The sequence below is a fragment of the Micromonospora antibiotica genome, from assembly GCF_017599305.1.
GTDB classification, from domain to species: Bacteria; Actinomycetota; Actinomycetes; order Mycobacteriales; family Micromonosporaceae; genus Micromonospora; species Micromonospora antibiotica.
In genome coordinates, this window is sequence record NZ_JAGFWR010000011.1 from 114,178 (window position 1) to 171,848 (window position 57,671).

General features: G+C 72.9%; 48 protein-coding genes (1 of these 48 running past the window's edge). 28 read left to right on the top strand and 20 right to left on the bottom strand.

The window, feature by feature from the left end; all coding sequences use genetic code 11:
- The first annotated feature begins 1,217 nt into the window (after window positions 1-1,217).
- Genes JQN83_RS19655 through JQN83_RS19665 form a run of 3 tightly spaced genes read left to right on the top strand, consistent with a single transcriptional unit; the run spans window position 1,218 to window position 3,701 of the window.
- Window positions 1,218-2,372 (top strand): S8 family serine peptidase, encoded by a 1,155-nt coding sequence (locus JQN83_RS19655; RefSeq protein WP_208568597.1) that lies wholly within the window; start codon window positions 1,218-1,220, stop codon window positions 2,370-2,372.
- A 9-nt stretch (window positions 2,373-2,381) separates the two neighbouring features.
- The gene (locus JQN83_RS19660; protein WP_208568598.1) at window positions 2,382-3,038 is read left to right on the top strand and encodes a Maf family protein; all 657 of its coding nucleotides are present in this window, start codon (window positions 2,382-2,384) and stop codon (window positions 3,036-3,038) included.
- Between the two features lie 9 nt (window positions 3,039-3,047).
- Complete coding sequence (locus JQN83_RS19665) at window positions 3,048-3,701, top strand: O-methyltransferase (protein WP_208568599.1); 654 nt, start codon at window positions 3,048-3,050, stop codon at window positions 3,699-3,701.
- Between the two features lie 235 nt (window positions 3,702-3,936).
- Here the strand turns inward: JQN83_RS19665 and JQN83_RS19670 are convergent, their stop codons facing one another.
- The 3 genes from JQN83_RS19670 to JQN83_RS19680 form a co-directional block, all read right to left on the bottom strand.
- Complete coding sequence (locus JQN83_RS19670; protein WP_208568600.1) at window positions 3,937-4,692, bottom strand: ABC transporter permease; 756 nt, start codon at window positions 4,690-4,692, stop codon at window positions 3,937-3,939.
- A gap of 17 nt (window positions 4,693-4,709) precedes the next feature.
- Entirely contained in the window at window positions 4,710-5,669 is a 960-nt protein-coding gene (locus JQN83_RS19675; protein ID WP_208568601.1) for an ATP-binding cassette domain-containing protein, read from the bottom strand.
- Window positions 5,670-5,784: 115 nt separating this feature from the next.
- Window positions 5,785-6,474: a PadR family transcriptional regulator gene (locus tag JQN83_RS19680; protein WP_307799448.1), complete on the bottom strand. Its 690-nt coding sequence runs from the start codon at window positions 6,472-6,474 to the stop codon at window positions 5,785-5,787.
- Between the two features lie 132 nt (window positions 6,475-6,606).
- On the opposite strand from JQN83_RS19680, the gene JQN83_RS19685 reads away from it, so the two are divergent.
- Together JQN83_RS19685 and JQN83_RS19690 are read left to right on the top strand one after the other, a co-directional pair.
- Complete coding sequence (locus JQN83_RS19685) at window positions 6,607-8,358, top strand: acetyl/propionyl/methylcrotonyl-CoA carboxylase subunit alpha (protein WP_208568602.1); 1,752 nt, start codon at window positions 6,607-6,609, stop codon at window positions 8,356-8,358.
- A 159-nt stretch (window positions 8,359-8,517) separates the two neighbouring features.
- Entirely contained in the window at window positions 8,518-9,957 is a 1,440-nt protein-coding gene (locus tag JQN83_RS19690) for a GuaB1 family IMP dehydrogenase-related protein (protein ID WP_208568603.1), read from the top strand.
- 341 nt (window positions 9,958-10,298) lie between these two features.
- On the opposite strand, the gene JQN83_RS19695 is transcribed toward JQN83_RS19690, so the two are convergent.
- The gene (locus JQN83_RS19695) at window positions 10,299-10,868 is read right to left on the bottom strand and encodes a TetR/AcrR family transcriptional regulator (RefSeq protein WP_208568604.1); all 570 of its coding nucleotides are present in this window, start codon (window positions 10,866-10,868) and stop codon (window positions 10,299-10,301) included.
- A gap of 84 nt (window positions 10,869-10,952) precedes the next feature.
- Here JQN83_RS19695 and JQN83_RS19700 point away from each other — a divergent pair, with 84 nt between their 5' ends.
- The 4 genes from JQN83_RS19700 to JQN83_RS19715 are packed head-to-tail and all read left to right on the top strand — an operon-like array spanning window position 10,953 to window position 15,712.
- The gene (locus JQN83_RS19700) at window positions 10,953-11,399 is read left to right on the top strand and encodes a DoxX family protein (protein WP_208568605.1); all 447 of its coding nucleotides are present in this window, start codon (window positions 10,953-10,955) and stop codon (window positions 11,397-11,399) included.
- Window positions 11,400-11,430: 31 nt separating this feature from the next.
- Window positions 11,431-11,955: a MarR family winged helix-turn-helix transcriptional regulator gene (locus tag JQN83_RS19705; RefSeq protein ID WP_208568667.1), complete on the top strand. Its 525-nt coding sequence runs from the start codon at window positions 11,431-11,433 to the stop codon at window positions 11,953-11,955.
- A complete protein-coding gene (locus tag JQN83_RS19710; RefSeq protein ID WP_208568606.1) occupies window positions 11,949-13,682 on the top strand; it encodes an ABC transporter ATP-binding protein in 1,734 nt (577 codons plus the stop codon). Before JQN83_RS19705 ends, JQN83_RS19710 begins: the two co-directional genes overlap by 7 nt.
- Window positions 13,679-15,712: an ABC transporter ATP-binding protein gene (locus JQN83_RS19715; RefSeq protein ID WP_208568607.1), complete on the top strand. Its 2,034-nt coding sequence runs from the start codon at window positions 13,679-13,681 to the stop codon at window positions 15,710-15,712. The genes JQN83_RS19710 and JQN83_RS19715 overlap by 4 nt, the downstream gene beginning before the upstream one ends.
- A 51-nt stretch (window positions 15,713-15,763) precedes the next feature.
- On the opposite strand, the gene thrS is transcribed toward JQN83_RS19715, so the two are convergent.
- The gene (gene thrS, locus JQN83_RS19720) at window positions 15,764-16,978 is read right to left on the bottom strand and encodes a threonine--tRNA ligase (RefSeq protein WP_208568608.1); all 1,215 of its coding nucleotides are present in this window, start codon (window positions 16,976-16,978) and stop codon (window positions 15,764-15,766) included.
- 355 nt (window positions 16,979-17,333) lie between these two features.
- Window positions 17,334-17,612 carry an excalibur calcium-binding domain-containing protein gene (locus JQN83_RS19725; protein WP_208568609.1) on the bottom strand — a complete coding sequence of 93 codons (279 nt, stop codon included), beginning with the start codon at window positions 17,610-17,612 and terminating at the stop codon, window positions 17,334-17,336.
- Window positions 17,613-18,441: 829 nt separating this feature from the next.
- Between JQN83_RS19725 and JQN83_RS19730 the strand changes: the two genes are divergently transcribed.
- Window positions 18,442-19,095, top strand: coding sequence for a DedA family protein (locus JQN83_RS19730; protein ID WP_208568610.1), 654 nt, complete (start codon window positions 18,442-18,444; stop codon window positions 19,093-19,095).
- 60 nt (window positions 19,096-19,155) lie between these two features.
- Here JQN83_RS19730 and JQN83_RS19735 read toward each other — a convergent pair whose 3' ends face one another.
- The gene (locus tag JQN83_RS19735) at window positions 19,156-20,559 is read right to left on the bottom strand and encodes an NAD(P)H-quinone dehydrogenase (RefSeq protein WP_208568611.1); all 1,404 of its coding nucleotides are present in this window, start codon (window positions 20,557-20,559) and stop codon (window positions 19,156-19,158) included.
- 106 nt (window positions 20,560-20,665) lie between these two features.
- Here JQN83_RS19735 and JQN83_RS19740 point away from each other — a divergent pair, with 106 nt between their 5' ends.
- Entirely contained in the window at window positions 20,666-21,121 is a 456-nt protein-coding gene (locus JQN83_RS19740; RefSeq protein WP_208568612.1) for a gamma-glutamylcyclotransferase, read from the top strand.
- 137 nt (window positions 21,122-21,258) lie between these two features.
- On the opposite strand, the gene JQN83_RS19745 is transcribed toward JQN83_RS19740, so the two are convergent.
- From JQN83_RS19745 to JQN83_RS19760, 4 genes are all read right to left on the bottom strand, one after another.
- Window positions 21,259-22,215: a GNAT family N-acetyltransferase gene (locus tag JQN83_RS19745; RefSeq protein ID WP_208568613.1), complete on the bottom strand. Its 957-nt coding sequence runs from the start codon at window positions 22,213-22,215 to the stop codon at window positions 21,259-21,261.
- A gap of 299 nt (window positions 22,216-22,514) precedes the next feature.
- Window positions 22,515-23,264, bottom strand: a complete 750-nt coding sequence (locus tag JQN83_RS19750; RefSeq protein WP_208568668.1) for an SCO6745 family protein — start codon at window positions 23,262-23,264, stop codon at window positions 22,515-22,517.
- Between the two features lie 31 nt (window positions 23,265-23,295).
- On the bottom strand, window positions 23,296-24,363 hold the full coding sequence (locus tag JQN83_RS19755; RefSeq protein WP_208568614.1) for a coiled-coil domain-containing protein: 1,068 nt from the start codon (window positions 24,361-24,363) through the stop codon (window positions 23,296-23,298).
- A gap of 3 nt (window positions 24,364-24,366) precedes the next feature.
- Window positions 24,367-24,996 carry an MBL fold metallo-hydrolase gene (locus JQN83_RS19760; RefSeq protein ID WP_208568615.1) on the bottom strand — a complete coding sequence of 210 codons (630 nt, stop codon included), beginning with the start codon at window positions 24,994-24,996 and terminating at the stop codon, window positions 24,367-24,369.
- Window positions 24,997-25,118: 122 nt separating this feature from the next.
- Between JQN83_RS19760 and JQN83_RS19765 the strand changes: the two genes are divergently transcribed.
- Window positions 25,119-26,135 (top strand): DUF4349 domain-containing protein, encoded by a 1,017-nt coding sequence (locus JQN83_RS19765; RefSeq protein ID WP_208568616.1) that lies wholly within the window; start codon window positions 25,119-25,121, stop codon window positions 26,133-26,135.
- Here the strand turns inward: JQN83_RS19765 and JQN83_RS19770 are convergent.
- Window positions 26,092-27,354 carry an amidohydrolase gene (locus tag JQN83_RS19770; RefSeq protein ID WP_208568617.1) on the bottom strand — a complete coding sequence of 421 codons (1,263 nt, stop codon included), beginning with the start codon at window positions 27,352-27,354 and terminating at the stop codon, window positions 26,092-26,094. The genes JQN83_RS19765 and JQN83_RS19770 overlap by 44 nt on opposite strands.
- Before the next feature lie 694 nt (window positions 27,355-28,048).
- Complete coding sequence (locus tag JQN83_RS19775; RefSeq protein ID WP_208568618.1) at window positions 28,049-29,632, bottom strand: acyl-CoA mutase large subunit family protein; 1,584 nt, start codon at window positions 29,630-29,632, stop codon at window positions 28,049-28,051.
- A 230-nt stretch (window positions 29,633-29,862) separates the two neighbouring features.
- Here JQN83_RS19775 and JQN83_RS19780 point away from each other — a divergent pair, with 230 nt between their 5' ends.
- The 4 genes from JQN83_RS19780 to JQN83_RS19795 all read left to right on the top strand — a co-directional run bounded on the left by JQN83_RS19780 (window position 29,863) and on the right by JQN83_RS19795 (window position 35,596).
- Entirely contained in the window at window positions 29,863-32,034 is a 2,172-nt protein-coding gene (locus JQN83_RS19780; RefSeq protein ID WP_208568669.1) for a serine/threonine-protein kinase, read from the top strand.
- Between the two features lie 91 nt (window positions 32,035-32,125).
- Entirely contained in the window at window positions 32,126-33,844 is a 1,719-nt protein-coding gene (locus JQN83_RS19785; protein ID WP_208568619.1) for a phospho-sugar mutase, read from the top strand.
- 671 nt (window positions 33,845-34,515) lie between these two features.
- The gene (locus JQN83_RS19790) at window positions 34,516-35,400 is read left to right on the top strand and encodes a helix-turn-helix domain-containing protein (RefSeq protein WP_307799452.1); all 885 of its coding nucleotides are present in this window, start codon (window positions 34,516-34,518) and stop codon (window positions 35,398-35,400) included.
- The gene (locus tag JQN83_RS19795; RefSeq protein WP_208568621.1) at window positions 35,393-35,596 is read left to right on the top strand and encodes a DUF397 domain-containing protein; all 204 of its coding nucleotides are present in this window, start codon (window positions 35,393-35,395) and stop codon (window positions 35,594-35,596) included. The genes JQN83_RS19790 and JQN83_RS19795 overlap by 8 nt, the downstream gene beginning before the upstream one ends.
- Before the next feature lie 187 nt (window positions 35,597-35,783).
- Here the strand turns inward: JQN83_RS19795 and JQN83_RS19800 are convergent, their stop codons facing one another.
- Window positions 35,784-36,467 carry a GOLPH3/VPS74 family protein gene (locus tag JQN83_RS19800; RefSeq protein WP_208568622.1) on the bottom strand — a complete coding sequence of 228 codons (684 nt, stop codon included), beginning with the start codon at window positions 36,465-36,467 and terminating at the stop codon, window positions 35,784-35,786.
- A gap of 412 nt (window positions 36,468-36,879) precedes the next feature.
- Window positions 36,880-37,512 (bottom strand): uracil phosphoribosyltransferase, encoded by a 633-nt coding sequence (gene upp / locus JQN83_RS19805; RefSeq protein ID WP_208568623.1) that lies wholly within the window; start codon window positions 37,510-37,512, stop codon window positions 36,880-36,882.
- A 218-nt stretch (window positions 37,513-37,730) separates the two neighbouring features.
- Here upp and deoC point away from each other — a divergent pair, with 218 nt between their 5' ends.
- The 10 genes from deoC (at window position 37,731) to JQN83_RS19855 (ending at window position 49,417) form a co-directional block, all read left to right on the top strand.
- A complete protein-coding gene (gene deoC, locus JQN83_RS19810) occupies window positions 37,731-38,690 on the top strand; it encodes a deoxyribose-phosphate aldolase (RefSeq protein WP_208568624.1) in 960 nt (319 codons plus the stop codon).
- 5 nt (window positions 38,691-38,695) lie between these two features.
- Window positions 38,696-40,120 (top strand): aldehyde dehydrogenase family protein, encoded by a 1,425-nt coding sequence (locus tag JQN83_RS19815; RefSeq protein ID WP_208568670.1) that lies wholly within the window; start codon window positions 38,696-38,698, stop codon window positions 40,118-40,120.
- Window positions 40,113-40,937, top strand: a complete 825-nt coding sequence (locus JQN83_RS19820; RefSeq protein ID WP_208568625.1) for an aldehyde dehydrogenase family protein — start codon at window positions 40,113-40,115, stop codon at window positions 40,935-40,937. The genes JQN83_RS19815 and JQN83_RS19820 overlap by 8 nt, the downstream gene beginning before the upstream one ends.
- Before the next feature lie 101 nt (window positions 40,938-41,038).
- Entirely contained in the window at window positions 41,039-41,563 is a 525-nt protein-coding gene (locus JQN83_RS19825; protein ID WP_208568626.1) for a BlaI/MecI/CopY family transcriptional regulator, read from the top strand.
- A 10-nt stretch (window positions 41,564-41,573) separates the two neighbouring features.
- Entirely contained in the window at window positions 41,574-42,479 is a 906-nt protein-coding gene (locus JQN83_RS19830) for a M56 family metallopeptidase (protein WP_208568627.1), read from the top strand.
- A gap of 271 nt (window positions 42,480-42,750) precedes the next feature.
- On the top strand, window positions 42,751-44,004 hold the full coding sequence (locus tag JQN83_RS19835; protein WP_208568628.1) for a cytochrome ubiquinol oxidase subunit I: 1,254 nt from the start codon (window positions 42,751-42,753) through the stop codon (window positions 44,002-44,004).
- Window positions 44,005-44,014: 10 nt separating this feature from the next.
- Entirely contained in the window at window positions 44,015-45,022 is a 1,008-nt protein-coding gene (locus JQN83_RS19840) for a cytochrome d ubiquinol oxidase subunit II (RefSeq protein ID WP_208568629.1), read from the top strand.
- Window positions 45,019-46,740 carry a thiol reductant ABC exporter subunit CydD gene (gene cydD / locus JQN83_RS19845; protein WP_208568630.1) on the top strand — a complete coding sequence of 574 codons (1,722 nt, stop codon included), beginning with the start codon at window positions 45,019-45,021 and terminating at the stop codon, window positions 46,738-46,740. The genes JQN83_RS19840 and cydD overlap by 4 nt, the downstream gene beginning before the upstream one ends.
- 64 nt (window positions 46,741-46,804) lie before the next feature.
- The gene (gene cydC / locus JQN83_RS19850) at window positions 46,805-48,646 is read left to right on the top strand and encodes a thiol reductant ABC exporter subunit CydC (protein ID WP_208568631.1); all 1,842 of its coding nucleotides are present in this window, start codon (window positions 46,805-46,807) and stop codon (window positions 48,644-48,646) included.
- A gap of 102 nt (window positions 48,647-48,748) precedes the next feature.
- Window positions 48,749-49,417: a permease prefix domain 1-containing protein gene (locus JQN83_RS19855; protein ID WP_208568632.1), complete on the top strand. Its 669-nt coding sequence runs from the start codon at window positions 48,749-48,751 to the stop codon at window positions 49,415-49,417.
- Between the two features lie 10 nt (window positions 49,418-49,427).
- Here JQN83_RS19855 and JQN83_RS19860 read toward each other — a convergent pair whose 3' ends face one another.
- Entirely contained in the window at window positions 49,428-49,769 is a 342-nt protein-coding gene (locus JQN83_RS19860; protein ID WP_208568633.1) for a PadR family transcriptional regulator, read from the bottom strand.
- 139 nt (window positions 49,770-49,908) lie between these two features.
- Here JQN83_RS19860 and JQN83_RS19865 point away from each other — a divergent pair, with 139 nt between their 5' ends.
- Together JQN83_RS19865 and JQN83_RS19870 are read left to right on the top strand one after the other, a co-directional pair.
- Complete coding sequence (locus tag JQN83_RS19865; protein WP_208568634.1) at window positions 49,909-50,907, top strand: SatS C-terminal domain-containing protein; 999 nt, start codon at window positions 49,909-49,911, stop codon at window positions 50,905-50,907.
- Window positions 50,908-50,948: 41 nt separating this feature from the next.
- Window positions 50,949-53,585, top strand: coding sequence for a transposase (locus JQN83_RS19870; protein WP_208568635.1), 2,637 nt, complete (start codon window positions 50,949-50,951; stop codon window positions 53,583-53,585).
- 220 nt (window positions 53,586-53,805) lie between these two features.
- On the opposite strand, the gene JQN83_RS19875 is transcribed toward JQN83_RS19870, so the two are convergent.
- The 4 genes from JQN83_RS19875 to JQN83_RS19890 form a co-directional block, all read right to left on the bottom strand.
- Complete coding sequence (locus JQN83_RS19875; protein ID WP_088643912.1) at window positions 53,806-54,399, bottom strand: GTP-binding protein; 594 nt, start codon at window positions 54,397-54,399, stop codon at window positions 53,806-53,808.
- A gap of 1 nt (window position 54,400) precedes the next feature.
- Window positions 54,401-54,778: a DUF742 domain-containing protein gene (locus tag JQN83_RS19880; protein WP_088643989.1), complete on the bottom strand. Its 378-nt coding sequence runs from the start codon at window positions 54,776-54,778 to the stop codon at window positions 54,401-54,403.
- A gap of 96 nt (window positions 54,779-54,874) precedes the next feature.
- Complete coding sequence (locus JQN83_RS19885; protein ID WP_067304724.1) at window positions 54,875-55,279, bottom strand: roadblock/LC7 domain-containing protein; 405 nt, start codon at window positions 55,277-55,279, stop codon at window positions 54,875-54,877.
- On the bottom strand, window positions 55,276-57,671 hold the 3' portion of the coding sequence (locus tag JQN83_RS19890; protein ID WP_208568636.1) for a nitrate- and nitrite sensing domain-containing protein. 1,288 nt of this gene lie beyond the right edge of the window; only the last 2,396 of its 3,684 coding nucleotides appear in the window; its start codon lies beyond the right edge, outside the window — the gene reads right to left on this strand; the stop codon is at window positions 55,276-55,278. Before JQN83_RS19890 ends, JQN83_RS19885 begins: the two co-directional genes overlap by 4 nt.

Consider the following 57,671-nt stretch of genomic DNA (forward strand, 5'->3'; position numbering starts at 1 on the left):
CCAGCAGTACCGCAGCGGCCTCGCCGAGGCATGGCCACCCGCCACCAACGACGCCGCCAAGGCGTACCTCGGTGAACTGGACGAGCTGATCAGCAGGGTGCAGCACACCCACGACACCGCCGCCGCCAACCACGACGCCCTCGCCGCCGCCGCCCGCGCCATCGACAGCACCAGACCGCAACTGAAGCGACTACACGACGAGTACGCGACGAAGCTCCAGCAGAAGCGGGGGTACGAAGCGACGCTGGCCGACCCCAAGGCGGCGATGGGCAGCCGGGTGGTGGACCCACCGGTGAGCGATGGCGACCTGGAGCGGCTGAACGTGCAGGCACGCGCGATCATGTTCGGGCTCAGCGGTGAACTCCAACAAGCCCAAGCAATGCTCCAAAAACCCCCAGTCACACGACCAAGTCCTCGGATCGAGCAACTCGGTACCGACCCTTACAGCACCGTCAGTCCAGTTCCAATCATTCCACCAATCACACCTGCACCCATAGCACATCCGTCTAGCCCGAAGAAACCAGTTAAAAGGCTGCAGTTGCCTCCGACGCTGAAGTCGCCATCGGTTGGGTCGGTCATCGGAGATGGTCCAACCCTCGGAGGAATCGCATCGAATCCACCGCCACCCACTACCACCTCACCGACAACACCTACAAACTCTCTGAACACTACGACTGCCGCCGGAACTAAAATGCCACACCTTCCGCCACCAACACCCATAGCGCGAGCATCCAATCCGCCAATTCGGTCAAACCAGGGCCAGAACGCCGAAGTAAACACCCATCCCCCCACAAGTGCAGCCCGCCCAAATTTGCCCGGTGGATTAATAGGGAGCACGCCAACCTACGGTGCCGGGCAACCAGGAGGGCCCCCAACTCGCAGGGTCAATCCCATCGGCGGAGTAATCGGCGGAGGATCTGCCGGCACCGCGCCAACCGGCGCCGCTGGAACTCGACCAGGCGCTGGACGAGGTTCACAATTCTCCTCCGTACACGGCCTTCCACCCATAGGCGGTGGTCCCGGACAGGGATCTTTCTCGGGTTTGAGCGGCACGCCCACACAATTCCCGAAAAGCCGATTCGACACAGAAAGCCGGCGCTGGGATCCGGACAACCCGTGGGAAACCGACCATGGGGTAGCTCCAATCGTCAACCCTCCCGACGAGGGCGGCCCCATCGCCCCGGGGCCAGCAATCGGCTTTACTCGGTGAATCGCCCATGAGAAAAGCCCTCACAATTTCAATTACTTTGCTAATCTATATCATTTCAATCCCACCCTCGACCGCCATTGCAGGAACCCCGCGCCCCGATGGAGCAGAGCGCGTACGGAATGACCAGTGGCATCTAGACTACTTAAACGTGAAGGCTGCACATGCAGTTGCTCGCGGCAAGGGCGTAGTCGTAGCAGTCCCCGACACAGGGGTAGACCCCCACGTCGATTTGCGCAGAAATCTACTTCCAGGATCAGACATGATCCCCGGAGGCCGCGGGGACGGCCAAAAAGATCGCAATAGCCACGGTACGTGCATGGCGGGCCTCATCGCCGCACATGGCAGACCGAACAGGATAGGCGCCTTGGGAGTAGCACCCGAAGCTAAAATACTACCCATTTTTGATACCCCACCAAGCGGCATGGGTGATCCGGACGACTTAGCAGCCAGCATCGATTTCGCTGCGCGAAACGGTGCCGACATAATCAGCATATCGGCCGCCAGTTCGCCCACCAAAGAATTGCAACAGGCAATATCTAGCGCACGAAATGCAGATATACTAGTAGTGGCAGGCGTCGGCAATGCACCCAGAGAAAGCCGCGTCAGCTATCCAGCTTCAGCAGAAGGCGTATTGGCAGTTGGAGGAATAGATCGCAATGGAAGGCACCTCCCGGTATCAGTGACTGGACGGGAAGTAGATTTGGTCGCGCCTGCGATTGACATTTACTGCCCCAGTCTTGGTGGTCGTTACCGCAAGAGCACCGGTACGTCCGATGCGACGGCCATTGTTGCCGGGGCGGCGGCGCTGGTCCGCTCGAAGTACCCCTACCTTCCCGCCGCCGAGGTCGTACACCGGCTGACGGCCACCGCTGTCGACAAAGGTCCTCCCGGCCGCGACGACGAGTACGGCTATGGCGTCATCGACCTGGTGGCCGCGCTCACCGCCGATGTCCCACCCCTCGGCTTCGAGAGCGTCACCGCCGCTCCCCCGCAGGCAGGGACGACGAGCGCAGCCACGTCATCGTCCGGCGGGAACGACGATGGCGGTGCCGCCGTACGGGGGTGGGCGACGTTGGGGGTGATCGTGGCTGCCGGGTGCGGGTTCCTGGTGTGGCGTCGTCGCCGACGTGCCGACGACCCGCCACCACGGATCAGCCGGTAGCGTCGGCCCGTGTCCAATTCTTTGCCGCTGCGCCTCGTACTCGCCTCGCAGAGCCCCGCCCGCCGCAAGTTGCTTCAGGCCGCCGGAATCGAGCCGGACGTACTGGTGAGTGGGGTCGACGAGTCCCAGGTGGTCGCGGATCGGGCCGAGGATCTCTGCCTGGAGTTGGCCCGGCTGAAGGCGCAGGCGGTGTCCGACCGGCTACGTACCACTGCCGACGAGCGGACTCTGGTGTTGGGGTGCGACTCGGTGCTCGCGTTCGACGGTGAGATTCTCGGCAAGCCGGCGGATGCGGCCGACGCCACCCGACGGTGGGAGCGGATGCGTGGGCGCAGCGGGGTGTTGCACACCGGGCACTGTCTGCTCGACGTGGTGCGTGAGTCCCGCGCGGAGGCGGTGGCCTCGACGGTCGTGCACTTCGCGGACGTCACCGATGCGGAGATCGCCGCGTACGTGGCCACGGGTGAGCCGTTGGCGGTGGCGGGGGCGTTCACCATCGACGGGTTGGGCGGGGCGTTCCTGAACGGGATCGAGGGTGATCCGGGAACGGTGGTCGGGTTGTCGTTGCCGCTGCTCCGTGGATTGTTGCGCGATCTGGAGCTGAGCATCACCGACCTGTGGTCGAAGGTCGCGCCGGGCGCCCAGGAGATCGAGCCGCTGGGCTAACGTCCGGTCATGACCACGAAGTCGCTGCCGCTGACGCCGGAACTGCACGCCTACCTCGTCGCCCACGGGTCTCCGCCGGACGAGATCATCCGCGATCTGGCCGAGGAGACCCGCGCGGTGCTGCCGGCGCACGCCGAGATGCAGGTGGCGCCGGAGCAGGCGGCGTTCCTCACCTTCCTGACCCGGCTGCTGGGTGCCCGGCAGGCCGTCGAGGTGGGCACGTTCACCGGGCTGTCGTCGCTGGCGATCGCCCGTGGGCTGCCCGAGGACGGTCGGCTCACCTGCTTCGACATTTCGGAGGAGTTCACCGGTATCGCCCGGTCCTACTGGCAGCGCGCCGGGGTGGCCGACCGGATCGAGTTGCGCATCGGCCCGGCCGCGGAGACGCTCCGGGACTTGCCGCACGAGCGTTACCTGGACTTCGCCTTCATCGACGCCGACAAGACCGGCTACCCGGTGTACTGGGCGGAGTTGGTGCCGAGGATGCGGCCCGGCGCGGTCATCGCGGTCGACAACACCCTGCGCGGCGGCCGGGTGCTCGCCCCCCGTGACGCCGCCGACCGGGCGATCGCCGCCTTCAACGACGAGGTGCTGGCCGACGTACGCGTCGATGCGGTGCTGCTCCCCCTGGCCGACGGCGTCACCCTCGCCCGGGTGCACTGACCGGCCGGCCGGGGGAATGGCGAGTTCGACTCCCCTGGGCCGATGTTGCGGTGTCCACCGCGCACCGATACCGCTCGGCGGCACACAGTCGATCACCTCCCCACGGCATCCGGCCGGGAAGCCGGGATGCCGTGGGGAGGTGGGGTGACGCCGGGAAGCCGGGATGCCGTGGGGAGGCGGGGTGACGGTCTGACGCGACGAGCGCGTGACCGGGCCTCGCCCGGGGTGGGGATCGTCAGCGGACGCTGCGGGCGAACTGTCGGGCCGCCCAGAAGACCCCGGCGGCGGCGAGCACCGCGATGATGCCCAGCCCCTGCCACACCTTGTCGTTGGCGAGGTCACCGGCGAACAACGCCCGGGTGCCGTCGACCGCCCAGGAGAACGGGTTCCACTCGGCGACCCCCTGGAGCCAGCCGGGGGCGAAGGTGAGCGGCAGCAGGATGCCGGAGAGCAGCAGCACCGGCTGGGCCACGGTGTTCATCAACGGGGCGAGCGCGTCCTCGCTCTTGACCTTGAGTGCGACGCCGTACGAGACGGCCGAGGTCATCAGCGCGATCAGGGCCAGCATGAGGTACGCCAGCAGCAGGTCCCCGATGAAGACCCGCAGGTCGAACAGGAGCGCCAGCAGGGTGATGATGATCGCCTGCACGATCAGCGAGACGACGTCGCGCAGGGAGCGGCCGAGCAGCAGGGCGAGCCGGCTGATCGGGGTGACCCGGGACCGCTCGATGACTCCGGCGCGCAGTTCGGCGATCAGGCCGAAGCCCTGGAACAGTCCGCCGAAGATGGCCAGCAGCACCAGCAGGCCGGGTACGAAGATCTTGTACGCGGCGGCCTGGGTGGGCGCGTTCAGCGCCGGCTTGAGCAGCGGGGCGAAGAGCAGCAGGTACATCACCGGCTGGAAGACGCCGACGAAGACCCAGACCGGGTTGCGCAGCAGCAGTTGAAGTTGGCGTTGGAAGATCAGCCAGGTGTCGCGGGCGAATTTCATCCGTGGTCTCCGGTGTCTCAGGACTCGCGCAGCGAGCGGCCGGTCTTGGTGAGGAAGACGTCGTCGAGGCTGGGGCGGTGCAGCTCGATGGAGCTCATGACCAGCCCGGCGTGGTCGAGCCGGCGCAGGACCTGCGGGATGGCGGTGGTGCCCTCGTCGACGTAGAGGCGCAGCCCGCCCTCGTCGACGGTCTCCAGCTTGTTGAGGTATTCCTCGCTGTCGAGGAGTTCGGCGGCCTGCGGGGTGCTCGCCACGTCGAGGCCGACGAGCACGACGTCGCCGGAGATCTCCCGCTTCAGCTCGGCCGGGGTGCCCTCGGCGACCACCTCGCCGTGATCCATGATCGCGATCCGGTCGCAGAGCGCGTCGGCCTCGTCGAGGTAGTGCGTGGTGATGAAGACGGTCATCCCCTCGGTACGCAGCCGGCGGATCTCGTCCCACATGTGCGCGCGGCTCTGCGGGTCGAGGCCGGTGGTCGGCTCGTCGAGAAAGACGATCTTCGGCTCGTGGATGATGCCGAGGGCGATCTCCACCCGTCGCCGCTGGCCGCCCGAGTAGGTCTTGCACTTGCGGTCCGCGTACTCGGTGAGCTGGAAGGCCTCCAGGGCGCGGACCGCGCGGCGGTGCGCGTCGGCCTTGCCGATGCCGTACATCCGGGCGTGCAGGACGAGTTCCTCGCGGGCGGTGCTCTCGTCCCAGGTGCTGCCACCCTGGGCGACGTAGCCGATCCGGCGGCGTACCTCGGCCGGGTCCTTGCGCAGGTCGGCACCGGCGATGGTGGCCTCGCCGCCGTCCGGCTCGATGAGCGTGGCGAGCATCCGCAGGGTGGTGGTCTTGCCGGCGCCGTTGGGGCCGAGGAAACCGAAGATCTCTCCCGCCGGGACCTGAAGATTCACCCCCCGGACGGCGTCGACCGTTTTCGTCTCCCGACCCTGCCGGGAGCGGAACGACTTCCGCAGCCCTCTGGTCTCGATCATCTCTGCTCCTGGTCGTCCGGGCCGGGTGGTGCCGGCCGTCGTCTGCCCCCGTGACGCCATGCGGCGCACTCCCGCAACGGGCCGGAAGCAGGCTAACGCGATATAGCTTCTATGGTCAACGTTGATTATTACTTTTCTCGGCGGGCGGCAGAGCACCGTCGGCCGTGCCGGGCGGCAGAGCGCCGTCGGCCGCGCCGCGCTGCGGAGCGCCGTCGGTCCAGCCGGGCCAGACGCCTGCCCCCGTCAGCCCAGCAGGCAGGTACGACACTCCGGAGTCGATCCGCTCGGCGATCCGCCCGCACCACGCCATCTCCGCCTCGGCCCGGGCCAACCACAGCTCGAACATCCAGGTCACGTGCACCGGCCTGCTGTTGCGCACCCAGTCGGAGTCCAACGAGGCACGCATCGACTCGACACCGGCACGCAGCAGATTCGCCCGGTTGCGCAGCGCCGCCGCCGCCTCCTCGCGGGGCATCGCCGGCAGGAACGAGAAGGCCGACGCGAACGGGTCCGGCACCTCGTGCAGCTGCCACCACTGCGCCCGCAGCAACGTCTCGAACTCCTCGTCCCCCTTGGGCGTCACCTCGTACGTGGTGCGCGCCGGACGGGCACCGACCTGCTCGGTGGCGACCGCCCGCAACAGTCCCTCCTCGGTCAGCTTGCGCAACGCGTGATAGATCGAGCCGGGCTGCACGTTCGCCCACTTGTCGGCACCCCAGCTCAACAGCTCGCGGCGTACGTCGTAGCCATGCACGGGCTGCATCCACCGGACCAGCCCCAGGATCATCAACCGAGTCGCAGACACCGTACAAGCGTAATAACCAAGTTTGACTAGTCGACCGCGCCCACAGTGCGGCATCCCACACTGAATGATCGTTAGGGGGCCTCCGGGCTGCCGATACACTCCCGAGGCAACGACCCCGGGAGGAGCACCAAGGTGCGCAAGGTACTCATCGCCAACCGTGGAGAGATCGCCGTCCGCGTCATCCGGGCCTGCCGCGACGCGGGTCTGGGCAGCGTCGCCGTCTACGCGGACTCCGACCGGGACGCCCTGCACACCACCCTCGCCGACGAGGCGTACGCCCTCGGTGGCGACACCGCCGCCGACAGCTACCTGCGCATCGACAAGCTGATCGAGGTGGCCCGGCGGGCCGGCGCGGACGCCGTACACCCGGGTTACGGCTTCCTCTCCGAGAATGCCGACTTCGCCCAGGCCGTGCTGGACGCGGGCCTGACCTGGATCGGTCCGACCCCGCAGGCGATCCGCGACCTCGGTGACAAGGTCACCGCCCGGCACCTCGCCCAGCGGGCCGGTGCGCCCCTGGTCCCCGGCACCGCCGACCCGGTCGCCGACGCCGACGAGGTGACCGCCTTCGCCGTCGAGCACGGCCTGCCGGTCGCCATCAAGGCCGCCTTCGGCGGGGGCGGGCGGGGCCTCAAGGTGGCCCGCACCCTGGAGGAGATCCCCCACCTGTTCGAGTCGGCCACCCGGGAGGCGGTCGCCGCGTTCGGCCGGGGCGAGTGCTTCGTCGAGCGCTACCTCGACCAGCCCCGGCACGTCGAGGCGCAGGTGCTGGCCGACCGGCACGGCAACGTCGTCGTCGTCGGCACCCGGGACTGCTCCCTGCAACGCCGGCACCAGAAGCTGGTCGAGGAGGCCCCCGCGCCGTTCCTCACCGACGCGCAGCGCAACCAGATCCACGACAGCGCCAAGGCGATCTGCCGGGAGGCCGGCTACCACGGCGCCGGCACGGTCGAATACCTGGTCGGCGGCGACGGCACCGTCTCCTTCCTGGAGGTCAACACCCGGCTCCAGGTGGAGCACCCGGTCACCGAGGAGACCGCCGGCGTCGACCTGGTCCGCGAGCAGTTCCGGATCGCCGACGGCGAGAAACTGCGGTTCACCGCGGACCCGACCCCGCGCGGGCACGCCATCGAGTTCCGGATCAACGGCGAGGACCCGGGCCGCAACTTCCTGCCCGCCCCCGGCACCATCACCGCGCTGCGGCTGCCCACCGGCCCCGGCGTCCGGGTCGACACCGGGGTCAGCGCCGGTGACGTGATCGGCGGCAACTTCGACTCGCTGCTGGCCAAGGTGATCGTCACCGGCGAGACCCGCGCCGAGGCGATCGAACGGGCCCGCCGGGTGCTCGACGAGATGGTCGTCGAGGGGATGGCCACCGCGCTGCCGTTCCACCGCCTCGTCGTCCGGGACCCGGCGTTCACCACCGAGCCGTTCACCGTGCACACCCGGTGGATCGAGACCGAGTTCGACAACCCGATCCCGGCGTTCACCGCCACCGCCGGCCCCGCCGACACGGCGGCGGCACGCGAGACCGTCGTGGTCGAGGTGGGCGGCAAGCGGCTGGAGGTCACCCTCCCCGCCGGCCTCACCGGGGGTACGACCACCGCAGCCCCCGCCGCCCGCCGGCCGGCCCGCCGGGGTGGCGGCACCGGCACGGGTACGGCGGTCAGCGGCGACGCGCTCACCTCCCCCATGCAGGGCACCATCGTCAAGATCGCCGTCTCGGACGGGGACACCGTCGCCGAGGGGGACCTGGTCGTCGTCCTGGAGGCGATGAAGATGGAGCAGCCGTTGCACGCGCACAAGGCGGGCACGGTCGCGGGGCTCGCCGCCGAGGTGGGTGCGGTGCTCACCGCCGGTGCGGCGATCTGCACCATCGCCTGACCCGCTCCACGGCCCCGCCGCCTGTTCCGCCTTCCGGCCGTACCCCCTGGTGGGGCTGGCAGATCCCCGGCCCCCCGCCACCGGACGGCCCCCGCAGCGGTGGGGTGGTCTGGGCCACCGACGGCGGCGGGACGGGCCGGAAGCGGGAATGATGGCGGGGTGAGGTTCCTTCATGGCGCGGTGCCCGCGCACGACCTGACCTACAACGACGTCTTCATGGCCCCGGCCCGGTCCGAGGTCGGTTCGCGGCTCGACGTCGACCTGTCCACCGGTGACGGCACCGGCACCACCATCCCGCTGGTGGTGGCGAACATGACGGCGGTGGCCGGCCGGCGGATGGCCGAGACGGTGGCCCGGCGCGGCGCGATCGCGGTCATCCCGCAGGACATCCCGATCGAGGTGGTCGCCACCGTGGTCGACTGGGTCAAGCAACGGCACCTGGTGCACGACACCCCGATCACGCTCGGCCCGACCGACACCGTCGGCGACGCCATCCACCTGCTGCCCAAGAAGTCCCACGGCGCGGTGGTGGTCGTCGACGAGGCCGGTCGGCCGGTGGGGGTGGTCACCGAGGCGGACACCCACGAGGTGGACCGGTTCGCCCAACTCCAACACGTGATGTCGACCGAGCTGCACACGGTGCCGGCCGACGCGGACCCGCGTACCGGATTCGAACGGCTCAACGCGGGACGGCGGCGACTGGCCCCGGTGGTCGACGACGACGGCCGCCTGGTCGGGGTGCTCACCCGGCAGGGTGCGCTGCGGGCCACCCTCTACCGGCCGGCCGTCGACGACCGGGGGCGGCTGCGCATCGCGGCGGCCGTCGGCATCAACGGTGACGTCACCGGAAAGGCCGAGGCACTGCTCGCGGCAGGCGTCGACACCCTGGTGGTGGACACCGCGCACGGGCACCAGGAACGGATGATCTCCGCGTTGCGGGCGGTCCGCAAACTGGACCCCCCGGTCCCGGTGGCCGCCGGCAACGTGGTCACCGCCGAGGGGGTACGCGACCTGGTCGAGGCGGGCGCGGACATCATCAAGGTCGGGGTGGGACCGGGCGCGATGTGCACCACCCGGATGATGACCGGGGTCGGCCGACCCCAGTTCTCCGCCGTGCTGGACTGCGCGGCGGCGGCCCGCGCCCTCGGCCGGCACGTCTGGGCCGACGGCGGGGTACGCCACCCCCGGGACGTGGCGCTGGCGCTGGCCGCCGGGGCGTCCAACGTGATGGTGGGCTCCTGGTTCGCCGGCACCTACGAGTCGCCGGGTGACCTCTACACCGAGCCGGACGGGCGACGCTACAAGGAGAGCTTCGGGATGGCCTCGTCGCGCGCGGTCAGCGCCCGGACCGCCGAGGACAGCGCCTTCGACCGCGCCCGTAAGGCGATCTTCGAGGAGGGCATCTCCACCGCCCGGATGTACCTGGATCCGGCCCGCCCCGGCGTCGAGGACCTGATCGACGAGATCATCTCCGGGGTACGCAGCGCCTGCACCTACGCCGGCGCCCGCACCCTCGACGAGTTCCACGAACGCGCCCTGGTCGGCATCCAGAGCCACGCCGGCTACACCGAAGGCATGCCCCTCCCCACCAGCTGGTAACCCCCGCCCCTCCCACCCCCACCCCTCGCCCCCACCCGCCCCGCCCCGGACGAGTTGATCAAGAGGTTTACGTCACCCCACCCGCCCCAACTGACGCAAACCTCTTGATCACCCCACCGTCTGAGTGCCTGAGGCGGTGATCAAGAGGTTCGCGTCAGGAATTCCGTTGCCGGTGACGTAAACCTCTTGATCACCCGAGCAGAGGGGTTGGTGAGGTGGTGATCAAGAAGTTTGCGTCGGGAATCTGGCGGTGGGTGACGTAAACCTCTTGATCAACTCACCCTAGGGCGGGCGGGGCGAGGGGGCGGGGATGAGGGGGCGGGGGTGGGTGGGTGGGTGGGTCAGGGTGGGGGGATTAGGTGGCGGATTACGGTACGGGCGGCGGCGCGGGGGTCGGCGTCGATGTCGGGGGGTAGCGCGCCGGAGAGCCAGAGCGTGGCGAAGCCGTGCACGATCGACCAGGCGGCCAACGCGTCCGTCCGTGACTCGCCCGGCTCGGCCCGGTGCGGTGGCAGGGCCGCCACGCCGAGGTGCAGCGCCGCACCCGCGCGCTCCCGGGCGGCCCGCACCTCGGGGGTGTCGGCCCGGTAGAGGTCGGGTCGGAACATCACCTCGAAGTGCGCTCGGTGACTGACGGCGAAGTCCACGTAGGCCACCCCGACGTCGAGCAGGTCGTCACCGGCTGCGGTCAGCGCGGCGGCCAGCAGGTCGAACCCCTCGACGGCGAGGGCGGTGAGCAACCCGGCCTTGTCGCCGAAGTGGTGGGTCGGGGCGGCGTGCGAGACGCCCGCGCGGCGGGCGAGGTCGCGCAGGCTGAGCGCCGCCGGGCCGGATTCTTCGATCGCCGCCACCGCCGCCGCGAGCAGGGCGCGAGGCAGATCTCCGTGGTGGTAGGCGCGGGTGACGGTCATGACACGATCGTATCTTTACGTTGACAAGAAAGCGATCGGGACGGCATCTTGGCAATATAAAGATTTGCGCCTCAGGAGGTTCGCATGGTTCCGTTCATCGCTCTGCTCGTCGGCACCGCCGTCGCACGCCTGGTCGGTCTGGCGGGCGTGGACGCGCTCGACGGCTGGCACCCCGCGCTCCGCGTCGGCCTGGCACTACTTTTCGTGCTGACCGGTTTCGCCCACTTCACCTCGCCCCGCCGGGAGGGTCTGATCGCCATGGTCCCGCCCCGCCTGCCCTTCCCCGGCGCCCTGGTCACCGCGACCGGAGTGCTGGAGCTGGCGGGCGCGGTGGGCCTACTGGTCCCGGTCACCGCCCGCCCGGTCGCCGCCGGCCTGGCCCTGATGATGGTGGCGATGTTCCCCGCGAACGTCTCGGCGGCCCGACGCCACCTGACCCTGGCCGGTCGACCCGTCACCCCGCTCGGTCCGCGTACGGCGCTCCAGATCCTGTACGTGGGAGCAGCCCTGGCCATTTCGTTTGGCCCCTGACGGTCCGGGGGCTAACATACTCAGCGTGCAGATGGAACCACTGGCTGCCTACCCCGACGTGCTCCGTACCGTGCCGCTCGGGCGGCTGCTGTCGGTCGCCGGCCACCTCGTCGACCAGCACTGGGGTCGTTACCTGGCCGAACACCACGGCCTCACCCCGGCCGGGATGCGGGTGCTGTTCACCCTGAACCACCTCGACGACGCCACCCACCGGGACGTCGCCGACCGCTGCTTCGTCCGGCCCGCCACCCTCACCGGGATCGTCGACACCCTCGAACGGGACGGTTTCGTCGAGCGCCGCCGCGACGACGCCGACCGGCGGACCGTCCGACTGGCGCTGACCGACAAGGGCCGGGAACACACCCGCTCCCTGGTCGACCGGATGCGCACCGACACCCCGCTCACCTCCGTCGACGCCGACCCGGCCCGGCGCGCGGTGATCCGGGATTTTCTGATCGAGGTCATCACGACCATGTCCGACGGGGAGGACAAGAGGTTGACAACACAGCACCAGGACACGACCGACGACCCGAGGCCCGGGAGCCATCCGTGCTGATCAGTCTGCTGCGCCGCTACCTGCGGCCCTACCACCGGCCGCTGGGCGCGGTGGTGCTGCTCCAGTTCGTCGGCACGATGGCCTCGCTCTACCTGCCGAGCCTCAACGCCGACATCATCGACCTGGGGGTGGCCCGGGGCGACACCGACTACATCATCCGTACCGGCGGTTGGATGCTGCTGGTCAGCCTGCTCCAGATCGCCTGCGCGGTGACGGCGGTCTACTTCGGCGCGCGGACCGCGATGGCCTTCGGCCGGGACGTCCGCGCGGCGATCTTCAGGCAGGTCAACCGGTTCTCCGCCCGCGAGGTGGCCCGCTTCGGCGCACCCTCGCTGATCACCCGCAACACCAACGACGTGCAACAGGTGCAGATGCTCGTGCTGATGAGCTGCACCATGCTGGTCGCCGCGCCGATCATGAGCGTCGGCGGGGTGGTGATGGCGCTGCGGGAGGACATCGGCCTGTCCTGGCTGATGCTGGTCAGCGTGCCGGTGCTCGCCATCGCACTGGGCCTGGTCATCCGCCAGATGGTGCCCGGGTTCCGGCTCATGCAGACCCGCATCGACACGGTCAACCGGGTGCTCCGCGAGCAGATCACCGGCATCCGGGTGGTCCGGGCGTTCGTCCGCGAGCCGTACGAGACGCAGCGGTTCGGGGTGGCCAACGCCGATCTGACCGCCACCGCCCTGCGGGTCGGTCGACTGATGGCGCTGATCTTCCCGGTGGTGATGCTGGTGCTCAACGTCTCCAGCGTCGCCGTGCTGTGGTTCGGGGCGCAGCGGGTCGACTCCGGGCAGATCCAGATCGGCGCGCTGACCGCCTTCCTGGCGTACCTGATGCAGATCCTGATGGCCGTCATGATGGCCACCTTCATGCTGATGATGGTGCCGCGCGCGGCGGTCTGCGCCGAACGCGTCACCGAGGTGCTGGACACCGAGTCCACTGTGGTGCCACCGGCCGAGCCGGTCACCCGGGTCGACGGCCACGGTGAGCTGGAGCTGCGCGGCGTGGCCTTCCAGTACCCGGGGGCCAGCGCGCCGGTGCTGCACGACATCTCGTTCCGGGCCACCCCGGGGCGGACCACCGCCGTGATCGGCTCGACCGGCGCCGGCAAGACCACCCTGCTGACCCTGATCCCCCGGCTGGTCGACCCGACCGCCGGCACGGTGCTGGTCGACGGGGTCGACGTCCGCGAACTGGCCCCCGAGGAGCTGTGGCGGCGGATCGGCCTGGTGCCGCAGAAGCCCTACCTGTTCACCGGCACGGTGGCCAGCAACCTGCGCTACGGCAACCCGGACGCCACCGACGAGGAGCTGTGGACGGCGTTGGAGATCGCCCAGGCCCGGGACTTCGTGGCCCAGATGACCGGCGGGCTGGACGCCCCGATCACGCAGGGCGGGACGAACGTCTCCGGTGGGCAGCGGCAACGCCTCGCCATCGCGCGGGCGCTCGTCCGCAAGCCGGAGATCTACCTGTTCGACGACTCGTTCTCGGCGCTCGACCTGGGCACCGACGCCCGGTTGCGGGCCGCGCTGCGCCCGGTCACCGCCGACGCCGCAGTGGTGATCGTCGCCCAGCGGGTCTCCACGATCATCGACGCCGACCAGATCATCGTGCTGGAGGACGGAGGCGTGGTCGGGATGGGCCGACACGACGAGCTGCTCGACGACTGTCCGACGTACGCCGAGATCGTGGCGTCCCAGCAGACGACGGGGGTGCCGGCATGACCGCCGTACCCGAGCAGAAGAAGGCCCCGGAGGAGACCACGCCGAAGCGGCTACCGGCGGCCGGCCGGCGCACCGGCGGGCCGCCGTGGATGAGCGCCGGCATGCCGGCGGAGAAGTCGATGAACTTCGGGCCGTCGGCCCGCCGGCTGCTCGGCCGGCTGCGACCGCACCGGGTGCCGCTGACCGGCATCATCGCCCTGGCGGTGACCAGCGTCGGGTTCAGCGTGATCGGGCCGAAGATCCTCGGCCACGCCACCGACATCATCTTCGCCGGGGTGATCGGCCGGCAGTTGCCTGCGGGCACCACCGTCGACCAGGCGGTGTCCGGGATGCGGGCCGCCGGCAACGACAACCTCGCCGACATGGTCGCCCGGATGGACGTGGTCCCCGGGGCCGGCATCGACTTCGACGCCCTCGGCCGGACGCTGCTGTTCGCCCTCGGCCTCTATGTCGCCGCCAGCCTGCTGATGTGGTGGCAGGGCTGGCTGCTCAACGGGGTGGTGCAGGCCACCGTGCTGCGGTTGCGTGCCGAGGTGGAGGAGAAACTCAACCGGCTGCCGCTGCCCTACTTCGACCGGCAGCCGCGCGGCGAGCTGCTCAGCCGGGTCACCAACGACATCGACAACATCTCGCAGACCCTGTCGCAGACGCTGAGCCAACTGCTCACCTCGCTGCTGACCGTGGTCGGCGTACTGGCGATGATGTTCTGGATCTCGCCGCTGCTGGCGCTGGTCGCGCTGGTCGCGGTGCCGCTGTCGGTGATCGTGACGCAGCAGATCGCCAAGCGGTCGCAGCAGAAGTTCATCGCCCAGTGGACCCACACCGGCGAGCTGAACGGTCAGATCGAGGAGGCGTTCACCGGCCACGAACTGGTCAAGGTCTTCGGTCGCTCCCCGGAGGTGGAGGCCACCTTCCACGCCAAGAACGAGGAGTTGTTCCGGGCCAGCTTCGGCGCCCAGTTCATCTCCGGGATCATCATGCCGGCGATGATGTTCGTCGGGAACCTCAGCTACGTGGCGATCGCCGTGGTCGGCGGGCTGCGGGTGGCGTCGGGGTCGATGAGCCTCGGTGACGTGCAGGCGTTCATCCAGTACTCGCGGCAGTTCACCCAGCCGCTCACCCAGCTCGCCTCGATGGCGAACCTGCTCCAGTCCGGGGTGGCCTCCGCCGAACGGGTGTTCGCCGTCCTCGACGCCGACGAGCAGAGCCCCGACCCGGCCACGCCGGCCCGGGTCGTCGAACCGCACGGCCGGGTCGAGTTCGAGAACATCTCCTTCCGGTACGACCCGGACAAGCCGCTGATCGACGACCTGTCGCTGGTCGCCGAGCCCGGCCACACCGTCGCCATCGTCGGCCCCACCGGCGCCGGCAAGACCACCCTGGTCAACCTGGTGATGCGCTTCTACGAACTGGACGCCGGGCGGATCACCCTCGACGGGGTGGACATCACCACGCTGCGCCGCGACGACCTGCGCGGCCGGATCGGCATGGTGCTCCAGGACACCTGGCTGTTCGGCGGCACCATCCGGGACAACATCGCCTACGGCCGGCCGGACGCCACCGAGGAGGAGATCCTCGCCGCCGCGCGGGCCACCTTCGTGGACCGGTTCGTCCGTAGCCTCCCCGACGGGTACGACACCGTCATCGACGAGGAGGGCAGCAACGTCAGTGCCGGGGAGAAGCAGCTCATCACCATCGCGCGGGCGTTCCTGGCGGAGCCGTCGCTGCTGATCCTGGACGAGGCGACCAGCTCGGTGGACACCCGTACCGAGGTGCTGCTGCAACGGGCGATGGCGGCGCTGCGCTCCGACCGGACCAGCTTCGTCATCGCGCACCGGCTGTCCACGATCCGCGACGCCCACCTGATCCTGATGATGGAGGACGGGCGGATCGTCGAGCAGGGCACCCACCAGCAACTGCTCGCCGCGCGGGGGGCGTACCACCGGCTCTACCAGGCGCAGTTCGCCGCGGCGGTGGTCGACGACGAGGTTGCGCCGGCAGCGGCGGCACCGGCACCGGCCCGGGGCTGAGTGACAGACCGGTGCGGGGGCCGGGGGGACGATCCCCCGGCCCCCGCACCGTCAGCCGGCCGGGAGGAGCTGCGCCGAGCGGGCCGCCACCACCGCGCCGATCAGCCGCACCGCGTCCGCCGCCGGCATCGGGTCGAGGCTGCGACCGTCGCGCAGCCGCAGGGCCACCGCGTCGGCGGCGGCCTCGCGGGCCCCGACCACCCCGACGTACGGCACCCGGCGGCGGGCCGCGTCGCGGACCCGGGCACCCAGCGAACCGCCCGCGTCCACCTCGACCCGCAGCCCGGCGTCGACCGCCCGGCGGGCCACCCGGTCCACCGCGTCGGCCTGCCCGGCGTCGACCGGCAGGAGCAGCAGCTGCACCGGGGCGTACCAGGGCGGGAAGGCGCCCTCGTGCGCCTCGATCAGATAGGCGAACAGCCGCTCCATGCTCCCGACCAGGCTGCGGTGCACCAGCACCGGTCGTCGCCGGGCACCCGCCGCATCGGTGTACGACAGGTCGAACTTCTCCGGCTTGTCGAAGTCGATCTGCACGGTGGAGATGGTCGACTCCCGGCCTGCCGCGTCGACGATCTGGATGTCGATCTTCGGGCCGTAGAAGGCGGCCTCACCGGGGACCTCCACGTGGTCCACCCCGTCGAGGGCGGCCCGGAGCAGCTCTTCGGCGCGTGCCCAGGACGCGTCGTCCCCGACGTACTTCGCGCCCGGCCCGCGCAGCGACAACCGGAACCCGGCCGGGCGGACGCCGAGCGCCGCGTGCGCCTGGCGGATCAGCCGCAGGATCTCCCGCACCTCGTCGCCGACCTGCTCCAGGGTGCAGAAGTTGTGCGCATCGTTGAGCGAGATCGCCCGCACCCGGGCCAGCCCGCCGAGCACCCCGGACCGTTCCGCCCGGTACATCCCACCCAGCTCGCCGACGCGCAGCGGCAACTCCCGGTAGGAGCGGCCCCGGGCCCGGTAGACCAGCGCGTGGTGCGGGCAGAGCGCCGGCCGGAGCAGCAACTCGTCGTCACCCATCCGCATCGGTGGGAACATCTCGTCGGCGAAGTGGCCGAGGTGCCCGGACAGCGCGAACAACTCGCGCCGGCCCAGCGGTGGCGAGTAGACGTGCTGGTAGCCGGCCCGGCGTTCCAGCTCGCGGACGTACTCCTCGACGGCGTGCCGGGCCGCCGCGCCGGCCGGCAGCCAGATCGGCAGCCCGGCCCCCGCGAGCGGATCGGAGACGAACAGGTCCAGCTCCCGGCCGAGCCTACGGTGGTCGATCATGTCGCGCTCCTTGATCGGGTACGACCCGGAGGCGACCGTGCCCGCGACGCCACGAGGCCCCGGGCGGATCGCCCGGGGCCTCGTCGACGGTGAACGTCAGTGCGGCACGCCGGGATCTCCCGGCGTCGTGGTCACCACAGCACTGCGCATACCGTCACCGTACGACCCCGGCGACGCCCGGGGCGAACGCTTTACGGCCGACCGGCCTCCGGCGCGGTCCCCCGGCCCCGCGCGGTCCGGCACGGCGCGCGGCGCGGCGCGGTCCGGCACAGCGGTCCGGCGCTGCGGTCCGGCGCTGCGGTCCGGCGCTGCGGTCCGGCGCTGCGGTCCGGCGCTGCGGTCCGCTGCGGCGCGGTCAGCGCTTCTCGCAGGCGACCTTGTCCTTGTCCCGGTCCAGGTGGGTGTTCTTCGCGTAGACCGAATCCGACACGGTGAAGTTCGTGACCGGCTTGGTGCTGCCCCGGACCTTGTCCTTCGCGCCCTTCTTGCCCACCCCGTGCTTGTACTTCTTGTTCAGTTCGGTGCAGTTCTTGTACTTCGTCGCCGCCGCCTCGGCCGGGCCGGTCACGACGACGAGGGTGCTGCCGAGCGCCAGGGTCACGGCGAGCGCGCCCCGCACCAGGATGGAAACCATCTACGAGCCTCCGAAAGGAATGTCGGTTGAGCCCGGAACGCTATCCGGGCGACACCGGCGGGTGGGGCGTCGTGTCCCCGGGCCGACAGCCGGTGTGTCCGAACGATGATCACCGGTCGGCCGGTAGCGGCGCGACGCCGCTGTGACGGCCGTGAGACGTCGTACGACCCGCGCGGCCGACCGCCGGGAAGGGGGAGGGTGCCCGGCTCGACCGGGGTGCGGGTGACCGGCGCAGCCGGGGTCGGGCCGGCGGCACCGGTCCGACCCGCCGGGGTCGTCGCCGCGCGGCTGGGGTCAATCACCGGGTCCGGGCCGGTGACGGCGATACGGTTGGCTCAGTTGCCATCGTCAGAATCGACAGCCGTCATGATCAACGATCATCATCCGTGGCCGGCGCAGAGCGGGGGACCGGACCGGATCCGACGCTCACCGGTGAGGCGTTCCCGCTGGTCAGCACGCGGCTGTCCGGGTTCACCGGGGCGGAGATTAGGAGGGTCGCCGGCACGGGACCTGCCGGCGACCCACGGCGGCCCGCTCGTCAGGAACGGGGGACCCGACGGGTGGGGGGCCGCGTACCCAACGGTACGCCGACGACCGACGATCCGCCGACCCCCTCCGGGCGGCGAGCGGCGAACGGCGGACCGCGAGCGGCAGACGGCAGGCGGCCCATCACGCTGCTACCGGCGGCACACGGCGCGCAGTCGCGCGGTCTCCCCAGCAGGCCCCGGTGGTGTCCGTGGTCACCACCTGCCGGTCCGGATGCCGGTGCGGGTGAAGCCACCGGGAGGCTCGGTGCCTGGAATCGGCCCTGACCGGCGAGGTGGCAGTCGTGCCCGAGCTACTCACTGACGTCGCATCACCCCTGCTGGCGTACCTGCTGCTGATGGGCCTGCTCGTCGCGGACGCCTTCGTGCCGGTCATCCCCACCCAGGCCGTCATGATCACCGGCGGTGCGCTCACCGTGGTGGGTGGGCTGAGCCTGCCGTTGACCATCGGCGTCGGGGCGCTCGGCGTCTTCGTCGGCGACCTCGCCTGCTACCTGCTCGGCCGCAGCGCCCCGCACCGGCGACCGGCCCGGCACATCGCACCCGGTCGGGCCCGCCGGGTCGCCGGACGGGTCACCCGAGGGCTGCGCCGCCCCGGACCGCTGACCATCCTGCTCTGCCGGTTCGTGCCCGGCGGCCGGATGGCGGCCTGCTTCTCCGCCGGCCGCAGCCGCTACCCCTACCGGCTGTTCCTCTGCTACGAGGCGCTGGCCGCCGTCGGCTGGGCCAGTTACGGGGCCATGGTCGGCCACCTCGGCGGCACCGCGCTCACCGGATCGGCCTGGCGGTTGGGGCTGATCGCGGCCGCGGCGGCGGTCGGGTTCGGGGCGGCCGGCTGGACGATGACCCTGCTCAGCGCCCGCGCCGCCAGCCGGGACACCCGCACCGACCTGAGCGCGTCCACCCCGAACCCTGACCACTCGACAGCGCCGATGTAGCGGCATCCAGCACACCCTGACACCGCTGGATCGGCACACCGGCGCGACGCCCCCGCCGGGTCATTCGAGTTCGTGCAGCATGAGTTGGCGGGCCGCCTCGGTGATCGAACCGGACAGGCTCGGATAGATGGTGATGGTCTGGGCCAGCTCGTTGACGGTGAGGTTGTTCTCGATCGCCATGGTGATCGGCAGGATCAGCTCGCTGGCCTTGGGGGCGACCACCACGCCGCCGATCACCTGACCGGTCGACGGACGGCAGAACAGCTTGACGAAGCCGTCGGCCAGGTCGTCCATCTTCGCCCGGGCGTTGCCGGTCAACGGCAGCATCACCTGACGGGCCAGGGTCCGGCCGGCGTCCGCCTCGTCCTGCGAGACACCCACGGTGGCCAGCTCCGGGTCGGTGAAGACGTTCGCGGCGACGGTCCGCAGCCGCAGCGGCCGGACCGCCTCGCCGAGGGCGTGCCACATCGCGATCCGGCCCTGCATGGCTGCCACGCTGGCCAGCGGCAGCACGCCGGTGCAGTCGCCGGCGGCGTAGATGCCGGGGACGTTGGTACGCGACACCCGGTCGACCGTGACGTAACCGCCCTTGGCCAGCTCGACGCCGTACTCGGCCAGGCCGAGGCCGGCGGTGTTCGGGATCGAGCCGACGGCGATCAGGGCGTGCGAACCGGTCACCACCCGCCCGTCGGAGAGGACCACCTCCACCCCGTCGTCGACCCGCCGGACCGCGTCCGCCCGGGAGTTGTTGAGGATGCTCATGCCCCGGCTGCGGAAGACCTGCTCGATGGCCATCGCCGCGTCGGCGTCCTCGTGCGGCATCACCCGGTCCCGGCTGGAGACCAACGTCACCTCGACCCCCATCGCCTGGTAGGCGCTGGCGAACTCGGCACCGGTGACGCCGGACCCCACCACGATCAGGTGGCTGGGCAACTCGGGCAGGTCGTACACCTGCCGCCAGGTGAGGATGCGCTCCCCGTCGGGCAACGCGGTGGGCAGCTGACGCGGGGTGGCACCGGTCGCGACCAGCACGGTGGACGCGGCGATCGAGTATTCCTCGCCACCGTCGGTCGGGGTGACGACGACCCGGTGGGTGTGACCCAGGGTGTCCTCGCCGAGTCGAGCGGTGCCCGCGACGAAGGTCACCCCGGCCTTGATCAGCTTGGCGTGGATGTCGGCGGACTGGGCCAGGGCGAGCCGCTTCACCCGCTCGTGCACGGCCCGGGCGTCGACCGTGACCGCCTCCAGGCCGTCGGAGTGGATGCCGAACGCCTCGGTGTCCCGGTAGCCGGTCACCACCTCCGAGCTGGCGATGAAGGTCTTCGACGGGACACAGTCGGAGAGTACGCAGGCACCTCCGGCGCCGTCGGCCTCCACCACGGTGACGTCGGCGTCCAGCTGGGCGGCGACCAGGGCCGCCTCGTAGCCGGCCGGCCCCCCGCCGATGATCACGATGTGGCTCACAGCCCTCGCCCTCTCTCGGTGTTCACAGTGACTTTCTTCTCCCGAACCCGTGCGACACGCACCGTCGTATTCTCCCCCACCCGTCTGCCGGGCTATCGTCATCGCCGTGCGTCACTACGCGGCCTACGGCTCAAACCTGGACCCTGCCCGGATGCGTGCCTACTGTCCGCATTCGCCGATGGTGGGCGTCGGCTGGCTGGAGGGGTGGCGGCTGACCTTCGCGGGCGAGGACGTGATCGGCTGGGAGGGGTCCGTCAGCACCGTGGTCGAGTCCCCGGGCGACCGGGTCTTCGTGGCGCTCTACGACATCGACCCGTACGACGCCGCCCAGCTCGACGAGTTGGAGGGCGTCACCGCCGGCACGTACCGCAAGCTCACCGTGCGGGTCCTGACGCTGGACGGTGACGTGACCGCCTGGGTGTACGTCTTCGACGGCTACGAGGGCGGCCTGCCGACCGCCTGGTACCTGTCGGAGATCGCCAACGCCGCCGAGAAGGCGGGCGCACCCGACGACTACGTCTCCGAGCTGCGGTCCCGCCCCACCGGCACCGCCTCGGCGTAACGCGTGTCGCACCCGTCCAGTGTGCTACCGGCGTCGCTGACGCCCGACGGCGACCCCGTCGGGCGTCAGCTCCGGCACACACCGGGCCGGCCGGGGCAGCCGGTGCACACCGGGGCGGCCGACGCGTGCCGGGCCGGTCAGGTGGCGGGCACGCTCCGCTCGTACAGATCGATCCAGCGGGTCTCGCGTAGCCCCACCGCGCGGTAGAGGGTGACCGGCGTCGTGGGGTTGGCCAGGTCGAACCCCAGCCCGGCGTGACCCCGGCCCTTGGCCGCGTAGACGGCGAACGCCCGCCGCAGCAGCGCCGCCCCCACCCCGCGCCGCCGGTACGCGGGCAGCACCGACAGCGTGCGCACCCAGCCCATGTCCTGTTCCAGCGCCTGGTCGGACGAGTTGAGCGCGCCCGCCGGCTCGCCGTCGACCTCGGCGAGGAACCACTCGTCCCAGACCCGCCCGCCGTCGGTGAGCCGGTCCCGCCAGCCCTCGAAGCCGATCGGCTCGTAGTCCGGGGTGTCCCGGAACGCCGTGTCGTGGATCCGGTGGAACAGCCGTAGGTCGGCCTCGTCGTCGGGGCGCAGCGGCCGGACGGTCACCCCGGGTGGGGGTGGCGGTTCGGCGGGCAGGTCGGCCAGTGACCGGCTCATCCGCAGGTACCGCTTGGCCCGGGTGAAACCGGCGGCGGTCAGCTCACCGGCCCAGCGGGTCTCCGGCGGGCAGGCGGCGGCGCGGACGGTCAGCGCGGGCCGGCCCCGCTCGGTGGCACGTTCGGCGATCCGGCGCAGCATCCGGTCGAGCAGTACGGCCCGCTGCTCCGTCGCGCGCTCCGGATCGACGAAGACGTCCAGGTATTCGCGGCCCACCCCGGTCGGGTTGTCGACAAGTGTCCAGCCGACCACCTGCTGATCAGGATCGGTCAGGACCCAGGAGTCGTGCTGCGGGTCGAAGAACGGCGCGGTCAGCGCGGCCCGGACGTCGTCGGCGTCGAAGTCGGGGTGGCCGATGGCGAACGTGTCGGCGGCGTGCACCACGGCGAGCAGCGCGGGCACGTCGTCCAGGGTGGGGCGGCGGGCGGTCCAGCCGGCGGGGAGCGTCACGCCGCAGATCCTGGCAGCCAGCCCGCCGCCCCGCCGCTGATTTTTCGGGTCGCCGACCGGCCGCACCGAACTGCCGCCCGCACCGGCCACACCACACCGCACCGCACCGCACGGGCCGGGCCGACTCGGACCGGCCGCACCGCACCCGGGCCGGGCCGACTCGGACCGGCCGCACCGGGCCGGGGCCGGGCGCACCGGGCCGGGGCCGGGCGCACCGGGCCGGGGCCGGGCGCACCGGGCCGGGGCCGGGCGCACCGGGCCGGGGCCGGTCGCACCGGGCCGGGCCGGCCGGGAGTCGGTCAGCCGTCCGCTTCGGCGCGGAGCCGGGCCCGCACGTCGGTGAGCAACTCGATCAGCTCCCGGCCCTCGGCCGGGGGGAGCGCCCGGAACCCGGCCGAGGCCAACCGGTCGGTCACCGCCTCGGCCCAGAGCCGACGCCGTACCAACGGCCCGACCGGCGGGTACGGCGGGGACCACCCGCACGCCGCCGCCCCGGCCTCCCCCTCCGGCCCGGCCAGTACGGCCTCCAGCGGTGTCATCCCGGCTGCCCGCACCGCCAGCAGGTAGGCCCCGACGAAGTGTTCCCGCAGCAGCAGCAGTGCCACGGCAGCGCGGGCCCCCTCGGTGTGCTCGGGCAGCGGCATGGCCCGCCAGGCCGCGAAGAGCGGCATGCCGGTCGCGTCGGCGGCGGCCACCACCCGTTCCAGCAGGGCCGTCAGCCGGGGTGTGTCGGGCAGGTCGTCGAGGTGTTGGGCACCCCACCGGCAGCACTCGGTCAGGTTCGCGGTGGCCACCTCCAACGGTCGGACCACCCGCACGGCGGTGTCCCACCCGTCGGCGACGGCCTCCGGGGCGAGGAACCCCAGCGCCGCCGCCACCGTCTCGGCGCGGATGTCACCCAACGCGCCGGCCCGCCCGGTGACATAGAACGCCCAGCCGGGAATGCCCATCGTCCTGGCCCGCCGCAGGGTCCCCGGGCAGCGGCTGAACAGCTCCCCCAGCTCCAGCACGGCGGGTTTGCTGCCGGCGGCGACCTGTTCCGGCGTCATCCCGACCGCCTGATGCACGCATTCATCGTGTTCAGTCTGCCCCCTCAGCGTCCGCCGTGGGGTCCGCCTCCTCGGCGTCCGCCGCCTCGATCACCCCCTCGACCTCCCCGGTGCGGCGGCGGGCGGCGGTGAGTGCCCGCTCAGCCGCCCGACGGGCCAGTTTGGCCCGGCTCAGCTCCTGTTCGGCGGCGGCCCGGCGGCGTTCCAGTTCAGCCAGTTCCCCCTCGATCCGGTCGAGCGCGTCGGCACCCGCCCGCTCGGCCGTCGCCGCACCGTCCAGGTCCTGCTCCGCCTGCCGCTGGGCGACCCGCGCCGCCGCCAACTCCCGGTCCAACGCGCGGCGACGCCTGGCCCGTTCGGCCTGGGCGGCCCGCGCCGCCACCCGCTCGTCACGGGCCCGTCGCGCACCGCCCTGGTCCGCCTCCCGCGCCGGTACGCGGCCAGCCGCCGCCCCGGCACCACCGGCCGTCGCCCCGGCACCACCGGCCGCCGCCCCGGCGCCACCGGCCGTCGTCCCACCCCCGGCCGCCCGCGCGCCACCACCAGCCGCCGCCCTGCCACCGGTCGCCTCCTCGGCGACGCCTCCGGTGACCAGCCGCAGCTGGGGGCGGGGCACCTCGCCGAACCCGGAGTGGTGCACCGCCCGCAGCAGCCGTCCGGACCGGACCTGCCCGGCCACCCCGGTGTCGGCGAGCGCGGCGTGCAGGGTGGCCTCGACCTCGGCCAGTGGTAGTCGGGTGGCCGGCGGTGCGTCGGGAATGTCGGCGGCGATCCGGCGTACCTCGGTGACCAGCGCGGCGACCAGTTCCCGCCGCTGGGCGGACAACTCCCGCAGCCGGGCCCCCTCGAGATCGCGTTGGGCGGTGCGCAGCGCCTCGGCCAGCGGCCCGAGGTCGGCGACCAGCTCGGGCCGGTCCAGGGCGAGCAGGTTCACCAGCCAGGCCGCCACCGTGGGCCGCTTCCATCCGGCGATCCGCCGGGCGGTGGCGACGTCCCCGACCCGGCGGGCCTCGGCGACGGCGGCGTCGCGGGCGGCCACGAACCGGTCGGGCGGGGTGCGGTAGAGCTGCCGGGCCAGCGTGGACTCGTCGACGGCCACGGCTCAGGCGTCGATCCGGCTGCCCGGCTCCAGCCGCTGGTATTCGGTGCGGGACAGCGCGGTGTACTGCCGGTCGAGCACGCCGTACCCGTTGTCGTTGAGCAGCGCGTCGTGCAGGGCGTACGCCCGGCGCGGGGCGACCGCCCGGATGAAGTCGACCACCTCGGAGAACTTCGACCAGGGTGCGTGGATCGGGGCGAAGAGCGTGTCCACCTCGACCCCCTCGGGGACGTACAGCGCGTCGCCGGGGTGGTAGACCGTGCCGTCGATCAGGTAACCGATGTTGTCCACCACCGGGATGTCGGGGTGGATCACGGCGTGCCGGCCACCGACGGCGCTCACCGGGATGCCGGCGGCGGTGAACGTGTCACCCGGGGTGACCGGGGTCAGGGCCGCCGCGGCGTCGCCGAGGACGGCACCGAGCGCCGCCGGGCCGTACACCGGGACGGGTTCCCGGTCCAGCCGGCGGGCGAGCGCGGCCGTGTCCAGGTGGTCGGGGTGTTCGTGGGTGACCAGCACCGCGTCCGCCCCGTCCAGCGCCGCCGCCTCGCTGAACACGCCCGGATCGACGACCAGCACCGCCCCGTCGCGTTCGATGCGCAGACAGGAGTGCGAGAACTTGGTGAGTCGCATCGTGACTCCTCGCTTATCGAATCGTGATGTCCTCAGCGCAGTCTGCCGGAACCGGGGCGGCCGTGCGCCGCGTCCGAGCTATCGCCCCGGAACCGGGGGGACGGACGACGACGGGAGCGGGGATGACACTGAGGACAGCGGCCGGTGGGGCGCGGGCCCTGGCGGCGATCGGGTTGGCGGCGCTGCTGCTGGCCGGGTGCGGGGCGGACGACCGCGACGGCAGTTCGGCCGGTTCCGCGCCGCAGGAGAAGGCGCCGGCGCAGGGGGCGCCGGGCGGCGCGGCGCCGGACCGCGACGCGGCGAAGGGACAGGCCGGTACGGGCGCGGCCGACCTGCGGGTCGACCAGCGCGCGATCATCTACACCGGAACGATGCGGGTGCAGGTCGACGACGTGGAGGCTGCCGCCCGACGGGCGGTGGACGCGGTCACCGCCACCGGCGGGTTCGTCGGCGGCGATCAGCGGCGCAGTGTCGACGCGTCCGCCCAGGCGGAGCTGCAACTGCGGGTGCCGGCGGCGAAGTTCACCGCGCTCGTCGACGAGTTGGCCACCTACGGTCGGCAGCAGCGCCGGGAGATCCGTACCCAGGACGTCACCGAGGAGACCGTCGACCTGGACGCCCGGATCGTCACCCAGCGGGCCCGGGTGGACAGCGCCCGCCGGCTGCTGGCCCGGGCCGACACGGTGGCGGAGCTGGTCTCGTTGGAGAACGAGGTGACCCGCCGGGAGGCGGACCTGGCCTCGCTGGAGGCGAAGAAGCGTCGGCTGGCCGACCTGACCGCGCTCTCCACGATCACGGTGACCTTCGTCGGCCGGGACGCCTCGACGGCCGACGACGAACCGGCGGACCGGACCGGGTTCATGGTGGGCCTGCGCGGCGGCTGGACCGTCTTCCTCGCCTCGATGGGCGTACTGCTCACCGTGCTCGGGGCGCTGCTGCCCTGGCTGCTGATCATCGGGGTGCCCGTGACGGCGCTCGTGGTGGTGCTGCGGCGGCGGGGCCGGCGGCGGCAGCCCCCGCCGCCGACGGGTCCGGTCGGCGGGGGACGCGCACCGATGCCTGGTGGACCGGGCGGCGGGGGTCACCCGCCGGCTCCTACCGGGCCGCCGCCAGTGCCCGCAACGCGGTCTGCACCATGACGCGCACGCCGACCGGGATGGCCCGCTCGTCGACGTCGAAGGACGCCCGGTGCAGGTCCATGGTGGGGCCCCCGGCGCGGCCCACGCCGAGCCGGGCCAGCGCACCGGGGACGTGTTCGAGATACCAGGAGAAGTCCTCGCCGCCCATGCTCTGCGGGGTCTCCGCGATCCCCTCCGGGCCGAGCGCGGCGGCGGTGGCGGCGGTGAGGATGCCGATGGCGCGAGCGTCGTTGCTGACGGGTGGCCGGCCGCGCAGGTATTCCAGGTCGACGGTGGCGCCGGTGGGCGCGAGGACGTCCCGGACGACCTGAGCGACGATCTCCGGGGCCCGTTCCCAGGTGTCGCGGTCCATCACCCGCAGGGTGCCGGCCGCACACGCCTCGGACGGGATGACGTTGTACCGGGTGCCGGCCGAGGCGTGGCCGAACACCAGCAGCAGCCCGCTGTTGGCCGGCACCCGGCGGGTGACCAGGGCCGGGACCTCGGTGACCAGCCGGCCGAGCGCGTCGACCAGGTCGACGGTCAGGTGGGGGCGGGCGGTGTGCCCGCCCGGCCCGGTGAGCTTGACGGTGACGTTGTCGGCCGCCGCGGTGATCGGACCGACCCGCAGCCCCACCCGGCCCACCGGCTGGTTGGGGTCACAGTGCAGGGCGAAGATCTGCACCACGTCGTCCAGGCCGCCGGCCTCGATGACCTCCAGGGAGCCGCAGGGCAGGATCTCCTCGGCCGGCTGGAAGATCATCCGGACCCGGCCGTCGAGCTGGCCGGCGTCGGCGAGCTGGGCCAGCAGCATGCCGACGCCGAGCAGCACGGCCGTGTGCACGTCATGGCCGCAGGCGTGGCACACCCCGTCCACGGTGGACCGGTAGGAGACGTCCTTGACGTCGGTCAGCGGCAGGGCGTCGATGTCGGCGCGGAGCGCCACGACCGGGCCGTCGGGCCGCCCGTCGATGTCGCAGATCACCCCGTTGCCCTTGGGCAGCAGTCGGGGATGCAGCCCGGCGAGGGTGAGTTCCCGGGCGATCAGCGCCGCCGTCTCGAACTCCTCACCGGAGAGTTCCGGGTGGGAGTGGAGGTGGCGGCGGGTGGCGATCAGGCCGGGTACCCGCAGCGCGAGCAGGTGATCCAGATCGTGGGGCAGGGGCTGGGACCCGGACGGCGCCTCCGCCCAGGACGACGCCAGCTGGCTGCCGTTCGGCAGCGTCAACGCACTCGTCACGTCGAATTCTCGATCACTAGAAATGGATGGATCATCGGGGAGGACAGCAGACAGCCTAGACCTCCGACGGTGACGCTGCGCAACCTCGTTACGGTAGTGATCGGAGCGCACAGCGTCACGTAAGCCCTGGTGGGAGGGGTCGAATATCTGCGGGACAGCAGGTAGATCGCGGTCGGACGCCGTCATCTGCCCCCCACCTCCTACAACGCGTAACCGATTGGGCGGTCGCGAAATCGGCGTCGATCCGGGGCCGTCGTACCCGAATTGTCGCATTGGTCGCCCCGGGCGGCCGACAGTCCGACAATTAGCCGACGCCGCCGGGTGAGCAGCCGGTGCCCGACGGTGACACGGCGTCTCCGGGCCCGCGCGGACATGCTGTCCGTCCCGTCCACCCGTCCGGGTTTACCCACGAACCCCGTACCGCACGCCAGGCCAGCCGAGCCGCCCCGCCGCCTGCCGGGCCGACCTGGCACACCACCGCAGGCTGTCACCGACGGTAGCCCCGGGCGCGTCGGCCTGGCGACCCCTAGCGGCCCCGACCGGACGACGACGGCGACCCCTGCCGGCAGCGGACTGCCGGCGGAGGTCGCCGTGCGGATCAACGTGGGGCCCGGCCCGCCCGCCGGGTCGCGGGCGGCACACCGGCCGGGTCGCGGGCGGCACACCGGCCGGGACCGCAGCGGTCGGACCGGGGTCAGAAACGGTCGCTCGGGCGGTACGTCCCCCAGACCTGGCGCAGCAGCCCGCAGACCTCACCCACCGTGGCCCGGGCCCGCAGCGCCTCCTTCATCGGGTAGAGCACGTTCTCGTCACCCTCGGCGGCGGCCCGCAGCTCGGCCAGCGCCCGCTCGACCGCCCCGGCGTCCCGCTCGGCCCGCAGCCGGGCCAGCCGCTCCGACTGGGTCGCCTCGATCGTCGGGTCCACCCGCAGCGGCTCGTACGGCTCCTCGGTGTCGATCTGGAAGCGGTTCAACCCGACCACCACCCGCTCCCCCGCGTCGATCTGCTGGGCGAACCGGTAGGCCGACTGCTCGATCTCCCGCTTCTGGAACCCGGCCTCGATCGCGTCCACCGCCGAACCGTGGTCGAAGACCCGGTCCATCAGGTCGTTGACCGCCGCCTCGATCTCGGCGGTCATCGCCTCCACCACGTACGACCCGGCGAACGGGTCGACGGTGGCGGTCAGGTCCGTCTCGTACGCCAGCACCTGCTGGGTACGCAGCGCCAGCCGGGCGGCCTTCTCGGTGGGCAGCGCGATCGCCTCGTCGAAGCTGTTGGTGTGCAGCGACTGGGTGCCGCCGAGCACCGCGGCGAGCCCCTGCACCGCCACCCGGACCAGGTTCACCTCGGGCTGCTGGGCGGTCAGCTGCACCCCCGCCGTCTGGGTGTGGAACCGCAGCATCATCGACTTCGGGTCCTTCGCGCCGAAGTCGTCACGCAGCAGCCGGGCCCAGATCCGCCGGGCGGCGCGGAACTTCGCGACCTCCTCCAGCAGGGTGGTGCGGGCCACGAAGAAGAACGACAACCGGGGGGCGAAGTCGTCGACCGCCAGCCCGGCGGCCAGCGCCGCCCGGACGTACTCGACCCCGTTGGCCAGGGTGAACGCGATCTCCTGCGCGGGCGTCGCCCCGGCCTCCGCCATGTGGTAGCCGGAGATGGAGATGGTGTTCCACTTCGGCACCTCCTTGCGGCAGTACGCGAAGGTGTCGGCGACCAGCCGCAGCGACGGCTTCGGCGGGAAGATGTACGTCCCCCGGGCGATGTACTCCTTGAGGATGTCGTTCTGGATGGTGCCGTTGAGCGCCGAGCCGGACAGGCCGTTCTCCTCGGCGACGAGCTGGTAGAGCAGCAGCAGCACCGAGCCGGGCGCGTTGATGGTCATCGAGGTGGAGACCTTGTCCAGCGGGATGCCGGCGAAGAGCAGCCGCATGTCCTCGATGGAGTCGATCGCCACCCCGACCTTGCCCACCTCGCCGCTGGCGATGGCGTCGTCGGAGTCGTACCCCATCTGGGTGGGCAGGTCGAAGGCGACCGACAGGCCCATCGTGCCGGCCTTCAGCAGCTGGTGGTAGCGCGCGTTGGACTCGGTGGCGGTGCCGAAGCCGGCGTACTGGCGCATCGTCCACGGCCGGGAGGTGTACATCGTCGGGTAGACCCCCCGGGCGTACGGGTACTGGCCCGGTTCGCCGAGGCGGGAGTCCAGCTCCGGGGGGAGGTCCGCAGCCGTGTAGACGCCCTTGATGGGGAACCCCGACTCGCTCGCCCGCGCTTCACTCATCCAGGGATGGTAGGACGCCCGGCGGCATCGGTGGGGTGAGGGATGGCGCACATCTCGGTTCGGCATCGGTCGACGGCAGGTGAACGGCCAGGTACACACCGTTCGGCAGGGCGGTCGGTAGCGTCGGATAGGACAAAGGTCCGCCGCGTCGGGTTTCGCATCGGGCGTCGGAACCAGCAAGATAGAGACGTTGTGTCCCAGCCCCCTCGACTTTCCCGGTGGCTTTTCCTGTGACTCAGATCCCGACGTGGAGCGGCGGACCAGTGAGTCCTCCCAACGGACGCGCAGCACCCGGCACCATCATCGGCGGCCGGTACGAGTTGCGCTCCTCGGTGGGCAACGGCGGCATGGGCACGGTCTGGCGCGCGACAGACACCCTGCTGCGGCGCGACGTGGCGGTCAAGGAGGTCGTCCTGCCGCCCGGGCTGGCCCCCAGCGACCGGGACGCGATGTACGAACGCACCCTGCGCGAGGCGCGCGCCGCCGCCGCGATCCAGCACCCGGCCGTGGTCCAGGTCTACGACGTGGTCACCGAGGGTGGCCGGCCGTGGATCGTGATGGAGCTGCTGGACGCCCGCAGCCTCGCCGACATGGTGATCGAGGACGGCCCGGTGGCCGGACGCGCGGTCGCCAAGATCGGCATCGCGCTGCTCGGCGCGCTGGAGGTGGCGCACGCCAACGGGGTGCTGCACCGTGACGTCAAGCCGGCGAACGTGCTGATCTGCACCGACGGCCGCTGTGTGCTGACCGACTTCGGGGTGGCCCGGATGCCCACCGACGTCCAGCTCACCACCCCCGGGATGGTGCTCGGCTCGCCGCACTTCATCTCCCCCGAGCGCGCCATGGGGCAGGATTTCGGCCCACCCAGCGACCTGTTCTCCCTCGGTGTGACGCTCTACACGGCGGTCGAGGGGCGGCCCCCGTTCGACAAGGGCGACCCGATCGAGACCATGCACGCGGTCGTCGAGGACCCGCCGGCCACCCCGCAGCGCAGCGGCCCGCTGACCCGGGTGCTGATGGGCCTGCTGGAGAAGGACCCGGCCCGCCGGCTCGACGTGCACACCGCGCGGGCGATGCTGCGCGAACTGCTCGCCGGCCCGCTGACCAGCACGGCGACGGCGGTCAACTCGATCACCGACCCGTACTCGGTGGTGCCGGTGCAGCGCCCGTCGGGGCCGCCGGCCGTAACCGCGCCGCCGGCCGAGTCGAAGCCGAGCGGGCAGATCGGTGGCCGGGCGATGCTGGCCGCCGGTGAGTCGCTGACCGACCGGCTGGCGAAGCTGCGCCGGGGTGAACGCCCCGAGCCGGTGGCGACCTCGGCCGCCGCCCTCGACGACACCAGCGCCGACGCGTTCGCCGGCCCGCTGCACACCCCGACCGATGCGATGCCGGCATCGGGCGGGCCTACCGTCGACCCGCTGCCGACCCGCCCGACCGCCGGGACGTACGGCCGGCCGGAGGCCACCCAGCGGATCACCCCGAGCGCCGCCCCGGAGGCCACCCAGCGCATCGGTGGCGGCACCACCGACGCCACCCAGCGCATCGGCGGGCACCCGGACGCCACCCAGCGGATCGGCGCGGGCACCGAGACCAGCCGGGCCGGCTACGGGGCCGCCGAGCCGACCCAGGCCATCTACGGCGGTGGCGGCAACTCCGAGCAGACCCAGGCGGTGTACGGCGGACAGTGGTCCATCCCCGGCACCGGCCAGTCGTGGACGTCGCCACCCGCGCCGCCGGGCGGGGCCGACGGTGGCGCGCTCGGCCGGGCGAAGGGTGCCGGCGGTCGACTCGTCGGCACGGTCAAGGGCTGGCCGCGCAAGCTCCAGCTCGCGGCGGCCGGCGGCCTGGCCGTGGTGTTGCTGATCGGCGCGGTGGCGCTGTTCAGCGGCGGCGACCCGGAGCCGACCCCACCCCCGCAGGCCGGCCCGAGCGCACCGGCTGCCGGTGGCGGCGAGCTGCCGCCGATGCAGGAGCACAGCGCCCGGGGCATCCGGGTGAACGTGCCGAAGGGTTGGCAGCGGGCGACCGGCGGGGTCTACATCGACTACGTCGACCCGCAGGACAAGGGGCGCAAGGTCCGCATCCTCACCGAGAAGTTCGGCGGCTCATCGAGCCGCTGGGTCGAAGTGGCGGCGGACGGCCTCCGCAAGCGGACGAGTTCCTGCGCCAAGCCCTACGAGCAGCTGGCGATGGGCGAAAAGAACCTCGCCGGCAAGTCGGCCGCCGAGTTCGAGTACACCTGCGGCGAGGGCGACGACAAGCGGCACGGGGTGTGGCGCGGGGTGGTGCACGAGGGGAAGGTCTACTCGTTCTACCTCACCGCCAACGACGCCAAGTTCACCGAGAGCAAGCCGATCTTTGACGAGATGGTCAAGTCGTTCCAGCTCACCGGGGCCAGCTGAGCCGGCTCGCGGGGCGGGCCGGACCGGACCGCCCGGCAAGGTGATCCGGGTCGACCGGACCCGGTGATCCGCCGCCGTGCTATCAAGGGGCATGGCGGCGGAAAGCACTGACCTCGACCGGATGCGCGACCAGGCTCGACGCTGGCTCGACGACGACCCCGACCCGGCCAGCCGGGACGAGCTGCGGGCCGTGCTCGACCGGCTGCCGGCCAGCGCGCCGGAGCTGGCCGACCGGTTCGCCGGCCCGCTGACCTTCGGCACGGCCGGGCTGCGCGGCCCGCTGCGCGCCGGGCCGAACGGCATGAACCTCGCGGTGGTCACCCGGGCGGCGGCCGGGCTGGTCGGCTGGCTCGACGCCGAGGGCGGCGAGGGTCCGCTGGTCATCGGGTACGACGCCCGGCACGGTTCCCGGGAGTTCGCCGAGCGCACCGCCCAGGTCGCCACCGGCGCGGGCCGGCCGGCGCTGCTGCTGCCCCGGCCGCTGCCCACCCCCGTGCTGGCGTACGCGGTGCGCAGGCTCGGCGGGGTGGCCGGGGTGATGGTGACGGCCAGCCACAACCCGCCGCAGGACAACGGCTACAAGGTCTACCTGGGTGCCCAGCTCGGTGGGGCGCTCGGCGCGGGGGCGCAGATCGTGCCGCCGGCGGACGCCGGGATCGAGGCGGCCATCCGGGCGGTCGGCCCGCTGGCACAGGTGCCGTTGGGGCCGCCCGGCCAGGTGCTCGGCGACGACCTGGTCGCCGCGTACGTGGAACGGGCCGTGGCGGTGATCGAAGCGGGCGGGCCGCGTGACCTGCGGGTGGCGTACACGCCATTGCACGGGGTGGGGGCGGCGGTGCTGACGGCGACCTTCGCGCGGGCGGGTTTCCCGACCCCGGGGGTGGTGCCCGACCAGGCGGAACCGGATCCGGCCTTCCCCACCGTCAGCTTCCCCAACCCGGAGGAACCCGGCGCGGTGGACCGACTGGTGGCCCTCGCCCGGGCCACCGACGCCGACCTGGCGATCGCCAACGACCCGGACGCCGACCGCTGCGCGGTGGTGGTCCGCGAGCTGTCGGGTGCCGTGGCGGGCCCGTCGGGTGCCGAGCCGGTGTCCTCGGGCACCGGGACGGGGTGGCGGATGTTGCGCGGGGACGAGGTGGGGGTACTGCTCGCCGACCACCTGATGCGGCGCGGCGTCGACGGCCTGTACGCGACCACGATCGTGTCGTCGTCCCTGCTCCGGGCGATGTGCGCGGCCCGGGGCCGGGCGTACGACGAGACGTTGACCGGGTTCAAGTGGATCGTCCGGGCCGGGGGTGGGACGCCACCGCTGGCGTACGGCTACGAGGAGGCGCTCGGCTACTGCGTGGCCCCCGAGCACGTACGCGACAAGGACGGCATCACCGCCGCGCTGACCGTCGCCGAACTGGCCGCGGGGTTGAAGGCGCAGGGGCGCACCCTGACCGACCGGCTGGACGAGCTGGCCGCCGAGTTCGGCGTGCACCACACCGACCAGTTGTCGGTCCGGGTGGACGACCTGCGGATCATCGCCGACGCGATGGCCCGGGTCCGGGCGGCCACCCCGACCACGCTGCTCGGTGCACCGGTCACCGAGACGCAGGACCTGCTGCCCGCCGCCGACGTGGTGATCCTGCGTACCGCCGCCGCCCGGGTGGTGATCCGCCCCTCGGGCACCGAGCCGAAGCTCAAGGCGTACCTGGAGGTGGTGGAGCCGGTCGCGGACGGGGACGTGCCGGCGGCCCGCACCCGGGCGGCGGCGGCGCTCACCACGCTGCGCACCGAGATCGCCACCGCCCTCGGCATCTGACCCCGCCCACCACGCACCGCGCCGCATTCTCCGCCCACGCACCGCACCGCATTGCCCGCCACGCGCCGCGCCGCATTCTCCGCCCACGCACCGCACCGCATTGCCCGCCACGCGCCGCGCCGCATTCTCCGCCCACGCACCGCGCCGCATTCTCCGCCACGCGCCGCACTGCATGATCAACTCAATTTCCATGTTGTAGCGGCATCCGTCCCCCTCGGAGGCCACTACAACATGGAAATTGCGCGCCTCGCCCGCAGCCCGCATCCGGACGGGCGAATTGGCGGTAAGGGCTCGACAGGTGGGTGGGAGAGGCGGTCGGCGGGACGGTTCGGGCAGCCACCTGGCCGCCCCGCTCGACCGGCAACAGGGCCTCGCCACCCACCAGCACCAGCGCCAGCGCCAGCGCCAGCGCCAGCGCCAGCAGGTCATACCGATCGTTTCGGGGCGGGCGGTCGACCGGGACCGATCACCCGCGTTCGCGGGATCGATCCACCCCCGCACCCCCGTCGCCACGAATCTCACCTGGCGTCACACCTTGCTCGCAAAGCGCTCGCATGATTAGCATCAGCGCATCACTCTCACCATTTATCCGACGCCACCGAAATGCGTTCTCCCCGCTGTTGCATCGGCGGCGGCCCGTTGTTTCATTCAGGACGGAAAGGTGTTGCACGGTGCGTGAAACAAACAGTTCGACGGTGCCCCGACGGCAGCTCGGCAGGTTGCTCACCCAATTGCGGGAGGACGCCAGGCTCAGCATCGAGTCGGCGGCCGGTGAGCTGGACTGCTCACGACAGAAGCTCTGGCGCATCGAGCGGGGTCTGACGTCGGCCAAGACGCCGGACGTCCGGATGCTCTGCGAGCTGTACCGGGCCACTCCGGACCAGGCGAGCGTGCTGCTGGGGCTGGCCGAGGTGAGCCGGGCCGAGGGGTGGTGGCACGCGCACGGCAGCGCGGTGCCGTCCTGGTTCTCGCTCTACGTCGGCCTGGAGAACGTCGCCAGCAGCATTCGTCATTACAACGCCGAGCTGGTGCCGGGGCTGTTGCAGACCCCCGGCTATGCCACCGCCCTCTTCCAGCACAACCGGCCCGAGCTTGGCGAAGAGGAGCAGCAGAGGGCGGTGAGTTTCCGCATCCAGCGGCAGGGGTTGCTGGCCCGACGACTGCCGCCGGCCCCCTCGCTGACGGTGATCCTCAGCGAGGCGGTGCTGCGCCGCCCGGTGCCCGGCCGGTCGGTGATGGCCGACCAGCTCCGGCACCTGGTGGCCGTCGGCGAGCGGCACAACATCACGATCCGGGTGCTGCCGCTGGCCGCCGGGCCGCCACTGGCCGCCGAGGCCGGCACCTTCGTGCTGCTCGACTTCCCGCCCTCGGCGCTGGGCAGCCCGAGCGAGCCGCCGACCGTCTACGTCGAAGGGCTCACCGGGGCGCTCTACCTCGACCAGCCGGCAGAGATCGCCGCCTACGAGCGGGTCTGGAAGGGGCTAGATTCCCTCGCCCTCGACCCGGGACAATCGACCGAGCTGATTGACGCGATCCGGGGAGAGTGCCATGCCTGACCTGACCGACGCCCGCTGGCGCACCAGCACCCGCAGCGGCACCAACGGCGGCGACTGTGTCGAGGTGGCCGACAACCTCCCCGGGATCATCGGCATCCGGGACAGCAAGGACCCGACCGGCCCCGCCCTCACCGTCCCACCCGCCGCCTGGTCCGCCTTCGTCACCGACCTCAAGGCGCACCGGCTCACCCGCTGACGGCGCTCACCGCCCCGCGCACCGAGACCGCCACCACCCTGGCCGTCTGCCGGCCCTGGGCACACACTCCGCACAGCATGATCGACTCAGTTTCCTGGTTGTAGTGGCATCCGAGCGGGATGGATGCCACTACAACCAGGAAACTGCGAGGCTCCCGCGCAACCAGCGGGGTCGCGTGTGGTGGCGGTCAGCTCACGGCGCGCTTGCCGAGTGCGTGGTCGACGGCCTGGCCGAGGGCGGTGACGACCAGGGCCACCGAGGGGCGGACCACCGACTCCTCCAGGCTGATCGTGCCGGAGAAACCGGCCCCGCCCGCGATCTCCTCCAGCCGCCGCCGGGCGTCCTGCGCCGCGCTGCCGGTCAGGCCGAGCGCCGGTTCCATCCGCAGCACCGCAACCAGCGTGGCCAGCGCCGCCGTCCGCTCGTCGGGCAACTGCTCGCCGGCCAGCGCCTCGGCCAGCCGACGCCGGCTGTCCTGCTCCACGGACGGGTCGGTGGTCGGGTAGCGGTGCACCACGATGAAGTCCAGCTCGGTCTCCTCGACGTCACGCACCACGCCCCGGTCGACCAGGTCGCCGAGGATGCGGTCACGCAGGCCGTGCCGCAGCCGCTGCACCCAGGAGGACGGGCTGTGCGGGGTGTCGGCGGCCATCCGGCCCAGCACCCCGTCCAGGATCGGTTCGCCGACCGGCGTCGGGTCGGTCACCACCAGGTTCCCGTCGACGTACGCGATCCGGCCGGCAAGGGCCAGCTCGACCAGGACGGCGGCGGCCATCCCCAGGTCGAGGCTGATCCGGGGCATGGTCGCCTTGCCGGATTCATCGTCATACGCGAGGAGCAGCAACTCCTCGGCCAGCGCAACACCAGTCATGGCCCGAGACGGTAGCGCCTGAACGCACCCCGCGCTCACCGACTCGCTCTGGGTGGGAAGGCAACCCCCGCGACCGACCCGACCACCCGCCAGCTCAGCCCGGAGACACCGGAGCTGGGCGGGCCGGAAACGGAGCATGCCGGCCGCAAGCTGAGCGAGGCAGCCGCCGCACGCCGGGGCGAGGCAGCCGCCGCACGCCGGGGCAAGGCATGCCGCCGCACGCCGGGGCAAGGCATGCCGCCGCACGCCGGGGCGAGGCAGCCGCCGCACGCCGGGGCAAGGCATGCCGCCGCACGCCGGGGCGAGGCAGCCGCCGCACGCCGGGGCAAGGCATGCCGCCGCACGCCGGGGCGAGGCATGCCGCCGCACGCTGGGCGGGCCGAGCGGGGCATGCCCCGGCGAGATGGGCCGGTCAGAACCGGGGCATGCCGCCGAACTGGCGGTCACCGGCGTCGCCGAGGCCCGGCACGATGAACATGTTGTCGTTCAGCCCCTCGTCGATCGACGCGGTGACCAGGCGCAACGGCAGCCCCGACCGCTCCAGCCGGGCGATGCCGACCGGCGCGGCGAGCACGCAGAGCACGGTGATGTCGGTGCAACCCCGGTCGGCGAGCAGCCGGCAGCAGTGCTCCAGCGAACCGCCGGTGGCCAGCATCGGGTCCAGCACCAGCACCGGCAGGCCGGCCAGGTCCCGGGGCAGCGACTCCATGTAGGCGCGCGGCTCGTACGTCTCCTCGTCGCGGGCCAGGCCGACGAAGCCCATCGACGACTCCGGCAGCAGCCCGAGCGCCGCGTCGGCCATCCCGAGCCCGGCCCGCAGCACCGGCACCAGCAGCGGCGGGTTCGCCAACCGGGTGCCCTCGGCCCCGGTGACCGGGGTCTGCACCGGGTACTTCTCGACGGGGAAGGTGCGCGCGGCCTCGTACACCAGCATGGTGGTGAGTTCGTGCAGCGCGGCCCGGAACGACGACGAGTCGGTCCGGGCGTCCCGCATGGCGGTCAGCCGGGACTGGGCGAGCGGGTGGTCAATGACGTGTACGTCCACGATCGCTCAACCTACCGGTCCCGGTCGGTCGGCAGTACGGATGCGTGGCGGGCGGCGACGCGGCTCACCCGGGGCCGGCGGGCCGGGGCGTCCCACCCGCGGCCGACCGGGGCACCCGGCCCGCCGGGCCCTGCGGCGACGCCAGGCAACCCGACCGCCCCCGAACCGGGGTGCTGTGACCAGGATCACCGGACTCGTGGCTGCGTAGTATTCGGGGCATGACGGCGACAACGACGTCGGCCCGGTCGGACCTGTCCGAGCTGGGGCGATCCGAGACCGCGTTGCGGACCTTCCTGCACGGCCTGCCCGGGGTGGACCAGGTCGGCGCGGAGCAGCGGGCGGCACAGCTCGGCACCCGCTCGATCAAGACCACCGCCAAGGCGCAGGCGATCGACCTGGCCATCCGGATGGTCGACCTGACCACCCTGGAGGGGGCCGACACCCCGGGCAAGGTGCGTGCCCTGGCCGCCAAGGCGCTGCGCCCGGACCCAGCCGACCCGACCTGCCCGCACGTCGGCGCGGTCTGCGTCTACCCGGCGATGGTGCCGCACGTGGCCGAGGTGCTGCGCGGCAGCGCCGTGCACCTGGCCAGCGTGGCGACCGCGTTCCCGTCGGGGCAGGCGCCGCTGGACGTCAAGCTCGCCGACACCCGGGCGGCCGTCGCCGCCGGGGCGGACGAGATCGACATGGTGATCAACCGGGGTGCGTTCCTGGCCGGTCGTTACGCCGAGGTCTACGACGAGATCGTCGCCACCAAGGAGGCCTGCGGGGACGCCCACCTCAAGGTGATCCTGGAGACCGGCGAACTGGCCACCTACGACAACGTCCGGCGGGCCTCCTGGCTGGGGATGCTGGCCGGCGGCGACTTCATCAAGACCTCCACCGGCAAGGTCCCGGTCGCCGCGACCCTGCCGGTGACCCTGGTGATGCTGGAGGCGGTCCGCGACTTCCGGGCCGCCACCGGGCGGCAGGTAGGCGTCAAGCCGGCCGGCGGGATCAAGAACACCAAGGACGCGATCAAGTACCTGGTGATGGTCAACGAGACCGTCGGCGGCGACTGGCTGAGCCCGGACTGGTTCCGGTTCGGCGCGTCCAGCCTGCTCAACGACCTGCTCATGCAGCGCACCAAGCTGACGACCGGCATTTACTCCGGTCCCGACTACTTCACCCTGGACTGAGCATGATGTTCGAATACGCCCCTGCGCCCGAGTCGCGCGCGATCGTCGACATCAGGTCGTCCTACGGTCTGTTCATCGACGGCAGGTTCGTCGACGGCGAGAACCTCGACAAGACGGTCAACCCGGCCACCGAGGAGGTGCTCGCCGAGGTCACCTGGGCCGGCGCCCAGGACGTCGACCGCGCGGTCCGGGCCGCCCGCAAGGCGTACGACAAGGTCTGGGGTCCGATGCCGGGCCGGGACCGGGCCAAGTACCTGTACCGGATCGCCCGGCTCATCCAGGAACGCTCCCGTGAGCTGGCGGTGCTGGAGTCGCTGGACAACGGCAAGCCGATCCGGGAGTCCCGGGACGTCGACCTGCCGCTGGTCGCCGCCCACTTCTTCTACTACGCCGGCTGGGCCGACAAGCTGCCGTACGCCGGGTTCGGCGCGGACCCGCGACCGCTCGGGGTGGCCGCGCAGGTCATCCCGTGGAACTTCCCGCTACTCATGCTCGCCTGGAAGGTCGCCCCGGCGCTCGCCGCCGGCAACACGGTGGTGCTCAAGCCCGCCGAGACCACCCCGCTGACCGCGCTGCTGTTCGCCGAGATCTGCCAGCAGGCCGACCTACCGGCCGGCGTGGTCAACATCGTCACCGGCGCGGGCGACACCGGCCGGGCGCTGGTGGAGCACCCGGGCGTGGACAAGGTCGCCTTCACCGGCTCCACCGAGGTGGGCAAGGCCATCGCCCGGTCGGTGGCCGGCACCGGCAAGAAGGTCACCCTGGAGCTGGGCGGCAAGGCCGCCAACATCGTCTACGACGACGCGCCGGTCGACCAGGCCGTCGAGGGGATCGTCAACGGCATCTTCTTCAACCAGGGCCACGTCTGCTGCGCCGGTTCCCGGCTGCTGGTCCAGGAGAACGTCGCCGAGCAGGTGCTCGACGCCCTCAAGCGGCGGATGGCGCTGCTGCGCGTCGGCGACCCGCTGGACAAGAACACCGACGTCGGGGCGATCAACTCGGCCGCCCAGCTGGCCCGCATCCGGGAGCTGTCCGACGCCGGGGCCGCCGAGGGGGCGCAGCGCTGGTCGCCGCCGTGTGAGCTGCCCGAGCGGGGGTTCTGGTTCGCGCCGACGATCTTCACCGGGGTCACCCAGGCGCACCGGGTGGCCCGCGAGGAGATCTTCGGCCCGGTGCTGTCGGTGCTGACCTTCCGCACCCCGGCCGAGGCCGTGGAGAAGGCCAACAACACGCCGTACGGGCTGTCGGCCGGGATCTGGACCGACAAGGGCTCGCGCATCCTGTGGACCGCCGACCGGCTGCGCGCCGGGGTGGTCTGGGCCAACACGTTCAACAAGTTCGACCCGACCTCGCCGTTCGGCGGCTACAAGGAGTCGGGCTACGGCCGCGAGGGTGGCCGGCACGGGCTGGAGGGGTACCTCAATGTCTGAGCGGGTCGCGGTACGCAAGACGTACAAGCTTTTCATCGGCGGGAAGTTCCCGCGCAGCGAGTCGGGACGGTCGTATCTCGTGCAATCCGCGAACGTGTCTCTGGCCTCCCGCAAGGACGCGCGGGACGCCGTGGTCGCCGCCCGCGCCGCCGTCAAGGGGTGGTCCGGGGCGACCGCGTACAACCGGGGTCAGATCCTCTACCGGGTGGCCGAGATGCTGGAGGGCCGCCGCGAGCAGTTCGTGGCGCTCGGCGTCCCCGGCGGCGAGGTGGACGCGGCGGTCGACCGCTGGGTCTGGTACGCCGGCTGGGCCGACAAGCTCCCCCAGGTGTACGGCGGCGCGAACCCGGTGGCCGGGCCCTACTTCAACCTGTCCGCGCCCGAGCCGACGGGGGTGGTGGCCGTGGTGGCACCCGAGTCCCCGGCGCTGCTCGGTCTGGTCGGCGTGATCGCCCCGGCCATCGTCACCGGCAACACGGTGGTGGTGGCGGCCTCCCCGTCGGCCCCGTTGGCGGCGGTGACCCTGGCCGAGGTGCTGGCCACCTCGGACCTGCCGGGTGGGGTGGTCAACCTGCTCACCGGCCGGATCACCGAGACCGCGCCGACGCTCGCCGCGCACCTGGACGTCAACGCGATCGACCTGGCCGGGGTGACCGACCGGGAGTTGGCGACCGAGCTGGAGGCCGGGGCGGCGGAGAACCTCAAGCGGGTGCTCCGGCCGGTGCCGGCCGACCACGACTGGGCGGGTGACCCGGGCCTGGGCCGGATGACCGCGCTGTTGGAGACCAAGACGGTCTGGCATCCCAAGGGGGTCTGACCGGCCGGGTCGCCGGTGGGCCGGGGCGGCACGGGCGGCCGGGGTGTCGGCCCGCCCGATGGTCCGACAGCCGGTCGTACTACCGGGGGTAGGATTGCCTGGTGACGCGGTTGGGTGATCTTGAGCGGGCGGTGATGGACGTGCTGTGGGACGTGGTCCCGGGCACGTCGGACGGGGTGACCGTGCGGGAGGTCGCCGAGGCCCTGGACGGGCGCGAGTTGGCGTACACGACGGTGATGACCGTGCTGGACCGGCTCGCCGGCAAGGGCATGGTGCAGCGGGAACGCGAGGGGCGGGCCTGGCGCTACCGGGCCGCCGCCAGCCGGGAGGCGCACATCGCCCGGCTCATGCTCGACGCCCTCGACCTCGGCGGCAGCCGGGACGCCGCGCTGGTGCGCTTCGCCCGTTCGGTGACCGGCACCGAGGCCGAGGTGCTGCGGGCGGCGCTCGGCGCGGAGGCGGGGCTGACCGGCCCCGCACCGGCCGGACCCGACGTCGGCACGCCGGCCGGGCAGGACGCCCGGCCGGGCTCCGGGACCGGGCGGCACGAGGCCGGGCTGACCGACCGGGTCGGGGACCCCCGCACCGGCCGGGCCCGGACCGCCGACGAGGCGACGGACCGGTAGGGCGGCCACCATGGCGTACGCCGTGCACTTCGCCGGGGCGATCCTGGCCTGCTGGCTGACCGCGCAGGTGTTGGCCGGGTCCACCTGGACGTGGCGGGCCCCTCGGGTCGCGATCGTCTGCTGGCAGGCGGTCGGGTTGGCCCTCGGCCTGTCCGCGATGGGCCTGCCGATGGCGCTCGGGCTGACCGCGTACGACCGGCCGACCGGCGGGGCGTTGCTGGCCCTCGCCGACGACCTGGCCCACGGCACCCTGCCGGCCGGGGTGACCGCCGTCCACCTCGGCCTGGTCGGGGTCGGCTTCGGCATCGGCGCGGTGCTGCTCGGCACCACCGTCCGCAGCGTGCACGCCGCCGTGAGCGCCCAGCGTCGGCACCGGGACCTGCTCACCCTGGTCGCCCGCCGGGACCCGACGATTCCCGGCGCGCTGGTCCTCGACCACCCCGGCGCCGCCGCGTACTGCCTGCCCGGGGTGCGCCCCCGGGTGGTGGTCAGCGCCGGCACGCTCAGCCTGCTGGACCGGGCCGAGCTGGCGGCGGTGCTCGCCCACGAGCGGGCGCACGCCCAGGAGCGCCACGACCTGGTGCTGTTGCCGTTCACCGCGCTGTGCCGGGCGCTGCCGTGGTTCCGGTGGGTCCGCGCCGCCCACGAGCGGGTGGCCCTGCTGGTCGAGATGCGGGCCGACGACAAGGCCCGCGAGCTGCACGCCGACGCCCCGCTGGCGGGTGCGCTGCGCCGGTTCGCCGCCGCCGGGCACCGGGTCACCCCGGCCGGCGCGCTCGGCATGGGCGACCGCGACCTCGACGTCCGGATGCAGCGGCTGCTGGTCGCCGACCGGCCGCCCCGGCTGCTCGGGGCCGCCGCGCTGGCGGTGACCACCACCCTGGCCGCCCTCCCGATCTCCCTCTTCCTGAGCTGACCGCAGCCGGCCGGCCCGACCGCGCGCCGCCGGACCGCCGCACGCCGCCGGACCACGGACCAGGGCGGCGGCCCGGTCGCGCTGGTCGGTCAGCAGACCGCGCAGCCGGCGGCCACCCGGCTGGATCGGCTGCGCCCTGCCCCGCCGATCCAGCCCTGCCTGCCTGATCCGTCCCGTCCGCCGGAGTTGGCGGCGATGCCGTGCGGATGTATAGGTAGCGGGGCTACGTGTAGGCTGCCTACGAAAAGCGGGACTACGTTAGAGAGCGGTCATGGACACCCTGCTCCTCGCGCGCCTCCAGTTCGCCACCACCACCTCGATCCACTTCCTCTTCGTGGCGGTCACCCTCGGGCTGGTCACCCTGCTGGTCGGCATGCAGACCGCCTGGTTCGTCACCGGCAACCCGCAGTGGGAACGGCTGACCCGGTTCTGGGGCCAGCTCTACGTGATCAACTACGTGCTCGGCATCGCCAGCGGCATCCTGCTGGAGTTCCAGTTCGGGCTGAACTGGAGCGGGCTGTCGCGCTACGTCGGCAACGTCTTCGGGGCCCCGCTGGCGATCGAGACGCTCGTGGCGTTCTTCCTGGAGTCGACGTTCCTCGGCATGTGGATCTTCGGCTGGCACCGGCTGCGGCGCGGCGTACACCTGGCGCTGCTCTGGGGGGTCGCACTCACCGCGTACGCCTCGGCCTTCTGGATCATGGTGGCGAACGCCTGGCTCCAGCACCCGGTCGGCTTCCGGGTGCGTGACGGGGTCGCCCACCTGACCGACTTCGGAGCGTTGCTCACCAACCCCACCCTCGGCATGGCGCTGGGCCACGTGATCGCCGCCAGCCTGCTCACCGACGGCATGCTGATGGCCTCGGTCAGCGCCTGGCACCTCATCCGACGGACCGCCGACTTCGCCCTGCACCGCACCTCGCTGCGGATCGGGCTGGTCACCGCAGCCCTGTCGGTCAGCCTGGTGCAGGGGTTCGGCTTCGCCCAGTTCGGCCCGGTCGGCGACCTGCAACCCACCAAGTTCGACGCCGGCCCGACCGCCGACGCCCGGATCGCCGAGTGGACCACCCGGTTCGGCCCCGGTGACTACACCCCGCCGGTGCTGTCCAACGTCGGGCTCGGCTTCATGATCCTCATCGGGTTCACCCTGGGCTGCGTCTGGCTGCTGCTGCCGCTGCTCTGGCGGGACCTCGTGATCCGGCTGCGCTTCCCGCTCTGGCTGACCCTGTGCGCCCTGCCACTGCCCTTCGTCGCAGTCATCCTCGGCTGGCTCGCCCGGGAGGTCGGCCGGCAGCCCTGGGCCGCGTACGGGTTGCTCCCCACCGACCGGGCCGTCTCCGACGTCGACCCGGGCCTGATGCTCGCCTCGCTGATCGGTTTCAGCCTGCTGCTCGGCACTCTCGCCGTCACCAACTGGACGCTGCTCGCCCGGCACGCCGCCCGGGGCGCCACCGACCCGGCGCTCGGCCGCCCGCCCGGCGTCCTCGACGACGACGAACCCCGGCCGGCCCGCGCCTTCGCCTGAGAGGACCCCGATGCCCCTCCTCTGGTACGCCCTGCTCGGCCTCCTCTTCGCCGGCTACCTCGTCCTCGCCGGCTACGACTACGGCGTCGGGCTGCTGCTCGCCCGACGGGACACCCCGGCCGCCCACCGCGCCGGGCTCACCGCGCTCGGCCCCTTCTTCCTCGGCAACGAGGTGTGGCTGGTGGCCGCCGTCGGCATCCTCTTCGGCGTCTTCCCCACCCTGGAGGGCGAACTCCTCTCCGGCTACTACCCCGCCGTGGCCGCAGCGCTGGCCGGGGTGATCCTGGTCACCGCCGGGGTGCAGCAGCGCAGTCGGCCGACCGGGCCGGCCGACCGCCGGCGCTGGGACCGGGTGGTCGTGGTCGGCAGCGCACTCGCCGTGTTCGGCTGGGGCGCACTGCTCGCCGGGCTGCTCCAGGGCCTGCCGATCGACACCTACGGTCACGTCGCCGGGCAGAGCCACCTGGCCACCCCGTTCGTCGCCGCCACCGGGCTCGCCCTGCTCGTCCTCGTCGCCGCGCACGGTGCGACCTTCCTCACCCTGCGGCTGCCGACCGCCGACGCCCCGGTGACCGCCCGGCTGGCCCGCCGACTGCTCGCCGGGTCGCTCGCCGCCGTCACCACGGCCGCCGCGCTGGGCCTGCTCTCCGACCGGGTACGCGCAGCGACCAGCCAGCCGCTTCCCGCCGTACTGCTGCTGGTGGCGCTGGTCGGGGCGCTGGTTGCGGCCCGCGCGGCGCTGCACCGGGGCCGACCCGGGGTGGCCCTGGCCGCCACCGGCACGACCCTGGCGCTGCCGGTGGCGCTGGTCGGGGTGGCCCGTTGGCCGGCCGTGCTGGTCTCCACGGTCGACCCGGCGGCCACCGTCGGCGTCACCGACGCGGCGGCCAGCGGGCCGACGTTGCAGCTGCTGGGCTGGCTGCTGCTGCCCCTCCTGCCGGCCCTACTAGGCTTCCAGGCAATGTGCTGGTGGGTGTTCCGGGGACGGACCGACGGCAGGGCACCGGTGTACTGGTGAACCGCCGTCCCTTCGACCCGCGTCTGCTGCGCCGGGTCCCCGCGGCCCGGCGCGACCTCGCCGTGCTCGCCGCCCTCGGCGGGCTCACCGCGCTGCTGGTCGTCGCGCAGGCCACCGCCCTGGCCACGGTGCTCGCGACCGCCATCGACGGCCGGCTGGACACCACCGCGCTGGCCGGTTTCGTCGCCGCCGTCGGCGGTCGGGCCCTGGTCACCTGGGGGCAGGGCACCGCCGCCGCACGGGCCGCCGCCACCGTGAAGGCCACCCTCCGCGCCGACCTGCTGGCCGCCGTCGGCCGGCACGGGCCCGGCTGGGTCGCCGGCCAGCGGGCCGGCCAGCTCGCCACCCTCACCGGGCGCGGCCTCGACGCGCTGGACGCCTACTTCACCGGCTACCTCCCCCAGCTCGTGCTCAGCGTCACCGTGCCGGCCGCCGTGCTGGCCCGGCTGGTCTTCGCCGACTGGAGCTCGGCCCTGATCATCGTGCTCACCATCCCGCTGATCCCGGTCTTCGGCGCGCTGCTCGGCTGGCAGGCCCAGGCCGCCACCGAACGGCAGTGGCGGCGGCTGTCGATGCTCGGCGGGCACTTCCTCGACATGGTGGCCGGGCTGCCCACCCTGCGCGCGTTCGGCCGGGCCCGGACACAGACCGAGGTGGTCCGCCGGATGGCCGACGGGCACCGGGTCGCCACCATGAAGACCCTGCGGATCGCCTTCCTCTCCGCGCTGGTGCTGGAACTGGTCGCCACCCTGTCGGTGGCGCTGGTCGCGGTGCCGGTCGGCATCCGGCTGCTCGACGGCGGCATCACCCTGGCCACCGCGCTGCTGGTGCTGCTACTCACCCCGGAGGCGTACCTGCCGTTGCGGGCCGCCGGCAGCCGGTTCCACGCCAGCATGGAGGGGCTCACCGCGCTGGACGAGGCGCTGACCGTCTCCGCCGTCACCACCGGCCCGGCCGGCGCGGCGGCCCGGGGCCCCGCCGCCGGGGTGCCGGCCGGCCCGGCGGGGGTCGGGGCACGCGTCGGCACGCCGTCCGGGGCGGGCGAGATCGTGTTCACCGACGTCACCGTCGCCTACGAGCGGACCACCGCCTTGCGGGACGTCACGCTCACCATCCGACCGGGCGAACGGATCGCCGTCGTCGGGCCGAGCGGCGCCGGCAAGAGCACCCTGCTCGGCCTGCTGCTCGGCTTCGTCACGCCCACCGCCGGCCGGATCACCGTCGCCGGGGTCGACCTGGCCGACGTCGACCCCGACGACTGGCGTCGGCAGATCGCCTGGGTGCCGCAGCGGGCCCACCTCTTCGCCGCCACGCTCGCCGACAACATCCGGCTGGGCACCCCCGACACCCCGGACGCCACCCTGGCCCGCGCGGTCACCGACGCCGCACTGGACGACGTGGTGACGGCCCTGCCCGACGGGCTGGGCACCCTGCTCGGCGAGCGCGGCCACGGGCTGTCCAGCGGTCAACGGCAGCGGGTCGCCCTGGCCCGCGCCTTCCTCCGGGACGCCCCGCTCGTGCTGCTCGACGAGCCGACCGCCCGGCTGGACACCGCCAGCGAGACCATCGTCCTGGCGGCCACCCGGCGGCTGGTGGCCGGTCGCACCGCCCTGCTGGTGGCGCACCGGCCGGCCCTCCTGGCGGACGCCGACCGGGTCCTGCACGTCGCCGCCGGGCGGGTGACCGAGCTGACCCCGGCCGCAGAGGCCGGCCGATGAGCGCCCGACCCGCCTCCGTCACGCCGACCCGACCCGCCCCTTCCCTGGCGCGGGAGGCCCGCCGATGAACCCCGGACCCGTCCCTGCCGCGCGGCCCGAGCGGGTGGTGCTGCGGTTGGCCCGGCCGTACCTGGGCCGACTGCTCGGGGCCGGACTGCTCGCCTCGGCCACCGAACTCGCCGGACTGGCCCTGATGGCCACCGCCACCTGGCTGCTGATGAGCGCCGCCGGCCAGCCACCGCTGGACCGGCTGACGGTCGCCATCGTGGCCGTCCGGGCGCTGGCGGTCAGCCGGGGCGTGCTGCGCTACACCGAACGGCTCGCCGGGCACGACGCCGTGCTCCGCCTGGTCACCGACGTCCGGGCCCGGGTCTTCGCCACCCTCGCCGCCCGGCCCACCCCGGCCGGCCAGCGCACCGGGGACGCCCTGAGCCGGCTGGTCTCCGACGTCGAGGCGGTGCAGGACCTGCTGCTCCGGGTACTCGTGCCCGGGGCGGCAGCCGCCCTGGTCGGGGTGCTCGCCGTCGGTGGGGCCGCCCTGATCTCGCTGCCCTCGGCCGGGGTGCTCGCGGTCGGGCTGCTGGTCACCGGGGTGGCACTGCCGGTGCTGGCCACCGCGCTGACCCGCCGGGCCGCCGACGAGGTGGCACCGCTGCGCGGGGCGCTCGCCACCGACGCCGTCGACCTCACCCACGGTGCCGCCGACCTGGCCGCCTTCGGGGCCACCGGCCAGGCGCTGCGGACCGCGACCCGCCGCGCCGACCGGCTGGCCCGATTGGAGCGCCGGCTCGCCGCGACCGGATTCGCGGTGGACGCGGCCGGGGTGCTGGTGGCCGGACTGACCGCCGCCGGGGTGGTGCTCGCCGCCCTCCGCGCCGACGTGGCCGGGGTGCTGGTGGGGGTGCTCGCCGTCGGCACCCTCGCCGCGGTGGAGATCACGTTGGCGCTGGTCGGCGCGGCGCGGCAGTGGACCCAGCTCCGCGCGGGCCTGTCCCGGGTCGCCGCCCTGCTCGACGACCCCACCGGCGCGGCCGGCCCGGGGGCCGCCGATGGCCCGGCAGTCGCCGGTGGTCCGGGGGACGGCGGTGCTCCGGGGGACGGCGGCCTGGTGGCCGCCGATGGCCCGGGGGGCGTGGGGGCGGCGGCGCGCGACGTGCGGTTCGACGGGGTCGTCGTGCGGTACCGGGAGGGGGCCGCGCCCGCCCTCGCCGGATTCGACCTCGACCTGCCCGCCGGCCGCCGGATCGCGGTCGTCGGGCCGAGCGGCGCCGGCAAGAGCACCCTGGCCGCGGTGCTGACCGGGGCGGTACGACCCGACACCGGCCGGGTCACCCTGGCCGGTCGGGACGTGTCGGCGTACCCGCCCGAGGAGCTGCCCCGGGCGATCGGCGGCCTGTTCGCCGAGGCGTACGTCTTCCACGCGTCGGTGCGGGAGAACCTGCTGCTCGGCCGGCCCGACGCGGACGAGGCCGAGCTGGCCGCGGCGACCCGCGCCGCCGGCCTGCTGGACTGGGTGACGGACCAGCCCGACGGTTGGGACACCATGGTCGGCGAGGAGGGCGGTCAGCTCTCCGGCGGGCAGCGGCAGCGGCTCGCGCTGGCCCGGGCACTGCTCGCCGCGCCCGGCGTCCTGGTGCTGGACGAACCGACCGAGGGTCTCGACCCGGTCGCCGCCGACGCGGTACTCGCCGGAGTGCTGGCAGCCACCCCCGCCGGGCACTCCGTGCTGCTGATCAGCCACCGGCTCAGCGGCCTGTCCGGGATGGACGAGGTCGTGGTCCTGGACGCCGGCCGGATCATCCAGCGGGGGCGGCACGCCGATCTGGTCACCACCGCCGGCTGGTACCGGGACCAGTGGGTGCTCCAGGAGGCCGCCGAGCGCGGATACCTGACGCTGACGCCCTGAACGAGCCGACCCCGGCCCGCGTCCCGGAGCCGCCCCACACCGGAGCCCGGGTCCGGGAATCTCCCCGACGCGCGGCCCGCCCGGTCGTGGCAGGGTGATGCCATGCGCGCCTGCGACGAGGTAGGAATCGACGAGCGGCTGCGGGATCTGGAGTCCCGGCTGCACGGTCCGACGCGGCTACGGACCGAGCTCATCCGCGAGGTACGGGACGCGCTGGACGACGCCGCCGAGGCGTACCGGGACGGTGGCCTGCCGGCGCGGGAGGCCGAACGACGGGCCGTGGTCGACTTCGGCTCGCCTGCCGAACTTGCTCCGGCCTACCAGGCGGAGTTGGCCGCCGGGACGCTGCGCGGGTTGGCCCGGCGGGCGCTGGTGATCGCCGTGCTGCTGGCGGCCTGCGGTGACCTGACCTGGCAGGGGTCGAGCTGGAGCGGTGGGCCGCCCCCGCCCGCCGGCTACCAGGTGCTCGCCGGATCGATGCACGGCATCTGGCTGACCGTGGCCGCGGTCGCGCTGGCCGCCCTGGTGTCCGGGCGTTGGGCGGCCCGTCGCGGTCGGGCCGGCACATCCGTGAACCGGCTGCTCGGCTGGGGACTGACCGGCACCCTCACCCTCGGCGCGGTCGCCGGGGTGGCCCTCTTCGGCTGGTCGATCGCGCTGTGGGAGGCCGCCCTGACCTGGCCTCCGATGATCGTCGGCGCGGTGCTGGCCGGTGCCGCCCACTTCGCGCTCTTCCGGGCCACCCGCTTCTGGCTGGTCGCCACCCGCTGACGCTGCGGGGTCAGGCCGGCGTGGCGGGCGGGCCGGCAGGGTCGAGGAACCGGCCGACGGTGGCACTGAACTCGCGCCACCCGGCCCGTTCGCCGGCCAGCGACGCCCGACCGGAGTCGGTGAGCCGGTACGTCCGCCGCTCCCGACCGTTGACCGTGCTCCAGGAACTGGCCACGTGACCGGCCCGCTCCAACCGACGCAACGCCGGATAGATGGTGCCGGTCGGCAGATCGAGCTGGCCCGCGCTGCGGGCGCGCAGCGCCTCGATGACCGCGTAGCCGTGCAGTTCGCCCTGCTCCAGCACGGCCAGCAACAGGGCGTCGAGGTGGCCGTGCAACGCCTGAGCCTTCATACGTAGCAACGCTACTTGTCAGCTGCCCGGACCGCCAGCAGGCACGGGTTCCGGGCCTCGCCGGGGTGCGGGGTCGGCCCACGGCCGGCCGCCCATTAGGGTATGTGCCCAGAGTCACTCGGCGACCGCATGCCGCCGAGTGGGTAACCCGACGCACACGGAGGTCAGCGTGGCCCGCCAGTCGCCCCAACGGCCCGACGCCGACGAACCCGAGCTCGGCGACACCGATGGGCCGACCGGGCCCGACGTGGAGTCCGGCCCGGCCGACCGCTCGCTCTGGGACGAGCTGAGCATCGATCCGGTCGAGATCGCCCTGCCCGCCGGCACCGGTTTCACCCTCCGGGCGTACCGGGCGGCACGCGAGCTGACCCCGACGGACGTCGCCGAGCGCGACGAGGACGACCCCTTCCTGGCCCGCCGCCAGGTCGTCGAGGCCGAGGACGACGACGAGGTGGTGATCCTCGACGAGGAGTTCGCCGCACTCTCCGCCGAGGACGAGGACGACGCGGACCGCAAGGGCGTGAGCGACGGCAAGCGCGCCGGTGGCAAGGGCACCGACACCCTCGACGCCGACGCCTCGGACGCCGACGACGACACCGACGCCTCGGACGCCGACGAGGACGCGGATGCCGACGACGACACCGACGGCGACGAGGAGGTGCCGGTCTTCCTGAGCCACAAGGGCCGGCTGCTGCTGTTCAAGACGCCCGAGTCGCTCGTCAGTTTCATCCGCTCCGGGGCACCCAACGACCTGTCTCAACTGGACGGTTGGAATGAACTGTCCGAACGGGTGGAGCCGGCCGACATCGCCCCGCGCGACGAGGACACCTACGAACTCGACCTGGTCGTGGAGAACCTGCGCGGTGGGCACGACACGTGGGACCCGACCCTGCTGATCGAGGCCGGCGAGGTCGCCCGTGACCTGTCGTACGCGCTGCGGCTACCCGCCGTGCTGGACATGCTCTCGGCCGGCTCCAGCCTGGACGATCTCGACGAGGCGCTGCGCGCTTCTGTCAACGGCGGAGTCGGTGGATTTCTCGGCCGTAGGCGGCTGAAGAAAATCGGTGCCCAGACCGCAAGCTTGGGGTGGCGCACCATTGTCGGCAAGATCTCTGCCGTCGTGGACTGGCGCGACTGACCCCGAACGGGGAGCATCAGTGGCTGGCAGAGAATAGACCTGTGTCCCGGGAGGAGGACGACGCCGTGGCGCTCGTGCGCGTGTACTGCGGTCTGGCCTCGGCAGATCCGGCCGACCGACCGGCCTCGGCCGGATCGACGCTGACGTCCGCCGTGGTCGACGACGCAGGCCGTCTGCTGCACGTCTACGAGATCAGCGACGACGCGGCGGGTTACGCCCAGCTCGTCACGCTGCTCGTCGAACGGTCGGGCGGGCCGAGCGGCGTGGCGATCGCGGCCGACAGCGACGACCACACGGTCACCTCACTGCTGAGCGCGGCGGGCCGTCCACTGGCGATCGCCGACGACGACTCGGTCGACGACTTCGCCGAGCGGTTCGCCGACGACGACTCCCTGGAGGAGATGCAGTCCGCGCCGGCCGAGCGGCGGGCGGTGGGCCTGGCCCGCGCCCTCCAGGCCGGCGCGCTCTCCGCGGTCACCCTGCCCGCTCCCCGGGACCTGGCCGGCTTCAAGCAGGTCCTCGCCGCGCACGCCGCCCTGTCCAGCGGCCGGCACTCCGCCGCCGTGGCCCTACGCGAGGTGCTCCGCGAGTTGTATCCGGCCGCCCTGCGGGCGTACCCGGACCCGGCTGATCCGGTGGCGTTGGCCGTCCTCGACGCGCTGCCCGAGCCGAACATGCTCACCGGCACGGCGGCCCGGGGCCGCGACATGTCGGTCGCCGCCGAGGCGGTCACCGCACACCTCACCGCCGACGGGGTGGCCGAGGCCGGGGAGATCGAGGCGGCGGTCACCGCGCTGCGGGTCGCCATCTCCGAGACCCCGCGCCGGGCCACCGTCAACCGGGCGCTCACGTCCGCCGTCGCCGAGACCGTCCGGCAGTCGGTCGCTGCGGTGCGCGCCTGTGACGCCGGCTGCGAGGCCCTGGTGGGCGCGCTCAGCACCCGGGTCAGCGCCCCGAGTCCCATGCCCGGCCGCCGGGCTGCCGCCCGCCGGGGCGAGCAGGTCGGCGAGCTGACCGGCATCAGTGGCACCGGTCCCGGCCTGCGGCCGGTCCGAACCGCAGAGCCGGCCCCGCCGGTACCGACCGGCCGGCGGAGCCGTCCCGAGCCGGTCCCCGGCGGGGCGATGCCGGCCGCGCCCCGACCGCTCGGGCCCCCGCCGGTGGCCCCCGCCCCGATCGCCCCACCGCCGGTGGCCCCCCAACCGGTGACCCCGGCTGCCGCCGCCAACCTGCCGACCTCGGCACCACCCGCGCGTACGGACCAGGGCATGCCGCCGGGCCGGCGTGGGGGTTCGGACGCGCCGACCACCATGATTCCGCCGATCCGGCGCGGGATGGACGCCCCGGCGAACCGGCCCGTCTCGGCTCCGCCACCGCCTCCTCCGGGGATCACCCCGATCGCCCCGGCACAGCGCGGCAACGTGCCGCCCGCCGAGGCCGGTGAGCCGTTCCGGCCCACGCTGACCACCGCCGCGATCAACAACGCACGGGCCGAGCGGCAACGCACCGTGATCCCACCCCGGCCCAAGACCACCGGCGCCCTCTCGACGCCCACTGGTGGGTTCAGCGCGACCGACCTGAACGTCCCGGTGCCGATCACCCGCCCCGAGCCGGAGCCCACCGCTGCGCCGGGTTCGCGGGCGAACTGGCCCCTGGTCAACAACCCGGAGAATCCGGGCGACAGCTCGGCCAACAACCCGGTGGTGCCGGCCTATGGTGAGCGGGCCGGGCGGGCGGGCGACGCCCCCGCCGACCCGGGTGCCGGACGCCGGATCACCCCGCCCTGGCTGGCCGACGACCTGCCCCCGGAGCCGCCGATGTTGCGGCTGGTGGAGCCGCCACCGCTGGCCGACCGGGCGTTGCGGGACGGCTTGGACGCCCCCGCCGATCCGCACCTGGACACTCCCCCGCTGCGGTTGGTCGACCGGGAGGAGGCCGGCCGTCCCGGTCGGCCCAGCCGGGTCGACCGCGCCGAGCGCCTCGACCGGCCGGAGCATCTGGACCGCCCCACCCGGGTCGACCGTCCGGCCCGCCTGGACCGACCCGAGCGGGCCGAACGCCTGGACCGGCCGGAGCGTCTCGACCGGCCGGAGCGGTTGGACCGGCCCGAGCGGTCCGAGCGGCCGGAACTTCTCGACCGGCCCGAGCGGCCGGCACGCAGCGAGCGGCCGGGCCTGGAGCGGCGACCGGAGCCGGTCGAACGCCGTCCCGCGCCGATGGAGCACCGCCCGCCACCGGTCTCCGACGAGGGCGACGGCGACCTGTTGATCTTCGCCCAGGCGAAGTCGGCGTGGTTCGTCGGGCACGGCGACGAGAGCGACCTGGAGTGGTCGTCCACCGCGGACACCGGCTGGCAGGCCGCCGAAAAGGTCGCCCAGCCGGCGGTAGGTGCGGAAACCTCGGCCGGGCTACCCAAACGGGTCCCCCAGGCCAACCTCGTTCCCGGCTCGCCGCTGCGCGAGGAGCGTCCGCTGCGGATCGTCCGGGACGCCGCGAGCCTCGCCGAGAACACCACCGGCTACTTCCGGGGTTGGCGTCGTGGGCAGGAGATCGGCGGTTTCGCCGTCGGCGGCCGGCCCGGCCGTGAGGCGGCCGGCGGCTGGGACTTCAGCCGCGACCCGACCGAGCGGGAAGACGATCGGGAGTACGAGTTCCGCTCCGCCGGATACCGGTCCTGACAGTCTGATTGGTTCCACCCTGGCCCGGCCCGGTTCTTCCGGCCGGGCCAGCGTCGTCGTACCGACCGTGCGGCACCGCGTCCGCATCCTGGTGACCCCAGGGGCATCGAGGTCGCCCAGGTGGCCCCACAGCGGTCGCACGACCCGCCCGCGATCACCGCCGGGAACGCGAACGCGCCCGGTAACGGCCAGGGGCCGCCACCGGGCGCGTCGGAGCCGGTCAGGCCGGCGCGACCGCGCGCGACCGCCGCATGGTGAGGACGTACTCGACCAGCGAGATCAGCACGTGCTTGGTCGACTCCCGGTTACGGGCGTCACAGGCCACCACCGGGACGTCGGTCGAGATCGCCAACGCGTCCCGGACGTCCTGCGGGTCGTGGTACTGCATCCCGTCGAAGCAGTTGATGGCCACCAGGTACGGCAACCGCCGGTGCTCGAAGAAGTCGATCGCCGCGAAGCAGTCGGCCAACCGGCGGGTGTCGACCAGCACCACGGCACCGATCGCGCCCCGGACCAGTTCGTCCCACATGAACCAGAACCGCGTCTGACCGGGCGTACCGAACAGGTACAGGATCAGATCCCGGTCGATCGAGATACGGCCGAAGTCCATCGCCACCGTGGTCGTCGTCTTGCCCGGCACCTGCCGGGTGTCGTCGACGCCCACACCGGCGGAGGTCATGATGGCCTCGGTGGTCAGCGGCGTGATCTCCGAGACCGAGCCGACCAGCGTCGTCTTGCCGACGCCGAACCCACCGGCGATAACGATCTTCGCCGACGTCACGCGCCCGTTCGGGGCAGGCGGCCGCTGCGACATGTCAGAGCCTGCGAAGTCCACTCAGCACCCTCTCCAGCAGTTCAGTGCCCACCGCGTCGTCCGAGTCGTCCAGAATGGTCGGCTCGTGGACCGCGACCAGGCCGTCCGTCGCCATGTCGGCGATGAGCACCCGGGCCACACCGAGCGGGAGTTGCATCCGCGCCGCGATCTCGGCCAGCGACTGCACACGTCCGTCACACAGCGCGGCGATGTACTGGTGCTCCCGGCCCTGACCGCCGTTGCCACCGGCAGCAGCGCGACCGCGCACCGTCGTCTCGACGAGCGCCTCCAGGGCGATGTCGAGCCGGGGACGGGTGCGACCACGGGTCACGGCGTACGGCCGGACCAACGCACCTGTCGGTTCGTCACGATCGACCATCTCGCCACTCACCTCCTTCGCCCCCGGCACCGGCTCTCGCCCGGTGGAACCCGTCGTTGTTGTCGTCGTTCCGTGCCGACCAACTGGTCAGCCCGGTCAGCCCATCATCCCGACGGCCGTACGGGCCTGCGGGGTGAGCGCGTCGCCCACCCGGTCGACCAGCAACGCCATCTCGTAACCGACCTGACCGACGTCACAGCTGCGGGCGGCCAGCACGGCGAACGACGAGCCGTCCGAGATGGACATCAGGAACAGGAAGCCGTTGTCCATCTCGACGACGGTCTGCAACACCGCGCCGCCCTCGAAGCAGCGGGCCGCCCCCTGGGTCAGGCTGACCAGGCCGGACGCGATCGCGGCCAACTGGTCGGCCCGGTCCCGGGGCAGGTCGCGCGACGAAGCGAGGAGCAGGCCGTCGGCGGATACCGCGACCGCGTGCGCGACACCCGGCACCCGGTCGGCGAAGTTGGCCAGCAGCCAACCAAGATCCTGCGTAGTTGTCATCCTTCTTGCTCCTTCTGCCCGCTCCCGCCCGCCGGGCCGAAGCCAGACGGCGAGGATTGCTGCCCGCCCGGAGTCGCGTCCGGGTTGGTGGGGTTGTCCGAGGTGGTCCGGCCGCGTTGCACACCTCGATGGTAGGCCGAGAGCAGACCCCTGACTGCCTCCGGCGTACGTCGCTGCACCGACGCGGCCGGCTTCTCGATCGCCCCTGGCACCAGCTGCGCCATCGGCGTCCGCTTCGGCAGGCCGGTCTGGGTGGTCCCGGCCACCGGTGCCTCGGTCGCGGCCACCGCCGCCCGCCAACCGTCGTCGGCGGCGGTCTGCCAGGAGTGGGGTTGAGGGGCGGGGCGGCGGGCCGGCGGGCCGTCGCCGCGACCGGCGAATCCCCCGTTCGCTGTCGACCCGTTGTCACGCGGCACGCCCCCGGCCGGCGCGGTGTCTGCCATCGGTGCGCTACCTGTCGTCCCTGGTGCGGTGTACTGGGCCGGGTGGATGGCGGTGTCGACGGCGGACTGCGAGGCCCCCGCGCCGTTGGTCAACGACTGTCGGGCACCGGTTGACTCCTCCGGCCCCGGCTTGCGGGTGCGGAACCAGGCCGACTCCAGCTCCCGGAAGATCGGCAGTTCCATCGTCTCGTCCGCGTACCGCTGCTGGGGGACCTGCTGCGGCGCTGACGGCCGGTTGGCTGCCGGCTGCGCGGCCCGCACCGGCGGCGGCGTCGGCTGGCGGGGGGCCGGCGTCGGCTCGGCGCGCGGCACCCGGGGCAGCTCGGTGGTCATGTCCAGGGCGGCGGAGAGCCGTTCGGGGACCGGCGGGGTGGCCGTGTCCCGGTCGGGATTGGCCACCGGCGGCCAGGCCGGCGGGGCACCGGCACCCGGGGCAGCACCGCCGGAGGTGGGCCGGGACGGCAGCGGGACACCGGGCGAACCGGACACCGGCGCGGCCGGGCCGGGGTGACCGGCGTACGGGGACGCCGACACCGGGTAGCCGGACATCGGCTGACCGGAGACCGGGTAGCCGGAGACCGGCTGACCCGACACGGGGTGACCCGACACGGGCTGGCCCGACACCGGGTGACCCGACACGGGCTGGGCGGAGACCGGTGCGACCGGGTACGCCGGCGGCAGCGGCGGTGCCGACACCGGCGGGACCGGCGGAGAGCTGTACGGCCGGGCCTCCGGGCTGCTCGGCAGCTGACGCGGGATGACCGGCTGCTGGGCGGTGTTGTCCGGGTCGTCGGTGCTGCGTCGTTGGGGCAGCGGATCGATCGACTGCCCGTTGGTGGGTCGCGGGGTGAACCCGTCGCTGCCGTTGATCCCGCTGGCACCGGTGAGGTCCGACCAGGCGGGCAGACCGCGCCCGCCGTTGGCCGGGCCGGCCGAGCCGTTGCGCGGAGCCGGGTCGAAGGGCCGGCCGCCGAGGGTGACCTGGTTGCCGGAATCGCCCTGTCGGGGGGCGGGCGGTTGGCCGTTGCCGAGCGCGGGCAGCGCACCGAAGGCCGGCGGGGCACCGGCACCGCCGAAGGCCGGGGCCGTGCCGGCGCCACCGAAGGCGGGCGACGCGCCGTTGCCACCGAAGGCCGGCGAGGTGCCGCCGCCGAACGCCGGGGTCGGGGCGGAACCACCGAAGGCCGGCGCGGCACCGCCGAACTGGGGGCCGGGGCCCGGCAGTCCTGGGGTGCCCGGGGCCCGGCCGGTGAGGGCACGCGGCACCAGCACCGAGGTGGGCAGGACGACCTCGGCCACGGTTCCCCGGTCGGTGCCGGGCCGCAGCTCGACCTTGACGCCGTGCCGGGAGGCCAGCCGGGCCACCACGACCAGGCCCATCATCCGGGAGACGGCCACGTCCACCTGGGGTGGGGTGGCCAGCCGCTCGTTGAGGTCGGACAACTGCTCGGCGCTGATGCCGATGCCCCGGTCCTCGACGTAGAGCGACGCGCGGTCGCCGACCCGGCGGGCCTCGACCATCACCTGGGAGTCCGGCGGGGAGAACGCCGTGGCGTTGTCGAACAGCTCGGCGACCAGGTGGACCAGGTCGTTGACCGCGTGCGCGGAGACCTCGATGTCGCGGTCGATGACCCCGAACTCGATCCGGGTGTAGTGCTCGACCTCGGACTGGGCGGCACGCAGCACGTCGATGAGGGCGGCCGGCTCGCGCTGCACCCGGGTGGAGTCGGCACCGGCGAGGACCAGCAGGTTCTCGTCGTTACGGCGCATCCGGGTGGCCAGGTGGTCGAGCTGGAACAACTCGGCCAGGCGGTCCGGGTCCTCCTCGCCGCGCTCCAGCCGGTCCAGGTGACCGATCAGCCGGTCGACCAGGATCTGCGAGCGGCGGGCGAGGTTGACGAACATCGTCGCGACCGAGGAGCGGAGTGCGGCCTGCTCGGCGGCGGTCC

Excerpts from the sequence above, each read along its gene's own strand:
- JQN83_RS19760 (WP_208568615.1), bottom strand. The coding sequence starts at position 24,996 with ATGCGACTCACCAAGTTCTCGCACTCCTGTCTGCGCATCGAACGCGAC.
- JQN83_RS19875 (WP_088643912.1), bottom strand. The coding sequence starts at position 54,399 with ATGTCGCAGCGGCCGCCTGCCCCGAACGGGCGCGTGACGTCGGCGAAG.
- JQN83_RS19655 (WP_208568597.1), top strand. The coding sequence starts at position 1,218 with ATGAGAAAAGCCCTCACAATTTCAATTACTTTGCTAATCTATATCATT.
- JQN83_RS19830 (WP_208568627.1), top strand. The coding sequence starts at position 41,574 with ATGGCGTACGCCGTGCACTTCGCCGGGGCGATCCTGGCCTGCTGGCTG.
- JQN83_RS19860 (WP_208568633.1), bottom strand. The coding sequence starts at position 49,769 with ATGAAGGCTCAGGCGTTGCACGGCCACCTCGACGCCCTGTTGCTGGCC.
- JQN83_RS19815 (WP_208568670.1), top strand. The coding sequence starts at position 38,696 with ATGTTCGAATACGCCCCTGCGCCCGAGTCGCGCGCGATCGTCGACATC.
- JQN83_RS19725 (WP_208568609.1), bottom strand. The coding sequence starts at position 17,612 with ATGGTTTCCATCCTGGTGCGGGGCGCGCTCGCCGTGACCCTGGCGCTC.
- deoC (WP_208568624.1), top strand. The coding sequence starts at position 37,731 with ATGACGGCGACAACGACGTCGGCCCGGTCGGACCTGTCCGAGCTGGGG.
- JQN83_RS19880 (WP_088643989.1), bottom strand. The coding sequence starts at position 54,778 with ATGGTCGATCGTGACGAACCGACAGGTGCGTTGGTCCGGCCGTACGCC.
- JQN83_RS19715 (WP_208568607.1), top strand. The coding sequence starts at position 13,679 with ATGACCGCCGTACCCGAGCAGAAGAAGGCCCCGGAGGAGACCACGCCG.
- JQN83_RS19695 (WP_208568604.1), bottom strand. The coding sequence starts at position 10,868 with ATGACCGTCACCCGCGCCTACCACCACGGAGATCTGCCTCGCGCCCTG.
- thrS (WP_208568608.1), bottom strand. The coding sequence starts at position 16,978 with ATGATCGACCACCGTAGGCTCGGCCGGGAGCTGGACCTGTTCGTCTCC.
- JQN83_RS19795 (WP_208568621.1), top strand. The coding sequence starts at position 35,393 with ATGCCTGACCTGACCGACGCCCGCTGGCGCACCAGCACCCGCAGCGGC.
- JQN83_RS19840 (WP_208568629.1), top strand. The coding sequence starts at position 44,015 with ATGCCCCTCCTCTGGTACGCCCTGCTCGGCCTCCTCTTCGCCGGCTAC.
- JQN83_RS19705 (WP_208568667.1), top strand. The coding sequence starts at position 11,431 with ATGGAACCACTGGCTGCCTACCCCGACGTGCTCCGTACCGTGCCGCTC.
- JQN83_RS19855 (WP_208568632.1), top strand. The coding sequence starts at position 48,749 with ATGCGCGCCTGCGACGAGGTAGGAATCGACGAGCGGCTGCGGGATCTG.
- JQN83_RS19775 (WP_208568618.1), bottom strand. The coding sequence starts at position 29,632 with ATGAGTGAAGCGCGGGCGAGCGAGTCGGGGTTCCCCATCAAGGGCGTC.
- JQN83_RS19835 (WP_208568628.1), top strand. The coding sequence starts at position 42,751 with ATGGACACCCTGCTCCTCGCGCGCCTCCAGTTCGCCACCACCACCTCG.
- JQN83_RS19765 (WP_208568616.1), top strand. The coding sequence starts at position 25,119 with ATGACACTGAGGACAGCGGCCGGTGGGGCGCGGGCCCTGGCGGCGATC.
- JQN83_RS19800 (WP_208568622.1), bottom strand. The coding sequence starts at position 36,467 with ATGACTGGTGTTGCGCTGGCCGAGGAGTTGCTGCTCCTCGCGTATGAC.
- JQN83_RS19750 (WP_208568668.1), bottom strand. The coding sequence starts at position 23,264 with ATGACGCCGGAACAGGTCGCCGCCGGCAGCAAACCCGCCGTGCTGGAG.
- cydC (WP_208568631.1), top strand. The coding sequence starts at position 46,805 with ATGAACCCCGGACCCGTCCCTGCCGCGCGGCCCGAGCGGGTGGTGCTG.
- JQN83_RS19885 (WP_067304724.1), bottom strand. The coding sequence starts at position 55,279 with ATGACAACTACGCAGGATCTTGGTTGGCTGCTGGCCAACTTCGCCGAC.
- JQN83_RS19785 (WP_208568619.1), top strand. The coding sequence starts at position 32,126 with ATGGCGGCGGAAAGCACTGACCTCGACCGGATGCGCGACCAGGCTCGA.
- JQN83_RS19820 (WP_208568625.1), top strand. The coding sequence starts at position 40,113 with ATGTCTGAGCGGGTCGCGGTACGCAAGACGTACAAGCTTTTCATCGGC.
- JQN83_RS19665 (WP_208568599.1), top strand. The coding sequence starts at position 3,048 with ATGACCACGAAGTCGCTGCCGCTGACGCCGGAACTGCACGCCTACCTC.
- JQN83_RS19700 (WP_208568605.1), top strand. The coding sequence starts at position 10,953 with ATGGTTCCGTTCATCGCTCTGCTCGTCGGCACCGCCGTCGCACGCCTG.
- JQN83_RS19670 (WP_208568600.1), bottom strand. The coding sequence starts at position 4,692 with ATGAAATTCGCCCGCGACACCTGGCTGATCTTCCAACGCCAACTTCAA.
- JQN83_RS19675 (WP_208568601.1), bottom strand. The coding sequence starts at position 5,669 with ATGATCGAGACCAGAGGGCTGCGGAAGTCGTTCCGCTCCCGGCAGGGT.